Raw genomic sequence first — 56659 nt, 5'->3', positions numbered from 1 at the left:
TCGCCAACCAGGTCGAGAAGACCTACAGCAACGGCACCGTCGCCTTGCACCGCGTCAAGCTGGCGATCCAGCGCGGCGAGTTCGTGTCGTTGCTAGGCCCGTCCGGCTGCGGCAAAAGCACTTTGTTGAAAATGTTCGCCGGCCTCGAACAGCCCTCGGCCGGCCACGTGCGCTGGTGGGGCAAGGATGCCCCAGGCAGCGATCCACTGGCCACCGGTGCTGGCCGCAGCCTGGCGATGGTGTTCCAGGAGGCGACCTTGATGCCCTGGGCCAGGGTGCAGGACAACGTGCGCCTGCCGCTGGACCTTGTGGGCATGCCCAAAGCCCACAGCCAGCCCAAGGTACAGGCTGCGCTGGAGCTGGTTGGCCTGGGCGCGTTCGGCCAGGCCTACCCGCGCGAGTTGTCTGGCGGCATGCAGATGCGCGCATCGATCGCCCGCGCGCTGGCCACCGAGCCCAACCTGCTGCTGATGGACGAGCCGTTCGGTGCCCTGGACGAGTTCACCCGCAACAAGCTCGACAGCGACCTGCGCCAGCTCTGGGCCCAACGCGACCTGACCGTGGTATTCGTCACCCACAGCATCTTCGAGGCGGTGTACCTGTCGTCGCGGGTGGTGGTGATGGGCGCCCGGCCCGGGAGGGTGATCGCCGATGTGCCCATCGACGGCCCGCTAGAGCGGGACGAGGCCTACCGCACCTCCCCGGCCTTCATCGCGCAGTGCGCCCACCTGTCCCGGCTGCTGGCCCAGGCCAACGGCGAACCTGCTTGAGCGCCCAACTTCAGAGCACAACCTGAGAGCCCTGACATGAGTCGACCTTCTACTCCCTGGCTACACAACCCCACGGTGCTGCGCATCGCTTCGCCGCTGCTGGTCGGCGCCGTGCTGCTGGGCCTCTGGCAGCTGGCCTGCATTGCCTGGCAAGTGCCGGTTTACCTGATGCCATCACCGGCCGACATTGGCCGCACGCTTATCACAGACGGCCCGATGCTGCTCGGGGCGCTGTGGATGACCCTGAAGATCACCTTCCTCTCGTTTGCCCTCGCAGTCGTCATCGGCACCCTGGCCGCATTCGTGTTCGTGCAGAGCCGGCTGGTGGAAGCCAGCCTGTTCCCCTACGCGATATTGCTGCAGGTGACGCCCGTGGTGGCGATCGCACCGCTGATCATCATCTGGTGCAGCGACACCACCCTGGCGCTGGTGATCTGCGCCACCCTGGTCGCGGTATTTCCGATCATCGCCAACACCGTGCTGGGCCTGCGCAGCGTCAACCCGGGGCTGCTCAACCTGTTCCGCCTCAATCGCGCAAGCCGCTGGCAGGTGCTGCTGCGCCTGCGTATTCCCAGTGCCTTGCCGTGCTTCTTCGCCGGCCTGCGGATCGCCAGTGGCCTGGCATTGATCGGCGCCGTGGTGGCCGAGTTCGTGGCCGGCACCGGGGGCACCGGCGCCGGGCTGGCGTACCAGATCCTGCAAGCGGGCTTTCAGCTCAACATTCCGCGGCTGTTCGCCGCCCTGGTGCTGATCGCCCTGACCGGCGTCGCATTGTTCAGCCTGATGGCCCTGCTGGCACGCTTGAGCCTGCGCCACTGGCACGAAAGTGAACTGGGTTAAGCCCTTGGAGCTCCGTATGAAGCATTCAGACAGCTGGCTGATCCGCAACGCCAATGCCATCCTCACCGGCCTGCGCGGGGCAGCCGCCCGCCATGCCGGGCCGGACATCCGTATCAGCCACGGGCGCATCGCTGCCCTCGGTGCCCTGCAACCGCTGGCGGGTGAGCAGGTGCTCGATGCCACCGACTGCGTGGTCTACCCAGGCTGGGTGAATACCCACCATCATCTGTTCCAGTCGCTGCTCAAGGGGATCCCGGCGGGCATCGATCAAAGCCTTGGGGCGTGGTTGGGCGCGGTACCCTATCGCTACCGTGGCCTGTTCGATGAGCACAGTTTCCGCCTGGCCGCGCGTATCGGCCTGGTAGAGCTTGCCCGCTCCGGTTGCAGCACGGTCGCCGACCACCATTACCTGTACCTGCCAGGCATGGCCTTCGACAGCGCGCAGATTCTGTTCGAGGAGGCAGAACGGCTGGGCCTGCGCTTCGTGCTGTGCCGGGGCGGCGCAACCCAGGTGCGCCAAGCCGAAGGCGCCGCCAGTGCCGGCCCAGAAACCCTCGAACAGTACCTTGATGACGTTGGGCGGCTGGTGCGCAGTTACCACGACCCCGCCCCCGACGCCTGGCGCCGGGTGGTGATGGCGCCCACCAGCCCGCCTTACTCGATGCCGCCAGAGCACCTGCGCGAAACCGCCCGCGCCGCACGCAAGCTGGGCATCCGCCTGCACAGCCACCTGAGCGAAACGGTGGAGTACCAGAACGAGGTGCAACGCCGCTACAACCTGTCACCCGTGACGTTCTGCGCGGAGCACGAGTGGCTCGGCGCAGACGTGTGGTTCGCCCATCTGGTCAAGCTCAGCCCCGAGGAAATCCGGCTACTGGGCGCTACCGGTACCGGCATTGCCCACTGCCCGCAGAGCAACGGGCGCTTGGGCAGCGGTATTGCCGATATCCTGGCCATGGAAGCGGCAGGCATGCCGATTTCGATCGGTGTGGACGGCGCTGCCTCCAACGAAGCCTGCGACATGATCAGCGAAACCCACGCCGCCTGGCTGATGCAAAGGGCCAAGGCTGGCGAGCGGGCTTTGCCCGCCTATGCAGGCGGCGAGCTGGAAGGCGGCGCCCATGCCGCCAGCGTGGAAGACGTGGTGCGTTGGGGAACCGCCGGTGGCGCGCAGGTGCTGGGGCTGAACGCGCTTGGCACGCTGGAGGTTGGCATGGCAGCGGACCTGGCAGTTTACCGCCTGGACCAGCCCCGCTACTTCGGCTTGCACGACCCGGGAATTGCGCCCGTCGTGGGCGGTGGCCGGCCGACCTTGCGCGCCTTGTTGGTAGGTGGGCGCCTGAGCGTGGACAACGACACGATCCCTGGCCTGGACCTCGCCGAGCTGGGTAGCCAGGCCCGTGAAGCCGTGCTGCGCCTGCAGCGGGCTGCGGGGGTGCGCGCATGAGCTGGACCTCGTTGCAGGTACGCGCCTTGCGCCTGGAAGCTGACGACGTGCTGGGTGTCGAACTCGGCACTCCGGGCGGCGCACCGCTGCCGCTGAGCTGGGCGGCCGGCGCCCATGTCGACCTGCGCCTGGGCAACGGCCTGGTCCGCCAATACTCCGTGGTCAGCCTGCCCGAAGAGGGCCATCTGTACCTGGGCATCAAGCGTGAGCCTGCCTCGCGCGGCGGTTCACAGTGGTTGCACGAGCACCTGCGTCTGGGCGCACGGATCGAGGTCGGCACCCCGCGCAACCTGTTTGCCCTGCAACCGGGGGCGGGCCCAGTGACATTGCTGGCGGCCGGGATCGGCATCACGCCCCTGCTGCCGATGTACCGCCAATGCCTGGCGCAAGGGCGCGCGGTGCGCCTGCTGTATTTCACCAAGGACGCGCGACAGCTGCCGCTGATCCAGCGCCAGAACCTGCCGATCGAAGTATTCAGCGGCTTGCGCGCCGCGCAGGTCAGGCAAGCCTTGAGCGGGCTTTTGCCCGTTTGGCAGCCCCAAGCCAGCCTGTATTGCTGTGGGCCCGCAGGGTTCATGGACAGTGTGGAGCAGGCCGCTTTCGCCCATGGCTGGCCAGCGTCGGCCTTGTACCGCGAGCACTTCAAGCCTGCCGAACCTGCAGCCCAGGCCGACTCCAGCTGCACACTGGTGTTGCAGCGCAGCGGGCGTGAGGTCCAGGTGCAAGCCGGCGAAAGCCTGCTGCAGGCCGCTGCGCGGGTCGGGGTGGACCTGCCCATCTCGTGCGGGATGGGCATTTGCGGTGCGTGCATGTGCCGGGTTATCGAGGGCGAGCCAGAGCACCGTGACGAGTGCCTGACAGAAGTTCAACGCAGCAGCGGCGAATGGATCACGCCGTGCGTCTCGGCGTCGCGCAGTGCGCGCCTGGTGCTGGACGCCTGAAAGCAGGCACGCTCTAAGGGCATCGAAGCACGCCTTGAATCGCTGAAACCACCTGCAGCGTAGCGTCTTCGATCGTCCCTTCATTGCGGCACAACAGCCAGCCGTTCTCTGCGACGGCTCGCTCGAAGGCCTGGGTACAGGCCACATGCTCTTCGAACCTGTGCATCACCGTGCTGCTCAACCCGCGCGTGCGTGCCGTCGCCCTCGCCCATGAAATATCCGGGGCGGTGACGACCCCCACACTCAGGTCGGGTACACGCACATTACTGGCGATGTTCAGGCGCAAGATCTCAGGGAACGGGATCAGCCGGCGAAACGCGGCTTCCGACGGGTACCAGCGGTCGATCAGGATGATGCTGCCCGGCGGTTGTCTGGGCAGCACCTGCTGGGATATCCAGGCACGGCTCTGGGCAAAGCGCTCACAAACCGCCAGCTCAAGGTCCGGGCTGGGGCTTCTGACGAACTGGTTGACCAGGGCCATGGTTTGCGCCCTGAAGGGATCGCTCTTGCGCTCACAGATACGGATGACTTTCAGGCCGTCAGCACGCAGTGCCTGGGTAACAGCCTCCAACAGTGTGGTTTTGCCGGTGCCCTTGGGCCCGTCCATGGAAACGAAAAGCGAACGGCTCATGCTGCAAACAACGATCGGGAGGCGGGTTTTGCACGGTACATCCTGGATCCTTCATGAAAGACATCGATGAACAGTCTACAGCGTGCAGGCCCCTCACATCAGGCAATAGAACTCGCTGACCTGCGCCACGACCTGCCCCTGGGCATTGTACAGCCGCGCCTCAGGCGTCAACGCCATGGACCGCGCCTCGAGCACATAACGCTGGCCTGCTTCGAAATCCGCATAATGGATGGTCAGGTAGCATTGGCGTACGGTGGTGCCCCCCATCATGCTCATGCCCCCACCGCCGTTCGCTTCATAGTCGAACCTGACCATCAGCTCATGGCTGCCGGGGCTCACCTGAAAAAAGCGGCCGTCGCGCAGGCGCTGGTTATCCAGGCGCTCAGCCATCAGCACCCTGTCATTGGGGAAGGGCATCGAAAAATCGACCCAGGCCATCTGCGGGCTGGCCGCTGGCATGGGTGCCTGACAACCAGCACTTGCAGTGATGATGAGCAGCAATGGCAGCCTGCGCATGATAAATGCCTCGAAATTGGCTCAACGCCCCTGCGCCAAGCCCGACATTCGCACGGGCAAGCCCAAGGCCTGTACTGCCATCGTCTGACGGTGTCAGTGCAAGCCTGTAGGTTGCAGGCAGCGGGTTATTTGGCCTTGGCCTTCATCTGCATATAGTACTGATGGACGTCGGATGCCCAGCTGTCCAGCACTTTCTTGGCATCCGAGGCCTGCATGACCTGGCTGCTGTTGTCCAGTTGCTGCCCAGCCCCCTTGCGCACCCCTTGAGCGATGACCTTGTTGGTCTGTGCGTCAATGAACGCCACCTCCGTGGCAATGGTCGTATCCTGGTCGCGAATACCGGTAGCGGCGCTGACCCCCGCCGCCACGAGGGCGATCGGAATCACTTCGTAAGGCCGCAAACCCTTGGTCTTGCTGCTTACCCCGGTGATGGCCGGCCGGACGACAATGGTCCCCGGACCAGGTGAAGTGGCCAGCGGCAATGATTTGCCCAGTTCACGTTTAAGCGCCGTGTCGTAGTAGTTGGTGATGCCTTGCAGCGTACTCTGTGGGATTTTTTCGGTCGGTTGCGGCTTGGGGTACAGCTGGCTAGGTTCCACATAGAACGAGGTGTACTTGTTGATATCAAGCTGGGGATCGATCCAGCGCATCACCGGTGCGCCTGTAGGTGATTCCGCTTCCTTCAAGCGACTGTAGTCCTTGAGAAAACCGGAATATTCATCCGGCTGGGTCAAGTTGCTGGAACACCCCACAAGCGTAAGCGAAGCGATACACAGCGTACTTGCCAAAAACGCTAATCTCATTCTCTAAACTCCTGTATCGCCGCGCGAGCGCAAGCTGTGACAGACATGAAAATGTAACGTGGCAGTGGCCACTTCCTACCACTGATGCAGTGCAATCTAGCAAGGGTAGTTATAGACCTAGCTGAATGAACTGGCCGACAGATTTACCGATTGTTCGCTGGGCATTTGCCTAATAGCGGAGCGCTTCTATATTCACAAAGGCCTGACTTCCAGTTGACCAGAGCGTCATGATGCCCCCACCAGAGCAATTGATCATCTGCGAGCACTGCGACTGTGTGTATGAGAAAGCGTTGCTCGCCAAGCATCAGAAGACCTTATGTTCACGCTGTGGCGGTGTGCTGCAGCGGCACAACGGCCTGACAGTGGAGCAACGCCTGGCGCTCACGCTCACGGCGGCAGTGCTTTGGCTGTTCGCCAACTTCTACCCAGTGATGAGCATCAGCCTGAAGGGGCTGAAGAACAGCGCCACGTTGTGGGATTCGGTATTGGCACTGAGCCAGGGGCCGATCACCTTCATGGCGATGGTCGCAGCCATCTCGATCATCATCGCCCCGGCTTTCCAACTGCTTTTGCTCATCTGGGTCCTGGGTTACGCCCTCACCGCCCGCCGCTCACCGGCCTTCAAGCTGTGCATGCGCTGGCTGGAAACGCTGCGCCCATGGAGCATGCTCGAAGTATGCCTGCTGGGCGCGATGGTGGCCGTGTTCAAGCTCGCCGGCATGCTTGATGTGCTACCGGGTATCGGCCTGCTAGCACTGGCCGCACTGAGCCTGCTGATGATCCGCATTGCCGGGCGTGACATTCGCGACCTGTGGGACATGTCATGAACCGGCCGCCAACCGCTACCGAGCTCAACCTGTGCCTGTGCCACAGTTGCGGGCTGGCCTGCGACATGCGCGACGAACCGCATCAGTGCCCACGCTGCGATGCCCCGTTGCATCGGCGCAAGACCAACTCCCTGGGCCGTACCTGGGCCTACCTGTTTGCTGCGCTGGCCTTCTACATACCGGCCAACGTGCTGCCGGTGATGAACACCACAATGCTTGGCAGCGGCGCCGACAGCACCATCATGAGTGGTGTAATCGAGTTCTGGGGGCACGGCGCGTGGGACATCGCGCTGATCATCTTCATCGCCAGCATCGCCGTGCCAGGTGTGAAGTTCATGGCATTGACGATGCTGTTGATTACAGTCCAGCGTGGCAGCACCTGGGCGCAACAGCAGCGCTCGAAGCTCTTCCGCTTCGTTGAACTGATCGGCTATTGGTCGATGCTCGATGTGCTGGTAGTCGCTCTGGTTGCGGCGCTGGTGAAGTTCCAAGCCTTGGGCGACATCGAGCCGCGCCCAGGCATTCTGTTCTTTGGCCTGGTGGTGGTGTTCACCATGCTTTCAGCGATGAGTTTCGACCCCCGCCTGATCTGGGACACGCCACCTGACAAGGAGCTCATGGATGAACCCATCCAGCAATGACAGCCCATCCGTTCCAGGCCCGGCCCCCGTCATGACCCGGCGTTTGAGCTTCTCTTTGGTGTGGGTTGTGCCAATCGTGGCGGTTCTGGTCGGCCTCTCGCTGGTGGTGCATAACCTCATGCAGGAAGGGCCGACCATCACCCTTACCTTCAAGACTGGCGCAGGGCTTGCGGCCAACAAGACCGAAGTACGCTACCGCAACGTTGTGATTGGCCATGTTACCGAGGTGGCCCTGAGCAGTGACCAGAAGAACGTCAATGCTACCGTCAAGCTCGATAAAGAGGCTGAGGGCTTCACCCGTGAGGACTCCAAGTTCTGGGTGGTCCGCCCACGCATCGGTGCAGGTGGCGTGTCGGGCATAGACACCTTGCTCTCAGGCGACTATATCGGTGCCGATATCGGCCAGTCGAACAGCCGTGTAAAACACTTTACCGGCCTTGAAAATCCCCCGCCCATCACCTACGGCGAGCCCGGCAAGCATTTCACCCTGCACACACAGGACCTGGGCTCGCTGGACATCGGCTCCCCGGTGTATTTCCGCAAGATCCCGGTCGGCCAGGTGGTCGCCTACGCCCTGGACAAGGATGGCAAAGGGGTTGATGTAGAGGTCTTCGTCCACGCGCCCAACGATGCCTTCGTGACTGCCAACACCCGCTTCTGGAACGCAAGTGGCATTGACGTAGAGGTCGGCGCCAATGGCTTCGCGCTCAAGACCGAATCGCTGTCTTCCATTCTGGTCGGCGGCATCGCCTTCCGTGCACCGGACTTCAACCCCAACGACACCGTCGCCAGCGAAGACCAGCGCTTCGAGCTGTTCGCCGACCAGAACAGTGCGCTGGCACCGCCTGCCGGCAAGGCGCAGTACCTGGCACTGCGTTTCGACCAGGCGATGCGCGGCCTGAAAGTGGATGCGCCTGTGGAGTTTCTGGGCGTGGAGATTGGCCGTGTCGTGTCGGTCAACCTGGACTTCGATGAGAAACAGCGCAGTTTCCCGGTCAATGTCGGCATCGTGATCTACCCCCAGCGCCTGGGCCGGGCGCACGAGAAGATGCTCAAGGCCCTGCAGCACGATCCCAATGACGAAGCGTCCGCGGCCAAACTGATAGGGACGTTCATCGACAACGGCCTGCGAGCCCAGGCACGCAGTGGCAACCTGCTAACGGGCCAGCTGTACATTGCCTTGGACTTCTTCCCCAAAGCTGAGAAAGTGGCGTTCGACCCGACTGCCCGACCAGTGATGATCCCTACCGTTCCAGGCAGCCTGGAGCTGCTGCAGGAGCAGTTGCAGACCATGGTCGACAAGGTCAACCGGCTGCCACTGGAACGTATCGCCAGCAACCTGGACGCCAACCTGGTCGAGCTGCGCAAGAGCCTGACACAGTTCAATGGCAAGACATTGCCAGGGGTACAGAGCACCTTGGCCGAAGTCAGCACTACCCTCAAATCGGCCAACTCGACCCTGGCAGAAGATTCCCCGCAACGGGAGCAACTGACGCAAACCCTCGACGAGCTCGGCCGCATGTCGCGCTCGCTGCGCGAACTTGCCGACTACCTGGGCCGCAATCCCGAGTCGCTGATCCGTGGCCGCCCCGACAACGCCGCGCCAATGGACCTGCAAGGGCCGCCACGCAAATGACCACAGGAGTGTTGAGCATGACCCCGTTGCCAAGGATTACCCTGCTGGTCGCGCTGATGGCATTGGGCGCCTGCCGCAGTGACCCTATCCAGTTCCACACCCTGACGCCGGCACAGCCGGCACCCTCCTTTCACACGGCCCCGGACGAGATCCTCATCGAAGGTGTCAGCGTACCGCCGCAGGTTGACCGGCCCCAACTGGTCATCCGTCAAGGCGACAGCAGCCTGGCCATTCTGGAAACCCAATGGTGGGGCGCTACCCTGGTGGATGAGTTGCGCAGCGCCCTGGTCGACCAGCTGAGCAATACACGTCCTGCGCGAAAGCTGTCACTGCGGGTGGATGTGCAACGCTTTGATTCGGTGCCCGGGCAGTATGCCCTGCTGGACGCACGATGGCGCTTGCGAGCACGAGACGCCAATACCCAGCTGAGCTGCCGCAGCACCCTGCAGACGGTGGCCGGCAGCAGCATTGATGACGTGGTGATCGCCCAGCAAGCCAACGTCAAGCGCCTGGTGGCACTGATCAGCCAGGCTGCTTCGTCGACGAACAGCACTTGCCCTGTCGAGCGCTGATCAGCGGCCTTGCAATAGCATCGTCCAACAGTTATCGGCTTGAGTGTCTAAGCAGCGCATTGACGTTCAGGGTCAGCGCTTCAAGTGAAAACGGTTTGGTAAGCACTGCCGTATGCGCTTCCATCGGGGCCTCGTCCAGGACGTGCGGCTGCGCATACCCGGTCATGAACAACACCGGCAACCCAGGCCTGCAAAGGCGCGCCGTCTTCGTCATCTGCCGGCCGTCAATCCCACCTGGCAGGCCTATATCCGTCACCAACAGATCGATGCGGGTATCCGAGCGCAGCAGTTGCAGGCCCGCCAGGCTGTCAGCAGCTTCAATCACCACGTAACCACAGCTGCCCAGGGTTTCGCTTACAAACATCCGTACCGAGGGCTCATCGTCGACCACCAATACCGTCGCACCGGAAAGCGCAGGTGGTGCCTTGACCGGAGTGCGCAAAGGCTCATCTCGGTCAACTCGGGCGGCTTGGCTGGGCAACTGAAGGTATACGCGGGTGCCTGCGCCCTCCTGCGATTCTATCTTCACCTGCCCCCCTGACTGTTTGGCGAACCCGTAGATCATCGACAAGCCCAGCCCGGTGCCTGCGCCAACCGGCTTTGTCGTGAAAAAGGGCTCGAATACGCGGCTAAGTGTTTCGGCATTCATCCCGATGCCATTGTCAGCCACGCAAACCGTCAAATACGTTCCGGGGGGCAGCTCCGGATCCAGGCCCGGCCCTGGCTGCAGCGCCTGGTTGAACGTACTGACAGATATCTCAGCGCCGCCGGCGTCACGGCTATTGATACATAAATTGAGCAGCGCATTTTCGACCTGCGCCGGATCGACCAAGCACGTGCTGGCCTTCGCATCGAGCTGCACCCGCAGGTTGATCGAAGGGCCGACCGTCCGACGAATCAGCTCTTCCATGTCGCTGATCAAGGTATTCACGTCAGTATGCTCAGGCAGCAACGTCTGGCGACGAGAGAAGGCCAGCAACCTGTGCGTGAGCGAGGCAGCGCGCTGCGCCGCCCCCTGCGCCACCGACAAGTACCGCTCCACGTCCGCGACATGCCCCTGCTTCAGGCGCAGCCTGATCAAGTCCAGGCTGCCGGTGATACCCGCCAGCAGGTTGTTGAAGTCGTGGGCAATCCCCCCGGTCAGCTGGCCGACCGCTTCCATTTTCTGTGACTGACGAAGCGCCGCCTGAGCCGCTTCACGCTCGGCAACGGCTTGCTCAATGCGAGCTTCCAGCGTGCGGTTAAGCTCAAGCAACTTGGATTCAGCATTTTTCCGGGCCGTTACATCGATAGAGGACCCGATCAGCCCCATGACTTCTCCGGTGTCGCTCAACAGCGGGGCCTTGATGGAAAGCCAGTAAGTCGCCGAGCCATCGGGCATGTCGACCCGCTCCTCGATCTGCTCGGCCACACCACCGTGCATGATGCGCTGATCTGTTTCCATCACCTGGCGAGCCTGGGCTTTGTCCTCCAGGAACTCGATATCGGTCTTTCCCAGGTAGAACTCCGGCGGCTTGCCGATCAGTCGCGTGGCACCATGATTGGCCACCAGCATGCGTCCTGCCAGGTCCTTGGCATAGACAACTCCTGGCACTGCTGCCGTGAATGTTCGCAGCAGGGCCGACATCCTGTCGCGCTCAGCCTCTGCCGAGCGGCGCGATTCGATATCCATGAGTATGCCAGGGAACCGCACAGCCACACCTTGCGGGTCGAGCTGTGCACGGCCATTGGCCTCGACCCATCGATAGTCGCCATCATCGTGTCTAACCCGGTATTCGCACCTGAATGCACCACCGCGGCCCATCACTTGCTGGATGTCGGCCCAGACCCGCTCACGATCGTGCGGGTGTATCGAGGCAAACGCTTCTTCAATCGGGATGCCTGCCATGCACCTGTCGGCGGGCAGCCCGAAGGACCGGGAGAAGCGTTCATCGGCTGTGACCTGGTTATTGGGGATATCCCATAACCAGGTGCCGATGATCGCGCCAGCATCGAGCGCCAGCTGCAATCGCTCTGCAGTATTGGTTGGAAACGCATGTTCCTGGCTCTGCGCTGCAGATGCGCCAGTAGGGCTGTAAATGCCAGGACTTTCGCGATCCATAACCTGTCTCTTAATGGCAACTGTCGGCCATGGTCGCATAACTGCGCCAAGCGCCGGAAGGCTCACCATGCTTAGGCTCAAGATTAAGCTGCGATTAAGTCTGGCACCTTAACCTGTCCCCAGCAAAGGCGCTTTCGCCCGCCTTTTTGGGCTTACAAGGAGTTCTGCCATGACCCATGCACTGGATATGAAATGGAAATGCCTGGCCAGGACGGTGACATACGTCGGATGGTCGCTGCTCTGGTTATTGCTGTGGGACGTGGTCGTTACCCTTGATGCCATGCTGGTCACAGGCTACGGCTTTGAGCTTCCCCTGATGCCCCTGACGCTCTTGTGCTCCGCGCTGGTGGTGCTCATCAGCTTTCGCAACTCCAGTGCGTACAATCGCTGGTGGGAGGCCAGGACACTGTGGGGGTCGATGGTCAACAGCTCCCGCAGCCTGGGCCGGCAAGTGCTGACGCTCATCGACGATACCCATGGCCTCAACCCGGTCAAAGCCCAACTCATGCGGCGGCATGTGGCTTACCTGCATGCTTTGCGCATGCACCTGGGCGGCGACAAGAACCCTGAAGCGCTGGCCTCGTTGCTCACTGAAAGTGAGCGGGCCCGCCTGGCGGAAACCAGCAATTTGCCCAACGACATTCTTAGCGGTTCGGCAGAACTGATCACGCGCGAGTTCAGCGAAGGCCGGCTGGACAGCATCAGGCTGGCGCGCATCGAGTCGACGCTGGTAGACCTTTCAAACTGGCAAGGTGGCATGGAGCGTATCGCCAATACACCGCTGCCCTACCCTTATGTGTATTTCCCAAGGCTGTTTGGCACGCTGTTCTGCATCATCATGCCGCTGAGCCTCGTCCCCTCCCTGGGCTGGTTCACACCGGTGGTGTCGACGGTCGTGGGCTGCATGCTGCTGGCCATGGAGCGCATCGGCACGGACCTTCAGGCGCCTTTCGGCAACAGCCAGCACCGCATCCGCACCGAAGACTTTTGCCGCAATATCGAAAGCAACCTCAAGTCGATGTTCAACTCGCCAGAACGAGGGGTGCTGTCGGTATGCGGTGAGCTTACGCCAGCACTCAAGAGGCTTTGACCGCGCTGATCGAAACATGCAGGCATCGCCGGATTTTCACTGGAAAAGTGAAAGTCTTATCTCACTCCCCCTGTTTTTGACTTAACGCAATGCAGGTAGCCTGACCAGCACTCCCCCCTTATAGAGGTAATGGCAATGAAGGCCATTGTATTCAACCAGCCCGGCTTGCCCATTGAAGACCCGCAATCGCTGTATGAGGCAGACCTGCCCAAGCCAACCCCGGGTGCCCGCGATCTGTTGGTCGAAATCAAGGCCATTGCGGTCAACCCGGTCGATACCAAAGTGCGCGCATCACGCAGCGCAGAGCAACCCCAGGTGCTGGGCTGGGATGCTGTAGGTATCGTGCGCGAGGTCGGCAACGCAGTGACACTGTTCCAGCCCGGCGACGAGGTGTTCTACGCCGGCGCCATCGACCGCCCTGGCAGCTACAGCGAGTATCACCTGGTGGATGAACGCATTGTCGGGCACAAACCCCGCAGCCTGGACAATGCCAGCGCAGCGGCGTTGCCCCTGACGTCCATCACCGCCTGGGAACTGCTGTTCGACCGGTTGGGCGTCGAGCAGTACGGTGGCAAGGGGCAAAGCCTGCTGATAATTGGCGCCGGTGGCGGCGTCGGCTCGATCCTGGTGCAACTGGCCAGGCAGCTCACCCAACTGACCGTAATCGGCACGGCCTCCCGCCCGCAAACCCAGCAATGGGTCAGCGAACTGGGCGCCCATCATGTCATCGATCACACGGTTCCGATTCCACAACAACTGGCGGAACTCAAGCTGGAGCCAGTGGATTACGTGATCAGCCTGACGCACACCGATACTTACCTGGCGCAACTGGTGGAAGTGCTTCGGCCGCAAGGCAAGCTCGCGCTGATCGATGACCCCGTACAACTGGACGTCGTGCCGCTCAAACGCAAGTCATTGTCCCTGCACTGGGAGCTGATGTTCACGCGTTCGCTGTACACGACCGAAGACATGATCAAGCAGCATCAATTGCTCGAGCGCGTATCGGCCCTGGTCGACGAGGGTGTGCTCAAAACCACCGTAGGCGAGCACTTCGGCGCAATAAACGCTGACAACCTCAGGCGCGCCCATGCCCTGCTCGAAAGCGGTAAGGCCCGCGGCAAGGTCGTGCTGGAAGGTTTCTGAACCAAAGGTTCATGGCAAAACTGCAGCACCCGGTGATGATGTGCATCGGCGTGTTGGCCACCCGGATACCGGATCACATGGGAGCATCACTGCTGTGCCCCGAAGGCGCTCGTTCTGCCAAAGCAGGCGCAAGGAGTGCCACAGCAGCCAAGCCAGGCTGCATCCTTGAGCCTTGGGCGGTATGGTACGGGGCATTGCGCAACCCAACTGCCAAGGAGGTGGCCATGGCGCTGTTCTGTAGGTTGAGTTTGTTGACCCTGCTCGCTGGCATGCTGCTGGGTGACATCGTGATCGCCACGGTAGGCCTGGTCGGCGTGTGCGCAGCTGCCGTATACCTCGACATCCGCCAGGATGCACACAATGATGCGCCCAACGAACCGGACTTTCTGGCATAGGTAGGCCCGCCCCGGCGTCCTTGGCTCAAGCCTGAGCATTCACGCCAATGCACCGCTGCCCGATGATGGCAATTTGGGCGATAGCTCGCGAAACCTCTGCGACGCCAAGGTGACTAAGCCATAGGCGCAGGCTAGACTCGCCCATGAAAGCGACTGTGAACACTGCGTTTACCTGAACATGCTCGGCGGTCACACAGGCAGCCGGCCTTTGCACTGCCGGCGGGAACCCATGACCTTGCAACCTGACGTCAATTTGACCAATTGTGATCGCGAACCGATCCAGATACCGGGCAGCATTCAGCCACACGGCTGTCTGCTCGCTTGCGACGCCTCTGCCAGCCTGGTCCTGCGCCACTCCTTAAATACCTCCCAAATGCTTAGCGTGACCGGCGGCGTCAATGGTCAGAGACTTGAGGCGATCATCGGAATCGAGGCTGCCCACACGGTTCGCAACTCCCTGGCACGTGTGAAGGAAGCTTCCCGGCCAGCGCTGTCATTCGGCGTGCCGCTGGCTTCAGGCCAGGCGTTCGATGTGTCTGCCCACCTGTTCAAGGGTACTGTCATCCTCGAATTCGAGCCCGCCAGCCAGAGCATCGCCGAACCGATCGAACTGGTGCGCACGGTCATCGCCCAGTTGCGCGAGATCGACCGCTCCGACAGGCTTGTGGCCGATACCGCCAAGCGTGTTCGTGCACTGCTGGGTTACGACCGCGTGATGATCTATCAGCTCGGCGCCGACGGCGCTGGCAAGGTTGTAGCCGAAGCCCGGCGTAGCGGGCTTGAAAGCTTTCTGGGGCAGTACTTTCCGGCATCGGATATTCCCCAGCAGGCCCGTGCGCTGTATGTGCGCAACCCTGTGAGGGTGATTGCCGACGCCAACTTCAAAACCGTGCCGCTCGAGCCGGTGCTGGATTTGTCTGGCGAGCCGCTCGACCTGTCCTACGCGCACCTGCGCAGCGTTTCGCCGATTCACTGCGAATACCTGAACAACATGGGCGTGGGCGCATCCATGTCCATTTCAGTGATCGTCGACGGTGCCCTTTGGGGGCTGATCGCCTGCCACCATTACGCACCACGCACGCTGAGCATGGGCCAACGGGTCGCCGCAGAAATGTTCGGCGAGTTCTTTTCCCTGCATATCCAGACACTGCAGGCCAGGCAAACCCTGGAGGCCGCCGCCCACGCCCGGCAGGTGCTCAACAACCTGCTGCACGATGCCCACCGCACAACGGACATCGATGAACTGCTGCGCGCTCGCTTGAGCGACTTCCAGGCCCTCATCCCCTGCGATGGCATTGGCATGTCGTTGCAAGGCCAATGGACCGTGGCCGGGCTGACGCCGCCAAGGCAGGCGGTGCCCGGGCTGCTCAGCTTCGCCGAGGGTGTTGCCGAGGGCCGCACCTGGGCGTCGAACTGCCTGTCGCTGGCGCACCCTGCAGCACAGGACTATGCCATGGAGGTCTCGGGGGTACTGATCATCCCGATGTCGCAGCACCCACGGGACTACCTCATGCTGTTTCGCAAGGAGGTGATCGAAACCCTGGATTGGGCCGGCGACCCCAACAAGACCTACGAGAGCGGGCCCCTGGGTGACCGCCTCACCCCCCGCAAGAGCTTCGCCGTGTGGAAGCAGACAGTCCACCACCACTGCCTGCCCTGGTCCGAGCAGGACCGTCAGTTTGGCGAAGCCATCCGCGCGGCGGTGGTCGAGGTCGCGCTGCACAACAGCGAGCTACTGGCCGATGAACGCTCCAAGGCGCAGGTTCGCCAACGCATGCTCAACGAGGAGCTCAACCACCGGGTGAAGAACATTCTTTCGCTCATCGGTGCGTTGGTGGCCCACCCCACCTCAGAACACCAGACCCTCAACGGCTATGTGGCGACGCTCAAGGGTCGGATCCAGGCGTTGTCCCTGGCACACGATCAGGTGGTCCGGGGTGACGGTGGTGGCCGTTTTGCCAACTTGCTGGAGGCCGAACTGTCGCCGTACCGCACCAGCGCCGATGCACTGGTACTCACCGGCCCCGCGCTGTTGCTCGATGCCCGCGCCTATTCGGTGATGGCTTTAGTGCTTCATGAGCTGGCGACCAACGCGGCAAAGTACGGGGCCCTGTCCAGGGCGGGCGGCAGGTTGTCTGTCGACTGGGTTGTCGACACGGGCGGGGCCTGTGACATCACGTGGCGCGAGAGCGGCGGGCCAACGGTACGGGCACCGACGCGCAGCGGCTTCGGCTCTGTTCTGATCGAACGAAGCGTCCCATTCGACCTCGGTGGCAGCAGCACCCTTGAATACAGGCCAGAGGGCCTGCAGGGGTTCTTCCGGATTCCGGCAAAGCACCTGACGCTGGTCGAAGAGCTCGCCAGCGATACCCCGGCGGTTGCACAGCAGCCACAGGTAGACTGCAGCAGCCTGGTCAGCGCGCGTGTGCTCATACTCGAAGACCAGTTGGTGATTGCGGTTGGCCTTGAGCAGATTCTGGCCGATGCACAGGTGCAGGATGTGCTTACCGCAAGCTCCGAAGCCGAAGCCCTGAAGCTGCTTGCCAGCCACACGCCGGATGTCGCAGTGCTGGACATCAACCTGGGTACCGGCACCTCCATTGCCGTGGCCGAAGCCCTCACAAGCCTGGGTATCCCCTTCCTGTTCGCCACCGGCTATGGCGACAGCCTGAACATCCCTGACCATTTGAAGCATGTGCCGGTGGTGCGCAAGCCCTACGACGCAGCCTCGATCCTGCACAACCTGGAAAACCTGCTGGCCTAGCGCGTCACCTGCGCGTGGGGACCGTGCGGCGGTCCCTGCACGGGCTCCCCCCAAAGGGTGATTTCGAGTGCCCCGCGAGTGTGGGAGCATTCCCACGTCCCACCTCAAGCTCTGCCCCTGATCCAACGCCATCAACAGTATCGAGCCTGCTCGCATATTGCGGCGTCCTGCATCCAGAACCAGGAGTCAGCAATGCATACAACAACAAATACAGCCCATCCGCCCCACCCTGCGTCGCACCCCACCGCTTCAGGCCGCTTCAGAAAATCCATGGGCATGACCGCGCTGGTGCTGTTCGGCCTCGCCTACATGGTCCCCCTGGCCGTCTTCACCACCTACGGGCTGGTCACCCAGATGACCAAAGGGCACCTGCCCACCGCCTACCTGCTGACCCTCGCCGCCATGTTGCTCACCGCCTACAGTTACGGCCGCATGGTCCAGGCGCACCCCTACTCCGGCTCGGTCTACACCTACACCCGCAAGGCTTTCGGCAGCCACTTCGGTTTCATCGCCGGCTGGACCCTGCTGCTCGACTACATCTTCCTGCCCTTGCTCAGCTACCTGCTGATCGGCATCTACATGTCCGAGTATTTCCCGTCGGTGCCTGCGTGGGTGTGGGTGCTGGGCTCAATCGCCCTGGTCACCTTCCTCAACCTGATCGGCATCGAGTCGATCACACGGGTCAACTGGATACTGGTGGTTGCGCAACTGGTGTTCATCGCCGTGTTCGTCGCGCTGTCGGTGCGCAACCTCAGCGAGCAGAGCGCGCCGGTGTCATTGCTGGCACCGTTCCATCATGAGGGCTTCAGCGTTCCGCTGGTCATGGCCGGCGCTGCGGTACTGTGCCTGTCTTTTCTGGGCTTCGACGCCGTGTCGACCATGGCCGAGGAAACCAGCGACCCGACCCGGCGTATCCCGCAGGCAATCATGGCAGTGTCGGTGATCGGTGGCCTGCTGTTTCTGCTGGTGTCGTATTGCGCCCAGATGGTCTTCCCCGATTGGGCCTCGTTCGCTGACCCGGACTCCGCCTCGGTGGATGTGATGCGCCATGTCGGTGGCGAACTGCTGGTGACCGGCTTTACCGCTACCTACGTGGCCGGCTGCTTCGCCTCAGCCATGGTGTCCCAGGCCAGCGTGTCCCGCGTGCTGTTCGCCATGGGCCGCGACGGCGCATTGCCGCGGGCCTTTGGCCGCCTGGTGACGAAAAAGCGCGTGCCGGCCACGGCGATCATGCTGGTCAGCACCCTGTCGCTGGTCGCTCTGTTCATCACCCTGGACACTGTCGCCAACATGATCAGCTTCGGCGCGCTGTTCGCCTTCTCGGCAGTCAACCTGGCGGTGCTCAAGCATTACCTTGTCGACCAAAAGCTGCGTGGCACACGCAACTGCCTGCTGTATGGCGCGCTGCCGGCGCTGGGTTTTATGAGCACACTGTGGCTGTGGAGCAGCCTGTCGAGCATGTCGTTCACCATCGGCCTGTGCTGGATGGCCGCAGGTTTCGTCTGCCTGCTGGGGCTGACCCGCGCGTTCCGGGTGAAACTGCCCGACCTGCAGATGACAGACTGATCCGGCAAGCCGTCATCCTCGACGCTCAGGGCGCGAATTGACTATGATCCCGACTTGAACGTTTCAGCATGTTTCAATAGGGACTCAAATGTCTGTTCAGGAAATACCGCCGGTCGCCCTCTCCAAAGGCGAAATCGGCAAGATGGAAGCCGCCATGGCCTTGGGCAGTTTTGCCATTGGCACCGGCGAATTCGCGATCATGGGGCTGATGCCGGACATCGCCGGCAACCTGCAATTGAGCGAACCGCAGGTAGGCCATGCGATCAGCGCTTACGCGCTGGGCGTGGTGGTGGGTGCGCCGGCGCTGGCCATTCTTGGCGCCAAGCTGCTGCGCAAGCACATGCTGCTTTTGTTGATGGCGCTGTATGCCGTGGGCAACCTGGCCACCGCCTTCGCTCCGTCGTTCGCAGGCCTGGTGGCCTTCCGCTTCATCAGCGGCCTGCCCCATGGGGCGTACTTCGGCATCGCCGCGGTGGTTGCCTCGAGCATGGTGCCGAGCAACCAGCGCGCCGGTGCCGTGGCCCGGGTAATGATGGGCCTCACACTGGCCATGTTGCTGGGTAACCCCGTGGCGACATTGCTGGGGCAGTACTTTGGCTGGCGCTCGGCGTTTTTGCTGGTAGGCCTGATCGCTGTGTGCACCATCGCGCTGGTCTGGCAGTACGTGCCGCAGCGTCGCGATGAAGCACGCAGTGACCCACGCAAGGAGCTTAAAGCCTTCACCTTACCGCAAGTGTGGATGGCGCTGGCCATCGCCTCGATCGGTTTTGCCGGCATGTTCTGTGTGTTCAGCTACCTCGCGCCGACCATGCTAGAGGTGACTCAGGTCGCCCCCCAGTGGATCCCCTTCGGCCTGGCCGCATTCGGTATCGGCGGCATCATCGGCAACATTGCCGGCGGCAAGCTGTTCGACCGGCTGCAATTCCGCGCCGTGGGCATCGTACTGGTGTGGTCGACCGCCGTGCTGTTGTTCTTCACCTTCGCTGCCCATGCGCTGTGGACACTGCTGCTGGGCATCGGCCTGGTCGGCACCATGATCGCACTGGCCGCCCCCTTGCAGATCCGCCTGATGGACATTGCCCACGAAGCCCCGAGCCTGGCAGCAGCGTCCAACCATGCAGCCTTCAACCTGGCCAATGCCTTGGGGCCTTGGTTTGGCGGCATGGCCATCAGTGCCGGACTGGGCTGGACCAGCACCGGCTATATCGGTGCCGCTGCGGCGCTGGTAGGTCTGGGGATCTACGCGGTGGCACGGCGGATGAAGGGTGGCCAGTAGTCGCCTACTGCCTATCGAGCGCCGCACGAGCGGCGCTCGTTTTAGCCAGGCGTTACTCCCCCAAAACCACTAGACCTCATTCACCAGATTCGCCGGCCTCTGCCCCGCCAACGCGCTCAACAGGTTCTCTACCGCACAGCGCGCCATGGCCTCACGGGTTTCGTGGGTCGCCGAGCCGATGTGCGGCGTGGCCACCACGTTGTCCAGTTGCAACAGTGGTGAGCGGGCCGGCAACGGCTCCTGCACGAACACATCCAGCCCGGCGCCGCGGATGCGCTTGGCCTGCAACGCCGCAAGCAGTGCCTGTTCATCCACCACACGCCCGCGGGCAATGTTCACCAGGATCGCCTCGGGCTTCATCAGCGAAAGCTCCCTTGCGCCGATCAGGCCTTCGGTGCTGGCGCTCAAGGGCACCGTCAAACAGACAAAATCCGCCTCGCGCAGCAACTCGTCCAGGGTGCGATACCGGGCACCATAGCGGGCCTCCACCTCTGGTTTGGCCCGCGAACTGTGGTACAGCACGCGCATGCCGAACCCGGCCGCACCACGGCGGGCCAAGGCCTCACCAATGCGCCCCATGCCGACGATGCCCAAGGTCTTGCCATGCACGTCACTGCCAAAATGCGCCGGCCCAAGGTTGGCCTGCCAATGGCCGTCACGTACCCAGCCGGCCAGCTCCACCACCCGCCGGGCAGTGGCCAGGATCAAGGCAAAGCCGGTGTCGGCGGTGGTCTCGGTCAGCACATCAGGGGTGTTGGTCAGCATCACGCCACGGCGGGTCAGCTCGGCAACGTCGTAGTTGTCGACGCCAACCGACACACTGGCCACCACCTCAAGCTGTGGCGCCAGGTCCAGCAGGCTGCTGTCCAGCCGCAAACTGGCGCCCAGCAGGCCATGGGCACCGGGCAAGGCATCGCGCAGCCGGGCCAGGCCATCACTGCCGGAGGTATCCACCCAGGTCACCTCGACCTGCTGTTGCAGGCGCGCCAGCAGGGCCTCGGGCAGGCGCTTGTAAAGGACGATTCGCTTTTTCATAGCCGTTTCCTATTGGCTCATTGCCAGGCGCTGGCTGCGGGGCTTGGCCTGGCCTGAGGTTTGTGATGTTTTCAGCACAGCCGTGAGCGCCACTGCCGTCAGCAGCGCACCGCACATGAACAGGTACGAAGCGCCAGGGCCACCGGTGGCGCCGTTGAGATAGCCGACCAGCCACGAGCCGCCAAACGAACCCAGCGCGCCCATGCTGTTGATCAGGGCCATGGCTCCACCGGCCACGTTGCTGGGCAGGATCTCCGGCACGATGGCGAAGAACGGGCCATAGGGGGCGTACATGCAAGCCCCGGCGACCACCAGCAGCGCATAGGACGCCCAGAAATGCTCGGTGCCCAAGGCGTAGGAGCCATAGAAGGCCAGCGCGGCAATCAGCAAGGGTGGCCAGACGAAGCGCTTGCGCTTCTGCAGTTTGTCAGAGGCCCACGACACCCCGACCATGGCCACGACCGCTGCCAGGTAAGGCACCGAGGCCAGCCACCCGGCCTCGACAATGTCGACGTTCGCCGCCTGCTTGAGGATCGAGGGCAGCCACAGCACGAAACCGTACACCCCGATGCTCCAGCAGAAATACTGCAGCGACAGCACGATGACCTGCGGCGAGCGAAACGCCTCGCGGTAGTTCTTAACCGGTTTGATGCCTTGCTGTTCAGCGGCCAGTGCCTGTTCGAGCGCGGCTTTCTCCTGCTCGCTCAACCACGTCACCTGAGCTGGCCGGTCGTCCACCAGGCGCCACCAGACGAACGCCCAGAGCACCGCAGGCAGGCCCTCGATTATGAACATCCAGCGCCAGTCGAATGCTTGATCAGGTACCCCGAGACCACCGACATCCACAGGATGGTCACCGGGTTGCCCAGCATCAGGAAGGTATTGGCGCGCGAGCGTTCGGCGCGGGTGAACCAGTGGCACAGGTACACCAGCATCGCCGGCATCACCGCCGCCTCGACCACGCCGAGCAGGAAGCGGATGCCGATCAGCAGGTAGACATTGCTGACCATGCCGGTCAGGGTCGCCAGGCTGCCCCAGAGGATCAGGCTGACGAAAATCAGCTTTTTGACGCTGCGTTTTTGCGCGTAGATGGCACCAGGCACTTGGAAGAAGAAGTACCCGAGGAAAAACAGCGCCCCCAGCAGGGACGACAGCGCCGGGGTGATCTTCAGGTCATCGGCCATGCCCGAGGCGGCGGCGAAGCCGTAGTTGGCACGGTCGAGGTAGGCCAGGCTGTAAGTGACGAAGACGATCGGGATGATGTACCACCAACGGCGTGGGGCGAGGCTTGTCGATTGCATGATGCGGCTCCTGAGCTTGTTGTTTTTGTAGCAACCGGCCGGCGTACCGGCGATCAAAGTTTCAGGCACTCTTGAGTAACGCGTACGCTTCCAGCTCCCGGCGCAGTGGCAAGCCTTCCATGTCGCCGCGCGATTGCACGGCGCGGCTGCCGCACCAGTTGCCGCGAGCCACCGCCTCAGCAAGCGGGCGGCCTTCGAGCAGGCCGCTGACCACGCCAACGGCAAAGGCGTCGCCGGCACCGACGGTGTCCACCACCCTGGCCACCGGCACAGGGGCGACCTGCCCTTGGCACTGGGCATTGCGGTAGTAGGCACCCTCACCGCCCAGCTTGATGACTACGTGCTCGACACCACGGTCGAGGTAGAACGCGGCGATGTCCGCCGGGGTTTGCAGGCCGGTCAACAGCCGCCCTTCCTCGAGCCCTGGCAGCAGCCAGGGCGCCTTTACCGCCAGCGCATTGACCTCACGGACCATGCTCGCGCAGTCAGGCCACAGCGACGGGCGCAGGTTGGGGTCGAAGGAAATGCTGCGCCCCTCACTGCGCATGCGCTCGACCAGTTCATGGGCCAGCACCCTGCAGCCGGCCGACAGCGCCAGCGGAATACCGGTGGCGTGCAGGTGGCGGGCCTGCAGCAACGCCGGGCTGAGCTGCGCCAGCGATAGGTGGCTGGCCGCAGAGTTGCGGCGAAAATACTCCACCACCGGGTCGCTGCCATCGTCGCTACGGCCCTTGAGCTGGAAGCCTGTCGGGTGGTGGTCATCGACCTCCACGTGGCTGCAGTCCAGGCCCTCTTGCTGCAGGGTGTCGAGCACGAAGCGGCCCAACGAGTCGTTGCCCACCCGGCTCAGCCAGCGCACCCGAAAACCCAACCGGGCCAGGCCGATGGCCACATTGCTGTCGGCGCCGGCAATGCGCTTGGTAAATGCCCCCACCGCCGCCAGATCACCGACCTGCTCGGCAACGAACATGGCCATGGTTTCGCCAAAACACAGCACGTCATGCTCAGGCATGGCTCACCTCCTCGGTCATGCCGATGCGGGCCAGGTTGTTGACCTGGGCGCGGGTCAAAGCCAGCAAGTCAGCCCCGGCCAGCGGGTACTCCACGGCGCGCATCAGCCCGGGGGTGAACTCGGCGAACATTGCCTCCCAGGCCATCAGATCCCGTGCCTGCGGCACAACGGCCACCAGGCGCCCGCTGGCCTCGCGCTGCACTGCCTTGCAATGCACGTAACGCACCCAGCGACCGAGCAAGCGCGCTGCCTGCGCGGCGGATTCACCCTGCCATTGCCAGTTGCCGATATCGAAGGTCATGCCCAGCGCCAGCCCCTGGGCCTCGCAGCGCTCAAAGAACTGCAGCAGCGGCGCGATGCGCCCGCCCTGCGCGGTCTGGTCGTTCTCCACCAGCAACAGTGGGTCACCAAGGCACAGTTGCGCTTGCAAGGCCGCCAGGTCACATGCGCAAGCGTAATGCCCCAACGACACCTTCAGCGCCACGGCGCCGAGTGCGCGGGCAAGCGCCAGCTTGGCAGGCAAGCGCGCGTCCAGCTGCCCTTCAGGCGTCCACAGCTCCAGTGGCGAGGAATACAGGCACTGCAACTGCAGCGCGTTGATTGCCGCCGACAGCGCGGCGGCATCCGGGGCCTCGTCGAACAACTCTTCGCGCAGTTCGACACGTGTCACGCCGGCAGCGGCCAGCAGTTCAAGGAAGCTCTCCTGCCCACGCTCCCGGACCAAGCTGGCACCGTAGCTGGAGAGGCTGATGGAAACGGGGTTCGCGTGCATTGTTTTTGTCCTTATGAAACCGGTTTCATTTTTTGGCTGCAACAATGGCCGGCGTCGTTGCCGGCCGTTTCTTCATTCGCGTAGTTGAGTGGAACCTCGGATGATCAACTTTGCCTTGAAGTCCAGGCGCCGTGGCGCCCCGCTCTCGCCGCGCAGGCGGTCGTGCAGGCAGTCGAAGGCGGCCACACCGATGCGTTCGGTGGGTTGGGCGAGCGCGGTAATGCCGCTACCGACCAGCGGGTACCAGTCCAGTTCGTCCAGCGCAATCAGGCCGACGTCCTGGAACAGGTTGCAACCAGCGTCGTGCAGTACCCGGGTCACCGCCAGGGTGGCCACGCCGTTGAAGGTGAAGATCGCCTGCGGCCCGTGCCCATTACTGCCGAGGAAGGCGTCAAGCCGGGCGTGCAGGCTGCTGTCGATCTCCACCAGTTGCTGGCGCATGCCGGCGCGACGGCTGATCGAGGCGGTGAACGCCTGCGTGCGTTCGAGCCGGGAGCTGGTGCCGTCCAGTGGTTCGGTGACCGCCAGGATGTCGCGGTAGCCACGCGCCTGCAGGTGGTCCAGGGCCTGCTCGATGGCCTCGGCGTTATCCAGCCCTACCAGGTCTACGTTCAGCTCCGGCAGTTGCCGGTCTACCAGGACCATGGGCATGTCACGCTGCAGGTTGAGCAGTTCGCCGGGGTGATGGCCAAGGGTATTCACGATCAGGCCCTCGACGTTGTAAGACTGCAGGGCCGCCAGGTGATGGCGCTCCTGCTCGTCGTCGCGGTTGGTGTTGCATACCACAAGGCTGTAGCCGTGCTGACGGCAGGCGGTTTCGACGCCGTGCATCACCGCGACTGAATAGGGGTTGAGGATGTCTGCTACCAGCATGCCGATCAAACGCGTCTGGCCACGCTTGAGGCCGCGGGCCATCTGGTTGGGCCGGTAGCCCAGGCGCTCGATGACTTCTTCAAGGCGCTTGGCGGTAGCTTCGGCCAGCAGCTGGCGATCGCCGCCAATGTAGCGCGACACGGTGGCCTTGGAGACGCCGGCAACGCGTGCGACCTCACTGATGGTCACGCGTTCGCGGGAATGGGCAGGCAAGTCGGTCATTTCGGTCCCTTGTGATTATTGTCGGTGACGGTGACTGAAACCGGTTTCAATACATCAAAACCGCGCGGTTTCGTCACCTACCGTTCGTCGGGATTCTACCTTTTCTTGCGCACTGCCCCACCCAATTTCTACAGCCGACGCCAATCCTGTAGGAGCCGGCTCGCCGGCGATCACCGGCAAAGCCGGTGCCATGCAGCTGCGTCTGCATCGCCGGCAAGCCCCTCAAGGTATGACGCCGGGCGCCGGCCTTAGCGGATGGCTTTCACATCACTGGCCGAAACAGCACTGCCTTGGTTACCCCAACTGGTCCGGATGAAATTCACCACCTCAGCCACTTCCTGGTCGCTCAAGCGCCAGCCGAACGCTGGCATGGTGAGATTCGACGGCGCGGTATGCGTCGCCGGCACCGTGCCGCCATCCAGCACCACATGGATCAACGAGGTGGCATCGGCCGTCTGCACCACCGGGTTGCCGGCAAGCGCCGGGAACACGCGGGTATACCCCTGGCCGTCGGTACGGTGGCAGGCAGCGCAGTTGTCGACGTACACCGCCGCACCCGGCTTGCTGTCATCCCCGTTCCATAAAGCCTGTGCCACGTGCTTGTCGTACACATGCGGCTGGTCGTGCGGGTCGCTTGCCGGTAGCGTCTTGAGGTAGCGGGCAATGGCCGTCAGGTCGGCATCGCTCAAGTGCTGCATGCTGTGTTCGACCACATCGCTCATGCCGCCGAACACGGCACTGCGGTCACTGCGGCCGGTTTTAAGGAACTGCACCAGCTGTTCCTCACTCCAGCTACCCAGGCCGTCCTTGTGGTCACCGCGCAGGTTCTTGGCGATCCAGCCTTCCAGTGGCGCACTGCCAGCGAGGAACTGCTTGCCATCAGCGGGGCTCAGGGCCTCTTCCTGCATGGTCAGGGCACGCGGGGTATGGCACGCGCCACAATGGCCCAGCCCCTCCACCAGGTAGGCGCCGCGGCTGACCACCGGGTCGGCACCGGCCGGCGCTTGCCAGGCTTTCACCTCTGGCGCGAACACGCCACGCCAGATCGCCAGCGGCCAACGCATGCTCAGGGGCCAAGGGATGTCGGTGGCCTTGTTTGGCTGCGCCACCGGTTGCACGCCTTGCATGAAGTAGGCGTACAAGGCGCGCATGTCCTCGTCCTTGACCCGCGCATAGGACGGGTACGGCATGGCCGGGTACAGCGTGCTGCCGTCCTTGGCCACACCTTTGCGCACGGCCAGGTCGAAGTCTTCGAAACTGTACTGGCCGATGCCGGTGGCATCCGGTGTGATGTTGGTGGAGTACACGGTGCCGATGGGGGTTTCCATCGGCAGCCCACCGGCAAAAGGCTTGCCGCCCTTGGCGGTATGGCAGGCCACGCAGTCACCGGCACGGGCCAGGTACTCGCCCTTCTTCACCAGCGCATCGGTAGCTTCATCAGCCTGGGCAGCCAGGCCCGTGCCCAGCAGCAGGGTCGCGATCAACAGTTTTTTCATGCCATCGCTCCTCAAGCCTGAACCAGCGGACCGGGGTTTTTCAGGTACTGCTCCCGGATGGCCCGCGCCGACCAGTAGGTCAGCGCAGCCACCAGGCCGGTGGGGTTGTAACCCAGGCCTTGGGGGAACGCCGATGCGCCCGGCACGAACACGTTGTGCACGTCCCAGCTTTGCAGGTAGCGGTTCAAGGCACTGGTTTTGGGGTCGGTGCCCATGATTGCGCCGCCGTTGAGGTGGGTGGTCTGGTAGCTGGCGGTGTTGAAGTGCTCCTGGACCTTCTTGCCTAGCACAGCGATGGCCTTGGGGTTCATCGCCTGGGCGATCTTGCTCAGCTTGTCGACCATGAACTGGTTCATCTTGATGTCGTTTTCCTGCCAGTCGAAAGTCATGCGCAGCAGCGGCTGGCCGTAGGCATCCCGGTAGGTCGGGTCGAGGTCCAGGTAGTTGCCACGGTACGACTGGTGCGCGCCGTGGGCGTCCATCGACAGCTGGTGGGTGTAGTAATCGGCCGTGGCCTTCTTCCAGGCACTGCCCCAGGCGGGCGTGCCGGGCGGGTTGGCAATACCGGCAATCGGCCGGCTGCCGGCCTGGTTGACCCACATCGGCGAGCCGCCGACGAAACCGTGCGGCCCATGGTCGAAGTTGTCGGCGTTGAAGTCGTCGATCGCCACACCGTTGCCGCCGGCGCCGATGAAGTTGTTGGTGTAGGTGTCCTTGTCGAAGAACGCTTTCACCGTGCCCATGTTCTGGTAGGCGAAGTTGCGCCCCACAACCCCTTCGTTCTTGATCGGGTCATAGGGTTTGCCGATGCCCGACAGCAGCATCAGGCGCACGTTGTTGAACTGGAACGCGGCAAGGATGACGATGTCAGCCGGCTGCTCCACTTCCCGCCCCTGGGCATCGATGTAGGTCACCCCGGTAGCCTTGCGCTTGCTGTCGTCCAGGTTCACCCGCAGCACATGGGCATTGGCCCGCAGCTCGAAATGGGGCACCTGGCGCAGCGCCGGCAGGATGTTCACGTTGGGTGACGCCTTGGAGTACATGTAGCACACGTACCCGCTGCAGAAACCACAGAAGTTGCACGGCCCCATCTGCGCCCCATAAGGGTTGGTGTAGGGCCCTGATGTGTTGGCCGAAGGCAGGTTGTAGGGCTTGTAGCCCAGGCTGGCGGTTGCCTTCTGGAACAGCTGCGCAGACACCACGTTCTTCTGCGACACCAGCGGGAAGGGGTTGGAGCGGTCCGGTGCATAAGGGTTGCCACCCTTCCCTTCGCCGACCACCTTGCCGTTCACGGTCCAGGCCTGGCCCGAGGTGCCGAAGACCTTCTCGGCGAAGTCGAAGCAGGGCTCGAGCTCCTCGTAGCTCACGCCAAAGTCCTGGATCGTCATGTCTTCAGGAATGAAGCGTTTGCCGTAGCGCTCTTCGTAGTGGCTGCGCATGCGCAGCTCCATCGGGTCTACACGAAAATGCACGCCGGACCAGTGCAGGCCTGCGCCGCCCACGCCCTTGCCGGGCAGGAAGGCACCGAGCTGGCGGTTGGGCAGCGCGACATCGTTGACGCTGTGGCGGATGGTGACGGTTTCTTTGGAGACATCCACGAACAGCTTCTTGCGCACGCTGTAGGTCAGCTCATCGATGACCTGCGGGTAGCTGCCTTCGGGGTAGGTGTCCTGCATCGGCCCGCGCTCCAGCGCGACCACCTGCAACCCGGCCTCGGTGAGTTCCTTGGCCATGATGGCGCCCGCCCAGCCGAAACCGACGATCACCGCATCGACCTTCTTCATTGCATTGGCCATGCCTTACGCCCTCTCGCCACGAATCGATACTGCCGGGAACGGGTAAGGCTCATTGCGCTCGACCCAGTCCATGAAGTCTGCACGGGCGCCGGGGAAGCCGATTTGCGTCCAGCCGACCATACCCTTGTTGCCACCGTGAATCGGGTCGCAGAAGAACCCCTCGCGGGTGTTCTGCACCAGCAGGCTGAAAAACACCTTGGCAGGCAGCTGTTCGAAAACGATCTCACCGGCTTCGATCTTGCCGAGAACTTTGTCTCGGGTAGCGCTATCTTGCTCAGCAAACGTTTTACCGCTGGCGTTTTTGCACCATGCATCCGCAGCGGCGATGCCCAGGCGGTAGATTTGCTGGGGGCTCAGTTGCAGCTGGTAGCCAAGCTCTGGCGCGGCGTCGGCCTTGAACGGGCCCTGCATGTACCACTGGGCACCTGTGGCATAGGGGGTGTTCATCTGGCGATCAATAAACTCGGCGGCGCCTGCTTCGAGTGCGCCGGGGCCCAGCTCGTCAGCGGGGATGATGCGCGACACCGCCGCCTGTACAAAGGCCCATTCTTCGGCGGTGAAGAAAGTCGGCTGGTAATGGCCAGGGGGCGGTGTAGCAGGCACCTTGGGTTCGCGGGCCGGCTGGGCCAGCAGCTGGCCGGCACCCAGGCCGGTGCTGGTAGCCACGGTGACCACGGGAATAAGGGTCAACGTTTTGCGCAGAAAGTCCCGGCGCGGGTTGTCGGGGGCATGCTCAGGCATTGCAAATCCTCATCAGCATTGGGGCGGCCTTGGGTTGCGCCGTCTGGGTTTGGATCAGGGAGAGGCCCTGAGAAAGCCGCGTAATCTAGCTGGTTCGGAAACATTTTGAAACCGGTTTCATAGGGAGCACCAGGCTCTCCCAATACCGTTAACTTGATGACATGCACCCAGAAATGCCCCTTCCAACGCACCCGATATCAACCTAAGAGCACATTTGTACTCCACCTCTCAAAACTCGACCGTGTACCCCACGATCACCCGATTTTCATCCGCCGCATCGGCAAAATTGGAGCGCATGGTCGCATTGCGCCAACGCAGCGCCAGGCTCCTGAACACCCCCGACTGCACTACATAGCTGATGTCGGTGGTCCGCTCCCACTCCTCACCTTCGCCACCCCGCGCGGCCAGCGCCCGGCCTTTGCTGCTGGCAATCCGCTGTGGGTCGATCTGGTCACCCTTGACGTAGCGCACATTGAACGTCAGCCCCGGGATGCCCAATGCTGCAAAGTTGTAGTCGTAACGCAGCATCCATGCCCGCTCGTTGGCCAAGGCAAAAGTGCTCACCTGCTGCTCGCTGAACAGGTAGGTATCGGTCCCACCAACATACGCGTAGGCGGTATTTCCACTGGCCTTCTGGTAACCACCGCTGAAGGTATGCCCGTGCAGGCCATAGCCGATGTTGGTGCTCAAGGTCCGGTTATCCACCTCGCCCAGCAACGCCCTGCCCTGGTCGTGCGCGTTGAACCAGCGCCATTCGGTGAATGCCTCCCCCGGCCCAAGGCCGGCCCTGTACTTGAACCCCGCAAAGTCCCGCTGGAACAGGTCTTCAAGCTGACTGGTGTGCACGCTGAGGGTCAGGCTCTTCGCCGGCTGATAATCGACACCCGCGTAGTACAGGCGGTCGCTGGTCACCGTTGCCGAATAGGCGCCCTGTTGCGCCATGGCGGTCAGGCTTTCAAAGTCGGTGGAGTCGCGCAGCTTGGTGGCATCGACCTGCAGCAAGGTAAAGGTGAAACGGTCCAAGTCCTTGCTGACCAACTGGGTACCCTTGAACCACTGCGGGAACAACCGGCTGTAGTTCGACGCCAGCAATGGCAACTGGGGGCTCAAACCACCCAGCTGCAGTTGGGTCTGCGAAAGCTTCGCCTTGACGGTGGCAACCGCCTTGCCATAGCCATCCACCGCGCGCCTGTCACTGCCGCGGGGCAACAGCCCGCTGCCGCTGCGGTCCGGGGATGAATCGAGCTTGACGCCGAGCATCCCTGCCGCATCCAGGCCAAACCCGACGACACCTTCGGTGTAGCCCGATTGCCACTTGAGCAAAAAGCCCTGGGCCCATTCACCGCGCCTGGACTGGCTGGCAGCAGCACCGTGAAAGTCGCGATCAAAGTAAAAATTGCGCAGCTCCAGGCTGCCTTTGCCGTCAGCGACAAAGGCCGCCTGGGCCGATTGCCACGCACAGCACAACGCCGCGAGCATCAGTGATGCCCGCCGTGAGACGGAAGTGTTCATGGGTTATGCCTTGTTATTGTTCTTGTTGTTCAGCGTCAAGGGCTTGCCAGGTTCAGACCTTGGGGTTTCTGACGTAGCGCATCACCACCAGGCAGGCGAGCAGGATGAGCGGTGCAATCGAGAGCATGCCCATGTATGTGCTGCCTGTGATGTCGTTGATCTGCCCCACCATCACCGGTGCCACGATGCCGCTGAGCTGGCCCACGGAGTTGATTGCCGCGGTACCGGTTGCAATCGCCAACCCGGAGAAGGTCGACTGCGGGATGGTCCAGAAGATCGGGATGGCAATGAACGTACCCGCTGTCGCCAGTACCAGCGCCGCCATCATCGCCCAAGACGAGCCCGAGAACAGGCACGCGAGCAAGTAACCAACGGCTGCGGCCAGCAAGCAGTACACAAGGTAGCGCTTGCGCTCGCCGGTGCGGTCCGAGCGCCGGGTGAGCAGCACCATACCGACGCACGCCACCGCATAAGGCAGCGCAGACAACACACCGACCCACAGCATGTCCTGTACCCCTGAAGACTTGATCAGGTGCGGCATCCAGAAATTCAGGCCATAGGACGCGCTTTTGATCACGTAGTAGATGAACGCCATGATCGCCACCTCTCGGGTCAGCAGCACCCGCCACAGCGAACCCAGCACCGGTTTGTCCGCGCGTTTGTCCTGGGCAAGGTTTTCCTGCAACAGGGCTTTCTCTTCAAGGGTCAGCCACTTGGCCGACGCAATGTCGCGATCGAGCTTGCACAGCACCAACACGCCCAGCACCACGCACGGCAAGCCCGACATCAGAAACAGCCAGTGCCAGCCGGCAAGGCCCAGCACACCGTCCATGGTCCCCAGCAAAAAGCCCGCCGCAGGGCCGCCAACCGCGCCAGCCAAGGGCACAGCCAGAAACCACAGCCCGTTCATCTTCGCCAGGTGCTTGCGGGGGAACCAGCAGGCCAGATAGAACAGGATGGCCGGCCCGAAACCAGCCTCCATCACGCCGATCAGAAAACGCAGGAAGTACAGGGTGTAATGGGTATAGGCAAATACCAGAGCCGCAGTAGCCAGCCCCCAGGACACCATGATCCGGCAGATCCACGCCGGCGCGCCGTAGCGCTTCAGGCCCAGGCTGCTCGGCACCTCGAACAGCACGTAGCCAATGAAGAACATGCTCGCGGCCAGCCCGTAGGCCGCGTCGCTCAGGCCAAGCTCGGCCTGCATCTGGGTCTTGGCGAAGCTGATGTTGATGCGGTCGAAATAGGAGAACAGGAAACAGATGATGGCCAGTGGCATGATGCGCCAGGCCACCCGCCGGTACAGCAGCAGTTCATTGATGTGACGCTCATTGCGCTCACGCGCCAGAACACCGGTCAAGGCAACCATGGTGGATCTCCATTCTTGTAATTATTGGAGAGCGGCGGCGCCCTTCAGGGCGCCACTGAAGGGGGTTAGCCGATACGCACGAGCTTTTCCTTGCAGGCTTGGCCTTTGCGCACGTAGTCAGCGGCATTGGCGTGCATGTGCGCGATGGCCTCTGGCGACAGCTCACGCACCACTTTGGCAGGTGCACCGAGGATCAGTGAATTGTCGGGGAAGACCTTGCCTTCGGTGACGATGGCACCCGCCCCCACCAGGCAATTGCGGCCGATGACCGCGCCGTTGAGTACCACCGCCTGTATGCCGATCAGTGCACCATCGCCAATCGTGCAGCCATGCAGCATCGCCTGGTGGCCGATGGTCACGCCACTGCCCACGGTCAGGTTGAAACCAGGGTCGGCATGCAGCACCGCGCCCTCCTGCACATTGCTGTGCTGGCCAATGTGGATCGGTTCATTGTCGCCGCGCAGCACCGCTTGCGGCCACACACTAACGCCTTGCGCCAGCGTGACATCGCCGATCACCGTAGCTTGCTCGGCAACGAAGGTTTCCGGGTGCAGGTTAGGGACAAGCGTGTCGTATCGGTAGATGGCCATTTTCAGCGCTCCTGCTCGTCAGTCTTGAGCACGCCTGCGGCGCACAGCTCGGCAATGTGCGCATCGCTGTAACCAAGCTCGCGCATGACTTTCTGGGTGTGCTCGCCGATACGCGGGATCGGCCTGCGCGGTTGCAGGCGCTGGCCATCGAGCGCCAGCGGCAGCAGTGGCATCGGCGTGCTGCTGCCGTCCTCCAGGGTGAGGTCGGCCATGCCCCCGCTTTGCATCAGGTGGGGGTCATCGAACAGCTCCTCCGGGCGACGGATCGGCGCGAAGGGGATGCCATTGGCCTCAAGCTCGACCGCCAGTTGCTGCGCATCAAGTGTGGCGAATACCTCGGCCAGGTGCGCCAGCAAACGCGGGCGCTGCAACACCCGGTCGTTGTTGCTGGCCAGGGTGGGGTCGTCGCGCAATGCCGCCTGGCCAAGCACGGTGCACAGCGCCTGCCACTGCCCCTCCCCTGTGGCGGCGACAAACATCTGCTCGCCCCCGGCAAAGGTGAACACATCATAAATGGCCCAGGCACTGATACGGTTGGGCATTGGCGCTGCCGCCTCCCCCGTGACCACAAACTGCTGCATGTGCTGGGCGGCCAGCAGCACGCAGTTCTCGTACAGTGCGCTCTGTACCTCGCGGCCAACGCCGGTGCTGTTGCGCTCGTTGAGCGCGGCCAGCACCCCGATGGCCCCGAACATGCCGCCCATGATGTCGTTCACCGAACTGCCCGCACGCAGCGGCCGCCCCACCGGCCCGGTCATGTAGGCCAGGCCCGCCATCATCTGCACCACTTCATCCAGAGCCAGCCGATTGTCGTAAGGGCCGCTGAGAAAGCCCTTGTGCGAGGCGTAAATCAACCGCCGGTTGCGCTCGCGCAGGGCGGTGTAGTCAAAGCCGAGCGTATGCATGCGCCCTGGCTTGAAGTTCTCGATGAACACATCGGCCGTGTCGATCAGCGCCAGCACGGCATCCCGGCCCTGGGGCGTTTCCACATCCACGGCGATGCATTGCTTGTTGCGGTTGAAGGTGCGGAAAAACCCTGCGCCTGCGCCGAGCAAGCGCCGTGTGCCATCGCCACGGGTGGGCTCGATCTTGATCACTTCTGCGCCAAGATCACCGAGGATCATGCCGCAGGTGGGGCCCATGACCATGTGCGAAATCTCAACGACACGAATGCCGTCCAAGGGGAGTCTGGACATGCGGGTAGCCCTTAGTAGTTGAGCGGCAGGCCGGCGCGGGCGAGCGCGCCGTACAGAGGTTCATCGGGCAAGGCATCACGCAGTACCTGGCGTGAGTCGATCAATGCCTGCAGGTCGATGCCGGTGTCGTAACCCATGCTTTGCAGCATGAACACCAGGTCTTCGGTCACGGTATTGCCGGAGGCACCTGGCGCGAACGGGCAACCGCCAAGGCCGGCCAGCGAGGCGTCCAGCTCGCGGATACCTTGCTGCACGGCGACCAGGCTGTTGGCCAGCGCCAGGCCACGGGTGTCGTGGAAGTGCGCGGCGCGCAGGCGCTCCCCGGCAATGCCCCGCACCGCCTGGATCACCTTGGCTACCTGCCCGGGGTTGGCGTAGCCGACGGTATCGGCCAGCGACACCAGGTCGCAACCCGCCTCGATCACCTGGCGTGTCAATGCGCACAGGTCACCCAGCGGCACATCACCCTGACGGGTGCAGCCGAAGGCCACTGACATGCCGGCGATCATCTGCACGTCATGCCGGCCCATCTCGCTGCGCAGCTGGCACATGCGCCCCAGCTCCTCAACCATTTCCTGCGGCGTGCGGCGTACGTTGGCCATGCTGTGGGCGTTGCTTACCGACACCGGGGCGACGACGCGTTGCGCACCAGACTCCAGTGCATCCTGGGCACCGCGCAGGTTAGGGGCCAGTACCGTAACCAGCAGGCCCGGGTAGGTCAGTGCGTGGGCGACCACCTGTTTGGCGTCGGCCATCTGCGGCAACAGCCTGGCCGGCACGAACGAGGCAACTTCCATGTGGCGCACGCCAGCGGCATACGCGCTGTCGATCCAGCGCAGCTTGGCGGCAGTCGGCATGACCGTCTGCAGGCTCTGCAGGCCATCGCGCAGGCCGACTTCATTGATTGTTATTGTTGTCATCAGGGGGCTCTCTGTCTGAAGCGTGTGGCCAGACTAAGAGCAGCATGGCGGGCAGAAAAGACGTCTTTCACGGGCTGATCCATCGTCAGCCGCGATGGATATCAGGGCATGGCCTGCCAGGCCGGCGCGCGCAGCAGCAAGTGGTCCAGCAGGCGCCGCGCCGACAGCGACAGCGCGTGCCGGTCACGCATGCAGATGACGAACTCACCCAACGCCCAGTCATCGGTCAGCGGGATCACCCGCAAGTCGAACAGTGGCGCATAACGCGCCACCGCCTCCTGCGGGAACACCGCCAGGCCCAGGCCGAACTGCACCAGCCGGTAGGCCGCATCGAACGACGACACGTACGAGCGAAAACGCAATTCCTTGCCAGCTGCCTCGGCGCTCTTGCACATGAAACTGTTCAACGTGGCGAACGCCGACAGCCCTAGGTGCTCGTAGCCAAGCGTTTCGGCAAAGGCAATGCTGCTGCGCGCTGCCAGCGGGTGGCTGGCACCGACCACCACCGCCAGGTGGTCTTGCCGATAAGGCACGAACTCAAGGCCGCCGCCTGCGGTGGACTTCCTGCAGATACCCAGGTCGGCATTGCCCTCCGCCACGCCACGGACCACATCGGGGCTGAAGCGCTCTTCGATATCGGCCTGGATCAACGGGTTTTCCAGCATGAAGGCCGACAGTTCCTCGGGCAGAAACTCCATGATCGACGAGACATTGGCCAGCACCCGCACATGCCCCCGGGCGCCCTCGGCGTATTCGCTCAGCTCACTGTCGAGGCGCTCCATGGCCCGGGTCAGGCCGCGGGCATGGCGCAACAGGGCAAGCCCTGCCGGGGTGGGTTCGACCCCGCGCTTACTGCGCTTGAGCAGCGTGGTGCCAAAGCGCGCTTCGATGTCCGAGATACGTTTGCTGACAGCCGAAGGCGCCATGAACGCCCGCTCACCGGCGCGGGCGATGGTGCCCTCTTCGCAGACCACGATGAACAGGTGCAAGGACAGGTGGTCGAGGGGCTGCATGGCGGTATCCGGGTAAGGAGAGGCAGCCATCCTAGCATCAGTTATTTGTGTTGCCCCACCGCCGGCAAGCCGGCTCCGGCAGCGATGGCGGTGCTTTTGAAATTGACGCGAAACGTGTGTGCCGGCATTGGAGCCGGCTCAGCTCGTGGGAATCGCCAAGAGGCTTTATCATGGCCCTCCACCACAGAGGCCCGCCATGTTCGATTGGGAAGACCTGCGCCATTTCTGCGCCTTCATCAGCACCGGCTCCCTGTCGGCCGCAGCCAAGCAGCTGGGCGTCGACCACGCCACCGTGGCCCGGCGCATCGCCGCACTGGAAGCTGCGCTCAACCTCAAGCTGGTCGACCGCCGCCCCAGGGCTTACGTGCTGACCGAGCAAGGCCGCCGGGTGGGCGATTACGCCGAGCAGATGACCCAGGCCTCCTTCGCCCTGGAACACTTCGCCAGCGCAGGCCAGCAGCAGGTTGAAGGCCAGGTGGTACTGGCCGCCCCGCCCGCCTTGCTCGGCAGCCTCATTGCGCGGCGCCTGGCCACGCTGTGCAACCGCTACCCGCAGCTGCACCTGAAACTGGTCGGCAGCAAGTCGCGCGCCTCGCTGGCGCGCCGCGAGGCCGATATCAGCGTGGCCCTGGCCAGGCCCAGCGAGCCCACCCTGGTGGCCAGCCTGCTGGGTTACCTGGATTACCGCCTGTACGCCGCCCCCGGCTACCTGCGCAGCACCAGCACGCCGCGCTATATCGGCTACGACCAGTCCCAGGCCAAGTCGGCGCAGCAACAGTGGCTGCTCGCCCAGACCCACCACCAGCCCTTTGTAGTGCAAAGCAACGATTTGCGCATCCAGGCCCAGGCCGCTGCCGGCGGCATCGGCATTGCCTGCCTGCCGGCATTCATGGCCCAGGAGCATGGCTTGCAGGCCATCGGGGAGGAAACACAGACCATGAGCATCGAACTATGGCTGGCCGTGCATGAAGACGTGCGCAACACACCGCGCATCAAGGCCGTCACCGATTTTTTGCAGCAACAGGTCAAGCCACTGCTGCGCTTGTGAATTTCTGCAGAGCTCGCCTGCACCGATACGGGATTTCCGCACGCCCACAGCCCCGCTAAGCTTCCCCCATCGCAAACGACCACCGAGGAGAAGCAGATGCAGTACGTCAAGTTGGGCAACACCGGCCTGGATGTTTCGAAACTGTGCCTGGGCTGCATGACCTTCGGCGAGCCGGGCGCCGGCACCCACCCCTGGACCCTCGGCGAAGCCGACAGCCGCCCGATCATCCGCCACGCCGTGGAGCAAGGCATCAACTTCTTCGACACCGCCAACAGCTACTCGGCCGGCACCTCGGAGCTGATCCTGGGCAAGCTGCTGAAGGCGTTCACCCGCCGCGAAGAAACCGTGATCGCCACCAAGGTGTTCTTCCCGGCCAACATGTGGGAAGGCAGCACCCGGCCCAACGAGCAGGGCCTGTCACGCAAGGCGATCATGGCCAACATCGACGCCAGCCTCACCCGGCTTGGGACCGACTATGTCGACCTGTACCAGATCCACCGCTGGGACTACCACACCCCGATCGAGGAGACCATGGAGGCGCTGCACGATGTGGTCAAAGCCGGCAAGGCGCGCTACATCGGCGCATCCTCGATGTATGCTTGGCAGTTCGCCAAAGCCCAGCAGGTGGCGGCCAGCAACGGCTGGAGCCGCTTCGTGTCGATGCAGAACTACCTCAACCTGATCTACCGCGAGGAAGAGCGCGAAATGATCCCGCTGTGCCTGGACCAGGGCGTGGGCCTGATGCCCTGGAGCCCGATGGCCCGCGGCCGGCTGACCCGCCCGCATGGCCAGCAGACTGAACGTACCCGTACCGACATTTCCGGCCGGTCGTTCTATGAGAAGACCGAAGTGGAGGACGGCCGGGTGATCGATGTGGTCGAACAGATAGCCCGCGAGCGTGGCGTGCCCATGGCGCAGGTGGCGCTGGCCTGGGTACTGGGCAAGCAAGGGGTTTCGGCGCCGATCGTGGGCGCGTCGAAGGTGGCGCAGCTCGATGATGCGATTGGCGCGTTGCAGTTCGAGCTCAGCGCCGAAGAAGTGGAGCGCTTGCAAGCGCCCTACGTGCCGCATGCAGTGACGGGCTTCAAGTAGGCCTGCCCGGGCCTCACCAGCGGCATACCGATGCCCCCACAGGTACTGCACCCAGGCAGGTGCAGTACCTCAATAGCCCGTCATTTCCAGATACCCACGCCCCTCCTTACCCACACGCACCGGGCCCTCCCAGTAAGGGAAGCGCGTGCCCATCCAGGCCTTGGGCTCCAGCGCATCCACCTCGACATCCACCTGTACCGCTGGCACCTTGACCCGCCAACGGGTGGGCACCTTTTTGCCATTGTCCTGCCGCGTCCAGGCCAGCGGTGTCAGCTCGATCTGCCCGCCCTGCAGCGCACGCGCCTGCCCTTGGGCATCGACCCAGGTGCCCGCGCGGTAAGGCGGCCCCTGGTCCTCGCGCACCTGGAACAGCATCAGCTTGGCGCCCGTGCCCAGGTGCAGCGAAAACCAGTCCCAGCCACTTTGCCCGGCGGCCAACGGCTGGCTGCTCCATTCCCGGTCAAGCCAGGCCTGCCCTGTGACGGCGACCCGCTGCCCCTCGCGCTCGACCTCGCCACTAACCGTGTAGAACGGCTGGCTGTAGTAGTACGACGCCTGGCCCTTGCCGGATTTTTCGCTGTAACCCTGCACACCGTGCAGCAGCAGCGGCTGATCACTGGTGAGGGCAAGGTCATAACCAAACCCTTGGCCCCTGGCCCGCATCTGCAGGCGGTCGACTCCGGGTTTGCCCTGCAGCGACCAGTCGTTGATCCACGCCCGGAACGGTTGTGCCTCGACGCCCGCCTGGCCAACCCCACCGCGCGCGAGCGTTTCACTGACCTGGTGGCCGCCCGGGCCGGTCAGCGCGGCGTGGCCCATCCACAGGTTGGGGCTGTTCCAGTTCCAGGTCTCAGGCCCAAGCCGCAAGGCCGAGCGGAACAACGTCCATTGCACACCCCAGTCACGGCCCTGGGCATCGCGCAGGTTGGCGGTGACGTACCACCATTCGATACGAAAGCCCCCATGCGCGCCATGGTCACGTGGAAATTCCAGCGCATGCCCTGGTATCACCTGCCTGAACGCCGCCGCATCGTCGCCCAGGCCCGCATAACTCTTGGGTTCTGGCGCAGGCGGGTCGCACCCTGCCAGCAGCAGGCAGGCCATCAATAGCAAGGTTTCAGCTTTCATCGGCAAATTGCCTCAACAGCGCACTTGGCTGGCTGCGTGCCAGTTGCCACAACGGCCAGGCACTGGCCAGCAGGCTAGTCAACAGGCCCAGTACGGCCAGTTGCACCAGTTGCCCGGTAAATACATGCCAAGGCAGACGCCAGCCGAACGCCTGCACATTCACCACCGCCACCAGGCACCAGGCCAGCAGCAGGCCCAAGGGGATCGCCAGCAGCACGGTGAAGCAGCTGAGCATCAGCGTTTGCCCCAGGCTCAGCCAGGCCAGCCAGCGCCGTGGTACACCCAAGGCCCACAACGGTGCCAACTGCCCCAGGCGGCGCTGGCTCAAGGTCAGCTGGCTGATGAACAACGCCACGCCGGCAACCCCTAGAGTCAGGCTGTTCAATGCCGCCGTGACCGCGAAGGTGCGGCTGAACACCTCGCTGGACCAGGCTTTGAGGCGGGCCTGCTCCACCACCTGATTGTCATCCAGGGCATAGCGCCGTTGCAGTTCATCCTTCAGCGCAGCCACCCGTTCAGGCGGCACCAGCAGGCTGAAACCCGCAAGGCTGGCCGCTGGTGCATGGCTACGCAACCAGCCGGCGTTTACCAGCACATGGCCCTTGGGGTTGCCATAGTCGGCATAAACGCCCACCACGGTCATGGCCTGGGGCGGCTCGCCAGGCAACTGCAGCGTCTGCCCTACAGCCAGGCCAAGGCGACGGGCAAGTTGCTCGCTGAGCATTGCACCACGGCCGGCGGCCAGCGCCTGCCAGGCGCCCGGTGCCTGCTGCAGCAGTGGCCAGTGCTGGCGGTAGAAAGGGTGATCATCCACCCCCTGTACCTGCACCGGCCACTGCTGCAGGCGCCAGTCCACCCGCCAGCTGGGCAGCACCGCGCTGACGGTACGGTCTGCCAGCAAGCGCGCGTAGATCTGCTGCGCCTGCGCGCTGTCGCGGGGCGTGACGTACACATCGGCGGCCAGGCGCTGGTCCAGCCAGCCGATGAAGGTGCGGCGAAAGCCTTCGGTCATGCCGCCAACCCCGACACTGGCGGCCAAGGCCAGCAACAGCGCCATCAACGCCAGGCTCAAGGCCGGTAGTTGCTGGCGGCTGTCGGCAACGAACCACTGCGCCAGCGGGCGCTTGCACACCCGCGCCAAGCCGCCGAGCAAGAGCGCCAGCAACCCCGGCAACAACAGCGCCGCCGCCAGCAGCAAAGCCGCCAGCATGCCGAATGCACTGGGCAGCCCATTGCCCAGGTAGCCGCAGCCCCCCGCCACCATCAGCAGCACGGCGCCGGCGCCACCCTGGCGCCGCAACCACGGCACTTGCGCCAGGCGCCAGGCCTGGGGCTGCGCCAAGGCCAGCAATGGCAGGCGCGCGGCACGCAGCAGGCTGTCGAGCCCCGCCAGCAACGCGCCCAACAGGCTGACGGCAATGCCTGCCAGCCACCAGGTGGCCGGCAAGTGCAGCTCCCCCGCCACCTGGGCGCCATAAAGCCCGCGCAGGCTGGAGGCGAAATCAGGCAGCATCAGTGCGGCCAGCAGGTAACCTGCAGCCACGCCTGCCACACCGCCCAGCACGGCAAACAACCCCAGCTCCAGGGCAAGGGCTGCCAGCAGCACCTGCAAGCTCACACCACAAGCGCGCAAGGTGCGGATCAACCCGCGCCGCTGTTCCAGCGCCAGGCCAATGGCCGCATGGGCAATGAACAGCCCCACCACGAAGGCCAGCAGGCCGAGGGCGGTGAGGTTCAGGTGAAAGCTGGCGGTCAGCCGCTGCAGGTCGGCATCATCCCCGGGCGGCTGCAGCTTCAGCCTCGCCGCAATGTCGCTCGGCAGTGGCTGGTCACTGTCGCTGAGCAGCCACGACAATTGCCCGGGGGCATTGAGCAAGGCCTGCGCCTGGCCGATGTCGACCACCACCACACCCGGTGCCAGCTGCGCATGCATGGTAAGCGGCGGCAATACTTGCCCGTCCACCGTGGTCAGCTGCTCGCCGGGTTGGCGCCCCAGCTGGCGCAGCGTGTCCGGGCCCACCCACGCTTGCCCCGGCGTACCCACGAACGCCTGCAGGTCAAAATCCTGCACATCGGCACCGGCAACGGCCATGCCCGGCAACAGGCCAAGCGGCTCGATCCCGACCAGGCGCAGCGCAACCTGCGGCGCTGCAGCCAGCCGCAAGCGCCCTTCCAGCACCGGCGTCACCGGCCAGCCCAGCCTGCGCAATTGCACATACAGCGCCTGGTCGAAGCGCTGCCCCGAGCGTGCCACCAATTGCGGGCGGGCAGGCCCGGCGAGCACCGCACTGGCTTGTGCGTAGTCGTTGCGCGCCTGAGTGTTGAGCGCCTGAACGCCGGCCCACAGGGCCGTGGCCAGCCACAAACCGGTGAAGATGCTGATGCACTGCAGCCGGTGACGCCACCAATGGCTGCACAGGGCCTGCACGGTGATCCGCAAGCTGTTCATCACCCCTGCACCCGGCCCATCTGCAGCACGCAGCGGCGCTGCAGCATGGCGGCCAGGCGCTGGCTGTGGGTCACCATCAGCACGCTGCTACCCGCCTCGTGCACCAGCTGCAGCAGCAGCGCCAACACCTCGTCGCTGCTGGCCTCGTCAAGGCTGCCGGTGGGTTCGTCGGCCAGCAGCAGCAAGGGCCTGCTGGCCAGCGCGCGGCCAATGGCAACGCGCTGCTGCTGCCCGCCAGACAGTTGTTCCGGGTAGCGTTGCAGCAACGGGGCCAGCCCCAACCGGGTGGCCAGGTGCGTCACCCAGACCGGGTCATGGCGCCCCGCCAGGCGCGCCTGGAAGGCCAGGTTGGCGGCCACGTCCAGGCTGCTGATGAGGTTGTACTGCTGGAACACCAGGCCGATGCCCTCGCGCCGCCAACGTGCCAAGGCAGCTTCGCCGCGGTTGTCCAGGGGTTGGCCATCGATCAGGATGCGCCCGCTGTCGGCGCGGTCCAGGCCCGCCAGCAGGTGCAGCAAGGTGCTCTTGCCGCTGCCGGATTCGCCCATCAAGGCCAGGCTGCTGCCGCGTGCCAGCGTCAGGTCCACCCCGCGCAGCACCTCCAGCGGGCCTTGGGCAGTGGCGAACGACTTGCACAGGTTTTCGACGACCAACATTTGGCGGGCCTTATTTGCCGGGTCAGACTGTAGGCATAGCTGCAAACGCCGCTTTGGGGCAAATAGCTTGCGCTGTTTTCACTGGCCTCAGTTCACCAATGCGTGCTGCACCTGCCCCACCGTCGCCGCCAAGCTGTTCAGGTGCAAGCTCAGCACCCGCTCCACCGGTGCCTGGTCCAGCGGCCAGTGCAGCGCAATGCTGCCCGCCAGCCGCCCCTCCACCCGCACCGGTAAGGCAATCGCCCGGATCAGGAACGGCAAGCGCACGGGGTATTCCCAAAACCCTTCGGTGCGCTGGCCAAAGCCTTTGTGCCCATCGGCCTCGATATCGCGCAACAGCGCTTCATCGCCCACCCGCTGATGCGTCGCCAGGCGCTGCACCTCAGCCGGCGCCAGCTCCTTCAGGCACGCCCGGCCCATGGCCGAGTGAAACAAGCTGGCATGCTGCCCGACGATCTGACAGTTGTGCGGGTAGCGTTTACGCAGCACCTGCGGGATGGCGCTCTCCATCACCTCCAGCCGCTCGCCGTCGAATGAAGAAAGGTCCGCCACCAGCCCGGTGCGCTCGCTCAGCTCCAGTAGCAGCGGCGCGGCACGTTCCACCAGTTGGCGCTTGAAGCGCAGCTGGCGGTCGCCAAACAGGCGCCGGGCACACAAGCGGTAACGGCGGTCGCTCAGGCCACGGTAAACCCAACCCTGTTCCTGCAAGGTGGCAAGCATGCGCGATACCGTGGCCTTGGGCAGTGCCGTCAGGTAGTGCAGCTCTTCGAGCCCCAGCGCCTGGTGCTCGCCAAGCAGTTCGACGATCGCCAGTGCCCGCTCCACCGAGCGCACGCCACCGCTGTCTGCGGTAATACCCATGGGTTCGACCTCCCTGTCTGTGCGTGGATGGTCATCATGCCCAGCAAGATACGGGCCTGCCCAGGGCTTTCAGCGCGCCTGCAAACACCCGGGCGGCTGCCGCGCTACCCAGCGCGTCAGTTGTTCATGGGCATAGGCCAGTTGCAGCACGGCGTGATCGGCCTGGGCCGGGCCTATGATCTGCAGGCCCATCGGCAGGCCGGCGGCGTTGAAACCCACCGGCACGCTCATGCTCGGCAGGCCGGCCAAGGTCGGGCCAATCACCACCTCCATCCAGCGGTGGTAGGTGTCCATGGCCTGCCCGCCAACCACCTTCGGCCATGGCTCGGTTGCGTCGAAAGGGAACACCTGGGCAGCCGGCAACAGCAAATAATCGTAACGCTCGAACAATTTGCCCAGCGCCTGGTACCACGCGCTGCGGTCCAGCGAGGCCTGGTAAACGTCCGCTGCGGTCAGGCGCAGGCCGCCCTCCACCTCCCACTGCGCCTCCGGCTTGAGCTGGGCGCGTTTGCCCGGGTCGGCATACGCCGCCCCCAGGTTGCCGTGCACCAGGAAGTGGCGATGGGTGAGCCAGCATTGCCATAAACGCCCCAGGTCGAACCCCGGCTGGCACGCCTCGACCTCGCAGCCCAGCTCGGCGAAGTCTGCCAACGCTGCCTGGCACAGGCCCATCACCCCCTCGTCCATCGGCAGGTAGCCGTCAAAGTTGCCCAGCCAGCCAACCCGTACACCCTTGAAATCGCGCTGCAACCCGGCGGCAAAGTCACGCGGGCCGTCACTGAGCGACAGGGGCGCGCGCGGGTCGTGCCCGGCCTGCACCGACAGCAGCCGCGCCACGTCCGTCACCGTGCGCCCCATCGGCCCCTCGGTGGCCAGCTGCTGCACGAACAGCTCCGGCGTTGGCCCGTATGGCACCCGCCCTTGCGAAGGGCGCAGGCCGAACACGTTGTTGAACGCTGCCGGGTTACGCAGCGAGCCCATCATGTCGCTGCCGTCGGCCACCGGCAGCAGGCGCATGGCCAACGCCGCTGCGGCGCCGCCACTGCTGCCGCCTGCCACACGGCTGTGGTCGTAGGCATTGGTGGTGGTGCCGAACAGCGTGTTGTAGCTCTGCGAGCCCAAGCCGAATTCCGGCACATTGCTTTTGCCGACAATGATCGCCCCGCTCGCCCGCACCCGCGCCACGCTGATGGCGTCATGCGCCGGCACCTGCTCGGCAAACAGCGGCGAGCCCAGCGTCGTGCGCAGCCCCGCCGTGGCCGCCAGGTCTTTGACTGCCTGCGGCATGCCATGCATCCAGCCACGCGACTGGCCGGCGGCCAGCTCACGGTCGCGCACCTCAGCCTCGGCCAGCAGCACCGCGCCCTCGCGCAGCGATACCAGCGCATTGACCTGCGGATTGAAGCGCTCGATATGGCCCAAGTAGGCCTGCATCACCTCACGGCACGACAACTGGCGCGCGTGGATCGCCTCGGACAGCGCCTGGGCATCGAGGGCGACGATCGGGTCGATGGCTAACGGGTTCACGGTTTCACTCCAAGGTTGAAAGCGACAGCCTTGCCAGCGCGGGGTGCTTCTTTCAGGCAATAGGTGCCCAGCAGCGTCAACAGGCAGGCGAACAGCACATAGAACGACGGGGCCACCGGGGTGCCGAGCACCTTGCTCAGCCAGGTGACAATCAACGGGGCAAAGCCGCCGAACACCATCACCGCCACGTTATAAGCCACCGACACGCCGGTGGAGCGCACCGCGATCGGGAACTGCTCGGCCAGGGCGGTTGGCGCCGGGCCGAAGAAGCCGCCAATGGCGGTGCACAGCAGCAGTTGCATCACCAGCAGGCGCTCGATCGACGGCGCTGCGGCCACCCACACGTACAGCGGGTACACCATCACGAAAAATGCCAGGGTAAAGGCCATCAGCACCGGCCGCCGGCCAAGCCGGTCCGACAGCGCTCCGGCCAGGGGGATGACCACGGTCATCAGGCCCACGGCCAGCATCTGCACCAGCAGCACCTGGTCCAGTGGCAGGCCAAGGTTTTTGTGGGCGAAGGTGGGCATGTTCACCAGCACTACGTAAAACGACACCGTCGCACCACAGGCCAGGCCCATCGAGACCAAAAGGCTGCGCCGATGCTCCCGCAGCACCTGCAACAGGCTGGGCGCCTGGCCCTTGGCCTGCTTGCGCGCCTCTAGGAATTCCTCGGGTTCTTCCATGTGTTTGCGAATCCACAGCCCCACCGGGCCGATCAGCAAACCGATCACGAACGGAATCCGCCAGCCCCAGCTGTCCAGCGCCTCGGGCGTGCACAGGTGGGTCACCAGCGCGACCATCCCCGCCCCGCTGAACACCGCCAGGCACTGCCCCACCAGCTGCCACGAGCCATATAGCCCCTTGCGGTGGGCCGGTGCGCTTTCCACCAGAAACGCCGTTGCACTGGCGTACTCACCGCCCGTGGCAAAGCCCTGCAGCATGCGCGCCACCACGATCAACAGCGGCGCGCCCATGCCAATGGCCAGGTAGCTGGGGGCAAAGGCGATCATGGCGATGGACACCGTCATCAGGCGGATGATCAGTTGCATCGCCGCCTTGCGCCCCTTGCGATCGGCATAGATGCCCAGCAGCACCCCGCCCACCGGGCGCATGAAAAAGCCCACGCCGAAGGTGGCCAAGGCCATCAGCAGCGAGGCGTACTCGTCGTCGGAGGGGAAGAACTGGCGGGCGATGATGCTGGCCAGAAAGCCGTACACGATAAAGTCATACCATTCCAGGGCATTACCGATGACCGCCGCGACCACTTGCCGGGTACGCGACGCGCCTGTGTGTGAAGTCTGCATGCGGAACACTCCATCAATCTGTTGGCCAGAAACGGCGGCGGGCTGCAGCTTGAAGCTTCCCTAGTTGAGCCAGCGCTCGGTCAGGGCGCCCCAGTAGGCGGCGCCGGTCAGCAGGATGTCGTCGTTGAAGTCGTAGGCAGGGTTGTGCACCATCGGCCGCTGCACGCCGTTGCCGATGAACAGGTAGGCGCCGGGGCAGCGCTGTAGCATCCAGGCGAAGTCTTCGCTGCCCATCAGCTTGCGGGTGTTGCCGTCCACCGCATCGGCGCCGAGCAGCTCGACGCCGACCTGGTGGGCAAAGGCGTTTTCGTCGGCGTGGTTGACCAGCACCGGGTACGCCGGGCGGTGTTCGATGCTGGCGGTGCAGCCGTAGCTTTGGGCCTGGCTAAGGATGATCGCCTGCACCCGCTCCAGGGTCTGCGCCCGCACCTCGGCGTTCAGCGCACGCAAGCTCAAACGCAGCAACGCCTGTTGCGGGATCACGTTGGCCGCCTCGCCTGCCTGCAGTGCGCCCACGGTGACCACGGCCGCCTCCTGGGCATCGATATTGCGCGCCACCACGGTTTGCAGGGCCATCACCACACTGGCTGCGGCCACCAATGGGTCGACCGCCAGGTGCGGCATGGAGCCATGCCCGCCGACGCCTTCGATGGTCACGGTGAGCAGGTCCTGGGAAGCCATCATCGGCCCTTCTCGAAAGCCCAGGTGCCCCGCCGGCAACCCCGGCATGTTGTGCATGCCGAACAGGGCGTCACACGGGAAGCGCTCCAGCAGCCCATCGGCCAGCATCGCCTCGGCGCCGCCCTGGCCTTCCTCGGCCGGCTGGAAGATCAGCGTCAGCGTGCCATCGAACTGGCGCGTGGCCGCCAGGTAGCGTGCCGCGCCCAGCAGCATGGTGGTATGCCCGTCGTGGCCGCAGGCGTGCATGCAGCCCTGATGGCGGCTGGTGTATTCAGCGCCGGTGGCTTCTACGATGGGCAGCGCGTCCATGTCGGCACGCAGGCCCAGTTTGCGTGGGCTGCTGCCATTGCGCAGCACGCCGACCACACCGGTTTTGCCGATGCCGGTGTGCACTTCGTAGCCCCAGTCTTTGAGCAGTTGCGCGACCAGGGCCGCGGTGCGGCTTTCTTCGAAACCGAGTTCGGGGTGGGCGTGGATATCGTGGCGGATGGCGTGCAGGTCGCTGGCCACGTCGTTGAGCCAGGCCAGGATGTGCTGGTGTTGCTGCATGTGGAATCTCCTCGCGCGGGTGGGTCCCGTTCTTGTTGTTCGCTTTGAGATCACGACGGTTGAGGCAGGTCGTGGTTGCGGACAGATAAGCGCGAGTGGGGCGGGAGCACAATTGAATGTGGTTTCACGTGGTGGAACATCACATGGGCGGGGATGTTTTCCTACAGAAACCGGCTGAAAAAATCAGATTAATTCCCTTTCTTGTAGTCCGTTTCCCAAAGATACTGCCGACGCCTGTTTTTCGTTGCACGCGCTAAACGTGGGCCATAGTCTCGGCCGGTCGCTGCCAATTCAGCGACCGGCTTTGACAGGCCGTCGATTGTTGTCCGTGTGCATACGCTTATGGCGGCTGTACGTGCGGGCACCTTCGTGTGCGCCGAGTGCCAACAATCTCGGTCTGTCAACCCGCGTACAGCTGCCTCCCTCTTGTTTGACAGCAAGGCGGCTTGCAGCTCAACCATTGTTGGAGCGTAAGCATGCTGAAGATGGTCCCCGATCCACCCCACACTTCCCACTCCCTGGAAGACACACTCATGATGGCTGCGGACTACGCACTTTGCGCAGAAGCCGTTGCCCAGCAGGCGATGATGATGCAACCCAAATCGCCCTCCTCCTTGTTGATCATGACCTCCATGCACGAGCTCGAAACCTTGCGCAAATTGCTTGAGGTGGCCTTGGCGCAAGTGCAAATGCCGACAGAGCCGAGAACGCTGCACTAAGTCGCATCATGTCAGGCCTGGCCTGGCTCTTTCAAAGGCTAACCACTCGCACGGCGCCGCCCCTGAGGTTGTAGACGACCCTTAGGCGCTCGGTGAACCCGTGTGGGCCCGGTTTGCCGGCGAAAGGGCCAGCCCAGGCACCCGCATTTTCAGGGAGCCAACCAATGCCAAAAGACGACACAAACGAATACACCACACCCGGTAAAACCATGTTCTACCAGGCAGAGGGCCAAACCCAACCCCTGTTCTGCATCGCCCCAGGCATCCCCTGCCAAGATGCCCGGGAGCAAGCCTCAGAGCTGATGGGGTGTGTGCGCGACCTGACCATCACCGGGCTGATGGAAGAAAACCCGCAACTGATCTGGGCGTCCTATTACCTGAGCGCGCTGGCCAAGGCGCTGCTGGATGATGCCGAGTTGGGGATGCAGCGGTAGGTCAGCAAGCGGCGGACTCGCCCATCGAGGACAACTAGGCTCCGTACGAAAAGTTGTGTGTCGCTGCCACCGTTGGAGCTGGCTTGTCAGCGCCTTCAGGAGTTTTCATACAAAGCCAAGTGATGGGCCAGTTCGATAAGACGATGCGGTGATCATGGGCTCTCAAATGGCCCGATTATGGCACCAAAGGAGTACTAGCCAACGTGATCTCACGTGGAGGAACCTATCTACCAAACGTGATTGTACAGCGCGTACCCACACGCTAGTACAGAAGCGATCAGAATGAACGCAGAAATCCCGCGCCCTTCATAAATATGGCTCCAAGGCACTACATGTACCAGCCGCTCAGGCGGCACGATTTCAGAAAACGGTAGCGAATGATGAAGTACGTGATGCTGATCAGGGGATAAATGAATACGGCTATCTGCCCTTGCGGCGCAGGCTTTGTTCCCACGGCAGTACCCAGCCGCGGCCGAGCACGCTGTCGACCGTCAGGTCGCTTGCGTAGAAGCGCGCCCCCTCGATGGGCATCAGGCCGGGCAGGCTGAAGTCGATTTCGTCGGGGATGAGTTTGCGGCCGGTGGTCAGGTTTACCGGGCTACCGCTTCGACCACGTAGCGGCTGGCGCCGCCGCCAGCGACAGGGCAGCCCTGCCAAAACATGCAAAAAACTAATTAACCTCATGCAACATCACGGCCAGCAATACAACTCTAGCAGCACATAAAGCTGGAAGCGTAATGAGACAAAGTTGGCATCGACGTCCAAACCAGCTATTTTAAAGATCATTTTGTGGTTGGCGACCCTGAGCACCCCTGATAAATAAACTTGATCGAACTCCATCCCCCATACTTAGCATATCAACGCATAAAAACACCCGCCAAGCCAATTGCTCAACCGAGAGCAACAAACCTTATCGCGAGCTTCTTGCTTTCGACCTTACTGACAAAAACCTCCGACACGATCGGATCAATCCAAATGACGTCACCCAAAAACAAGAAATGAGAACCATCTGCTTTTGATTCATCAACACACAGCTTTGTTACACCTCGGGCCATGTACTCAGCATCCAACTCACTCGACTTCAATTTTTTTAAAATCATAGCTTTACCAGAGTAATCTGAACGCTCATAGTCGAAGCATTTTATCTTCTGATTCAAGTGTATTAAAAAGTAATCTTTTTCTACAGGCCTGCCGTCAAAATATTTCACCTCAGCCTTTACAAGTTCAGCGCTAGAACCTAACTCTTCAAATACAACTCTTAACTCCCTCGAGCCAAAAAATGCACCGCATGCAGTCAAGAAAAAATCAGATTTCAGACTGCGAATTTTTTTATCCAGCACTACAGTAATTGATAGCCCTTTTAACGAAATGCATTTCCCTACTTGATAGTAGTCATTGAGCTCCGGAGAGAATGAAACCTCGCCATCCGTATACCCCCCTTCAACTACTTCATGCAACATTGTAAAATAATTCATAATTTCCCTCCTAACATGTCGATCTAGCGCCTTTCGGCCTAGGGTCCGTATTTTGTAAGCGCTAGGTGTCTGAACCAAGACTCATCCTCATACTGCGTTCGCCAGGGCCGATCGTGTTAAGAACGGTCTTATCAGTGTGATACACGAAGCCGCCGCTGCGGCGTAGGCTTTCCTCCCAAGGCAGCACCCAGCCTCGGCCCAGCACGCTGTCGATAGCCAGGTCGCTGGCGTAGAAGCGTGACCACTCGATTGGCATCGTCCCTGGCAGGACAGAACCCGTTTCGTAGGCCAGCAATTTGCGGCCAGTCGTCATATTTACAGGATTACCGGTGAAACCGCCGATCGCACGTTCGATGGCCGGGCCAACGATGAAGCGCCCGGCAAGGTAGCCGCCCGGGATCTTCGCTCAATATCGATAACCTAATGATAGGGTTAATCTTGACCTTAAAACTCAGGTCAGAACCAAGAAAACGCAAGAAGTGGCTGAGACAAAGTTGGCAGCCACTTCCATGGCTCATCCTCAATTTTAATGAGCAAAACCCGTGCTACCGTTTACGCGTCACTCCAACCGCACCTCAAACCAATCACCACACCCGAATTCACTAGACATCTAATACATATAGATAAATAAGGCGACAATTCAACATTCAATCAACTAAAATAGTTCCCGGCTCATTCTTATATTGCTGGACCAGTTTTACAACCATTTCCCAACCATCATCCTGACAGTCTTTTTGACCAAAAAATACATACGTCATCAAACCCTCGTAACGATCGCCACTCGAGCAACCCTCCACTTCAAACTGATGCACAAAATCCATTGGCGTATTACCCAGAAATCGCCAGCTTGGCTCGTCCACCCATTTCGGCGACGCCCCGTAGCAACGAAAACTATTGGCCAATCGGGAGGTTATCCAGGTTACGGCTTTCTTTGGAGCTGCGACAATCCAGTCTACTGTCGGTGCCTCCAACCCTTCGTTGATGTATTCATCAAATAAATGTTGTACAAAATCTTCGGCTTCGGCATGACTGGTTCCGGCTTTGTATTTTTTTGCAGTCACAGCCATAAACACAGAACTGAACAATATATAAGATTTATCTCGATCTACCATGTGCCCACTTCTTTTATGACTTCAATCAACTCGTAGCCTACCTTTCTGATGGCCCGCCAACTCCCTACCATTACCCCTTATGACCAACAGGCTAAATGATATCGAAACGAATGCCGGCAAAAGCAAACCACTGGGTAGTGAGCTCGAACTTAATCGACCTATGAGCAATCCCTCAAGCACGGCAGTCAAATTATCTTTAAAATATTCAATTTCTGGCGACCTAGAGGCAATAATCGCCACATGCCACTCGTCGCTATTTTGCTTCGAGGTCACAACCCAAAAAATGCAATCTCCATTATCCGTAACACCTACCGGAATCAGCCCGTTCTCTACAGGATAAAGAGGATATTTAAAATACTCACTATCAGATGGTGTGCGGCAAACCATCTTCGCCATTGAGGTACTCGGTCAGGTGGCCAAGGGCATCGGTTTCGGCGAGCAGGTTGCCCTTGTCGTCGTAGCGCGCCTGCCAGGTGCTGCCGTCCGGGTAGGTGACCTTGGTTACCAGGGTGGTCAGGTGGTGGTATTCGTAGGCGATGGTGCGGCCCAGCGGGTCGGTTTCTTCGAGCAGACGGGCGAATTTAAGATGGGCTGGGACCTACGCCCCAGCCTTTTTACGCTCATTTTTAAAGAACCACTTTCTACAGCAGTAAACTTAGGAGCAAAAAATGCAGAGCGACACACACTTCTTATTGCAAATTTCAAATATTCAAGCCAAAGCACTTCCAGACTTGTCTACCCTCTCAAAAAAAGATCAGTATTATTCAATTACACCCACCATTTTGGATCATTAGCAATTCAACCAAGCCGGATTGAATCTGAAAAATTGTTACGATGACTATCAGCACATGCAAAGGATAACTTTATTACCCCGCATTCAGCAGCGTATGACATTTGATAATTACCTGGAGCAAGATCAATAAAAGCCCCCTGTATAGCATCAGAAATATCAGGTTCTAAATCTCCTCCCGTGGCATCCTCGCCCGCGCCTATAAATACACGCCCGGAGGGGACTGACAAGAAGAGGCTACCCAGTGCACCAGGCAAGTCATCAAGAACTTTTACTACGTACTTTCCATCCTCAACGAGATTTAAAAAGGCTATATTACCTTCATTCATCTCATAAATCTCATCGCGTTGGATACTCCACCAATCAAACGTATCGCTCATACGGTGGCGAATTGCGCCAAGATCAAATATCGCCAATGTTGCAGTATCTGTAATCACCGAGAACTCAGTAGTCATAGTTACTCCAAAATAATCTCACTAATAATGTCACCAGACTTAAGGCCAGCCCGCCTCCCAGCACCTTTCAATGAACTTCCCACACTTTTATTAATCGTTTCATTGAGCATTTGCAGCCGTTGGGTTGCAGATACGCCAACAATCAAATCAACAGGATGATCAGCATTGAATTTAGTTAAGTCAGGTGCTTTACCAAACATTCGCTCGTATCGGTCACTCACCGCCTTGCGATACGAACCTTGCAGAGAAGAAATCCTGACATCGTGTGTGCCTGGGGATCAAACAAGCTCTCCCCTTTTCGCAGCTCTGTTAAGCGCATTTTTCTTTTCCATAAACTGTTTTTCTAAAAACGTCCTTTCCACGCTAGAAAGCTCGGAGTTAGACAACGCTTTAGGTTTATTTACGGTTAGCGCAGTGGAGCATGTCAGCCCCAGCGGGTCAACCCAATTCTGAGCATTGGGACCGTATTGGTAAAGATTGAGACTCCCCGCTAAGCCAATAGGATCTTGAGTTACAAACCTTCCGGCTACGGAATCGTAATATCGAAAAGTGTTGTAATACAGCCCCGTTTCGCTGTCGGAATATTGCCCTTGAAATCTCAGATTCTGCTCGATTTCAGTGTCCGTCAGCTGCTCAATCGCTCCCCAAGAGCGATACGTCGCCTGCCAAACAATCTCACCTTCGCTGTTACTTAACTCTAATGGCGTCCCGATCTGGTCCGTATGGAAGTAGTAGACCTTAGGATCTTGTCCCTCCGCCTGATCAACACGAACCAGCGGCGCATAACTGCCTGGCTCGTACAGGTACAAGATGTTCTGCCCCGACGTCTCCTCACGCAGCATCCTCAGTCCTTGCCAGAGGAAGCGCTTCTGCTCCGTGATGCCGTTAATTTCCGACTGCTTGGTTACCCGTCGACCCAGGCTGTCATAGCGATACGAGCCGGTGCTTTCCAGCTTGCCATTCACCACTGTCTCAGCACGCACCAGCCGGTTCTCACAGTCATAACTAAAGCTCTGCAGCCTGCTATGCCCCGAGCGCTTCTCGATCAGGTTGCCCCACGGATCGTAGCGGTACTCCTGATCCCGCCAACGCTTAATGCGATTGTCCTTGACCTTCTCCAACTGCCGCGCATTGAAGTCCAGGCGGTTGGCGGCCGGGTCATAGCGGAACTCTTCGCTGCCGACCAACGAGCCGGTATCGCGGCTGTGCGACTGGCCGTTGGCTTCGTACTCGTACTTGATCTCGCCGCGCAGCTTGTCCAGGGTGCGCACCAATTCGCCCGCCGGGTCGTACTGGTAGCGACGGTGAATCGGGTTGTAGGCGTGTTCCACCAGCAGCGAGGTGTTGATGCCGGGGTTCTGCACTTGCGACAGCTTTTCCGCCGGCAGGGTCGAAGCAAACTGCCATGCCTTGCGCCCCATGGCGTCGTAGCCAAAGCAACTGGTGAGCTTGCCCTGCGTGCGGTACACCTCGCGGTGCAGGTCATCGCGTTCCATGTCGCTGATGACCTGGCCGTCCAGGTTCAGCTGGTGCAGGTGCCCGCTGCCGTAGTACAGGTGGTTGACCTTGCGCCCGTCTGGCAGGGTCAGCGTGGTCAGGTTGCTGAGCGGGTCGTACTCGTAGCCCAGCTTGCCGTTGGAGGTGGTCTCCTGCGTCAGCCGGCCGAGCAAGTCGTACGCATATTCCAGCTTTTCCTCGGTGATCCCGAGCTGCTTGCCGGCATCCGTCGGGTGGCGTTGAATGCTCAGCGCATCGTCTTACTCGAAGGTTTGACGTACATCGCGGGATGACCTTGGCCAGCAATCGCCAAACGCATCTCGCGCGAACACGGTGTCGAGCTCAAGGCGCGCACCGATTTCCGAGCATCTACTTGCGAAAAAGCAGGACACAATATCAAAATACTAATAGTGCCCCCTCAAATTTTATCCAATTGACTTCTTAAAGAGCTCAACCCAACCGATATTGATACTACTGCCGCTCATCACTAGGGCGCAACTACAAACTATCACTGCTCAGGGGCGAGATATTCCAGCACAGCAATATGCGAAATGCCACCCCTCAGTAGAGAATTTCACCTAGCCGGCGAGCTGTCGCACTTAACCAGGGCCATCACCAAAAACATCAAGCAGCACACTAACCGCTCAGGATGGGAATCGTTGTTCCTGATAACCATTTGGGAAAACGTTTACAATTCTGAGCAGCTCATCACCGCTATACTCAAAAACAACTTCAAATTCAGAAAATTCACTATCGGCATGCTCTTTTTGGCGCACCATTATTTTCTCCAGTTGCGTTCCGGAGTATTCGTATACCGAGTCACTGCAGCCAAACGCCCCCCAATTCAGATCTCGATAAATCAACCCACCTTCTACAACTGAAAGCGAAATATTTCTTAGCCTACCCACACTAGTGAAATGTGTACGTTCAATTGAGGCGTCATCGTACTTATAAAATTCTTTACTTACTATATTTTCTGACTGACCATACACCTCTACAAACACGATACGGTCTCTTTCATCCAGGTTATAGACATGGGTATTCTTTATATTTTCAGGCAACTTCTTTAGCAAACACCCCTTTTTAAAGCCCGCGCGCTCCACCTCATATGGGCGCACATTATAAAAAGCCCCTTTGCTTATTACTTTTTTTGAAACTATCGGTAGAGCCTCGGACAAATACGCCTCCATAGACTCAGCAGCATTGGAGTTAATTGTTTCAAATTTTTCTTTAAGACAACCTAATCCCATACAAAACCATCACCCCCTAATAGATATGTAGTAGACGACCATCGTAAACCTTAACCTCATAATTAACAAAATCGTACTCTGGACATCTGCCGCAAACTATATTTTCGGCACGATATAGCTTCGGCCTTTCATCACGCAAGTTAGTTACTTGAGACTTTTTCATCGACCAGGTCACCATTCCTAAACACGTTGTAGAGGACGTTAGAGGCCTTGTGATCACCTGATTGAGTCTGGTAGCGGAGGATATCATTCCTCTTCAAAAAAGCGGCACATCATCAGTTTCCATAGCACTAACATAGAAATCATTCATAAAATCTCATAGTAATCTGAATGACCCCCGCATACCCATTTCAAGCATCCCAGCAGCATTTAAATATCTTCAAGGTCGGCCCACGGATCATATCTGTAGGCACTATCAACCTTTGTAAACGAAATCCCCTTCAAATCACTTGCAGCTAGCAAGAACCGTTCACTGCAAAATAACTCCAACGTCTCCTGGCATCGAAAAATATCACTTTCTATAGCATCAGACAGTACAAACAGATCTATTCGATCAATGCTTACTGAACCAGGATAGAGCGGGCTATTTATAACGCTGCCAGTCTGGATGTCCTTTGATAATTCATATACAGACTGATCCTTATCCATGGCTGCCAAACTTTCGCCCGGAAGGAAAATAAAAAACTCACCTTGCCTAATTGTTTTTCCTGATTTCAACTCAAGCGGAACAGCCCTATATTTGGCGCCTAGACAGTCGCAAACACTTAAGAATCTTTTTGAGACATAGGTAGCGCCAACCTGATGAAAATCAAAGTCTATACTTTCTAGCTCTACATCTAAATTAGTCAAAGTGAGACTATAGTCATGTTCTATTTTCAGACTTTCAGGATTTGGCTCATAGGGTTCCCACTCAAATTTCTCGCAGTTAAAAAAACCTGCCATGCTCACGGGGCATCCCTCGTCCGCCGAGTCATAACTTATAACGTAATAATTTTTCTCATACAAACTCATAAGAGACGCCCCGTAATTGCATCCATAACAAATTTGTTGGCTTCAAGCCCTTCTCTCGCAAAGTTTTGAATCTTACTAATTCCTAATACTAGCTGGGTATCTGATAGCTTTCCAGCCTCAAAGAACCTATTTAAACTTGAAACCTTTGACTCGATAACATCAGTATACTTTCCGTGATTTGACCAGTGCCCGGGCAGATTGATTTTTTGCGTCAAACCTTTACTCCCAGGCAGGAAAATCCCATTTGACGCTCCATCCCCATCAAAACCAACTGATTTAAGTCGGTCGAACATTTTAGCATATTGTGGGTTGCTTAATATTTCTTCTGGAATAAGGTGATGATTTGCCATTCCATCACCTTTCCTAGCGCCCATACTATTTCCCAGCTTTGTGGAACACCACCCTAATGGATCAATCTCTTGAAGGGGGTTAGTGGTATATAAATAAGTATTTGTACCCCCAGCCAACCCGATCGGATCCTGCGACAGGAACCGTCCAACTTCTGGGTCATAGTAGCGGAAGGTGTTGTAATATAATCCGGTTTCACTATCAAAGTACTGGCCTTGGAACCGTAAATTTTGGTCAATCTCATTGACCGTCAGCTGCTCAATCGCCCCCCACGAACGATACGTCGCCTGCCAAACAATCCTACCCTCGCTATCCGTCAGCTCCAGCGGCGTACCAATCTGATCGGAATGGAAGTAATAGATCTTCTGCTCATCCCCTTCCGCCTAATCCACCCGCGCCAACGGCGCATAGCTACCCGGCTCATAGAGATACAGAATGCTCTGCCCCGGCGTCTCCTCACGCA

General features: G+C 61.4%; 54 protein-coding genes and 1 pseudogene (1 of these 55 cut by a window edge). 19 read left to right on the top strand and 36 right to left on the bottom strand.

Features of this window, described 5'->3' with window-relative positions; translation table 11 throughout:
• The 4 genes in view from ACW4TB_RS21365 to ACW4TB_RS21350 are tightly spaced (at most 36 nt apart) and all read left to right on the top strand, a layout consistent with a single transcriptional unit that may run on beyond the window.
• Positions 1–770, top strand: partial view of an ABC transporter ATP-binding protein gene (locus ACW4TB_RS21365; RefSeq protein ID WP_279931552.1) — the 3' portion only. The gene continues 85 nt to the left of window position 1, outside the view; 770 of the gene's 855 nt are visible here — the last part of the coding sequence; the start codon falls outside the window, past its left edge; its stop codon occupies positions 768–770.
• 36 nt (positions 771–806) lie between these two features.
• Positions 807–1610 (top strand): ABC transporter permease, encoded by an 804-nt coding sequence (locus tag ACW4TB_RS21360; RefSeq protein ID WP_279931550.1) that lies wholly within the window; start codon positions 807–809, stop codon positions 1608–1610.
• A gap of 16 nt (positions 1611–1626) precedes the next feature.
• Positions 1627–3057: an amidohydrolase family protein gene (locus ACW4TB_RS21355; protein ID WP_279931547.1), complete on the top strand. Its 1431-nt coding sequence runs from the start codon at positions 1627–1629 to the stop codon at positions 3055–3057.
• A complete protein-coding gene (locus ACW4TB_RS21350) occupies positions 3054–3998 on the top strand; it encodes a PDR/VanB family oxidoreductase (RefSeq protein WP_279931545.1) in 945 nt (314 codons plus the stop codon). The genes ACW4TB_RS21355 and ACW4TB_RS21350 overlap by 4 nt, the downstream gene beginning before the upstream one ends.
• Before the next feature lie 13 nt (positions 3999–4011).
• On the opposite strand, the gene ACW4TB_RS21345 is transcribed toward ACW4TB_RS21350, so the two are convergent.
• The 3 genes from ACW4TB_RS21345 to ACW4TB_RS21335 form a co-directional block, all read right to left on the bottom strand.
• Positions 4012–4629 carry a dTMP kinase gene (locus ACW4TB_RS21345; protein ID WP_012314439.1) on the bottom strand — a complete coding sequence of 206 codons (618 nt, stop codon included), beginning with the start codon at positions 4627–4629 and terminating at the stop codon, positions 4012–4014.
• A gap of 93 nt (positions 4630–4722) precedes the next feature.
• Positions 4723–5145 (bottom strand): PA0061/PA0062 family lipoprotein, encoded by a 423-nt coding sequence (locus ACW4TB_RS21340; RefSeq protein WP_012314438.1) that lies wholly within the window; start codon positions 5143–5145, stop codon positions 4723–4725.
• A gap of 125 nt (positions 5146–5270) precedes the next feature.
• On the bottom strand, positions 5271–5879 hold the full coding sequence (locus tag ACW4TB_RS21335; RefSeq protein ID WP_455843069.1) for a DUF3313 domain-containing protein: 609 nt from the start codon (positions 5877–5879) through the stop codon (positions 5271–5273).
• Positions 5880–6175: 296 nt separating this feature from the next.
• Here ACW4TB_RS21335 and ACW4TB_RS21330 point away from each other — a divergent pair, with 296 nt between their 5' ends.
• From ACW4TB_RS21330 to ACW4TB_RS21315, 4 genes are read left to right on the top strand one after another with little or no spacing between them, the layout of a single operon-like run.
• Positions 6176–6775, top strand: coding sequence for a paraquat-inducible protein A (locus ACW4TB_RS21330; protein ID WP_455843068.1), 600 nt, complete (start codon positions 6176–6178; stop codon positions 6773–6775).
• Positions 6772–7416: a paraquat-inducible protein A gene (locus ACW4TB_RS21325; RefSeq protein ID WP_012314435.1), complete on the top strand. Its 645-nt coding sequence runs from the start codon at positions 6772–6774 to the stop codon at positions 7414–7416. Before ACW4TB_RS21330 ends, ACW4TB_RS21325 begins: the two co-directional genes overlap by 4 nt.
• Positions 7397–9052, top strand: coding sequence for a PqiB family protein (locus ACW4TB_RS21320; protein ID WP_279931540.1), 1656 nt, complete (start codon positions 7397–7399; stop codon positions 9050–9052). Before ACW4TB_RS21325 ends, ACW4TB_RS21320 begins: the two co-directional genes overlap by 20 nt.
• Before the next feature lie 17 nt (positions 9053–9069).
• Positions 9070–9624, top strand: coding sequence for a PqiC family protein (locus ACW4TB_RS21315; RefSeq protein ID WP_279931538.1), 555 nt, complete (start codon positions 9070–9072; stop codon positions 9622–9624).
• 31 nt (positions 9625–9655) lie between these two features.
• Here the strand turns inward: ACW4TB_RS21315 and ACW4TB_RS21310 are convergent, their stop codons facing one another.
• On the bottom strand, positions 9656–11725 hold the full coding sequence (locus ACW4TB_RS21310) for a hybrid sensor histidine kinase/response regulator (protein ID WP_279931536.1): 2070 nt from the start codon (positions 11723–11725) through the stop codon (positions 9656–9658).
• A 169-nt stretch (positions 11726–11894) separates the two neighbouring features.
• Here ACW4TB_RS21310 and ACW4TB_RS21305 point away from each other — a divergent pair, with 169 nt between their 5' ends.
• From ACW4TB_RS21305 to ACW4TB_RS21280, 6 genes are all read left to right on the top strand, one after another.
• The gene (locus tag ACW4TB_RS21305; protein WP_279931535.1) at positions 11895–12815 is read left to right on the top strand and encodes a bestrophin family protein; all 921 of its coding nucleotides are present in this window, start codon (positions 11895–11897) and stop codon (positions 12813–12815) included.
• A gap of 135 nt (positions 12816–12950) precedes the next feature.
• Entirely contained in the window at positions 12951–13958 is a 1008-nt protein-coding gene (locus ACW4TB_RS21300; RefSeq protein WP_279931534.1) for a zinc-binding alcohol dehydrogenase family protein, read from the top strand.
• A gap of 11 nt (positions 13959–13969) precedes the next feature.
• Positions 13970–14353 (top strand): hypothetical protein, encoded by a 384-nt coding sequence (locus ACW4TB_RS21295; RefSeq protein ID WP_254467816.1) that lies wholly within the window; start codon positions 13970–13972, stop codon positions 14351–14353.
• A 229-nt stretch (positions 14354–14582) separates the two neighbouring features.
• The gene (locus ACW4TB_RS21290; protein WP_279931533.1) at positions 14583–17117 is read left to right on the top strand and encodes an HWE histidine kinase domain-containing protein; all 2535 of its coding nucleotides are present in this window, start codon (positions 14583–14585) and stop codon (positions 17115–17117) included.
• A 192-nt stretch (positions 17118–17309) separates the two neighbouring features.
• Positions 17310–18683 (top strand): APC family permease, encoded by a 1374-nt coding sequence (locus ACW4TB_RS21285; RefSeq protein WP_279931532.1) that lies wholly within the window; start codon positions 17310–17312, stop codon positions 18681–18683.
• A gap of 88 nt (positions 18684–18771) precedes the next feature.
• The gene (locus ACW4TB_RS21280; protein WP_012314426.1) at positions 18772–19959 is read left to right on the top strand and encodes an MFS transporter; all 1188 of its coding nucleotides are present in this window, start codon (positions 18772–18774) and stop codon (positions 19957–19959) included.
• Positions 19960–20028: 69 nt separating this feature from the next.
• Here ACW4TB_RS21280 and ACW4TB_RS21275 read toward each other — a convergent pair whose 3' ends face one another.
• From ACW4TB_RS21275 to ACW4TB_RS21210, 14 genes and pseudogenes are all read right to left on the bottom strand, one after another.
• Entirely contained in the window at positions 20029–20994 is a 966-nt protein-coding gene (locus ACW4TB_RS21275) for a 2-hydroxyacid dehydrogenase (RefSeq protein ID WP_254467813.1), read from the bottom strand.
• A gap of 9 nt (positions 20995–21003) precedes the next feature.
• Positions 21004–22295, bottom strand: a pseudogene (locus tag ACW4TB_RS21270) (MFS transporter).
• Between the two features lie 61 nt (positions 22296–22356).
• Positions 22357–23307: a sugar kinase gene (locus ACW4TB_RS21265; RefSeq protein ID WP_279931531.1), complete on the bottom strand. Its 951-nt coding sequence runs from the start codon at positions 23305–23307 to the stop codon at positions 22357–22359.
• Complete coding sequence (locus ACW4TB_RS21260; RefSeq protein ID WP_279931530.1) at positions 23300–24079, bottom strand: AP endonuclease; 780 nt, start codon at positions 24077–24079, stop codon at positions 23300–23302. The genes ACW4TB_RS21265 and ACW4TB_RS21260 overlap by 8 nt, the downstream gene beginning before the upstream one ends.
• Before the next feature lie 72 nt (positions 24080–24151).
• Positions 24152–25174: a LacI family DNA-binding transcriptional regulator gene (locus ACW4TB_RS21255; RefSeq protein ID WP_279931529.1), complete on the bottom strand. Its 1023-nt coding sequence runs from the start codon at positions 25172–25174 to the stop codon at positions 24152–24154.
• 248 nt (positions 25175–25422) lie between these two features.
• On the bottom strand, positions 25423–26670 hold the full coding sequence (locus ACW4TB_RS21250; RefSeq protein ID WP_012314420.1) for a cytochrome c: 1248 nt from the start codon (positions 26668–26670) through the stop codon (positions 25423–25425).
• 11 nt (positions 26671–26681) lie between these two features.
• Positions 26682–28466 carry a GMC family oxidoreductase gene (locus ACW4TB_RS21245; protein WP_012314419.1) on the bottom strand — a complete coding sequence of 595 codons (1785 nt, stop codon included), beginning with the start codon at positions 28464–28466 and terminating at the stop codon, positions 26682–26684.
• Between the two features lie 3 nt (positions 28467–28469).
• A complete protein-coding gene (locus ACW4TB_RS21240; RefSeq protein ID WP_012314418.1) occupies positions 28470–29207 on the bottom strand; it encodes a gluconate 2-dehydrogenase subunit 3 family protein in 738 nt (245 codons plus the stop codon).
• Positions 29208–29435: 228 nt separating this feature from the next.
• Positions 29436–30719: an OprD family porin gene (locus ACW4TB_RS21235; RefSeq protein ID WP_012314417.1), complete on the bottom strand. Its 1284-nt coding sequence runs from the start codon at positions 30717–30719 to the stop codon at positions 29436–29438.
• 52 nt (positions 30720–30771) lie between these two features.
• Positions 30772–32088 carry an MFS transporter gene (locus ACW4TB_RS21230; protein ID WP_012314416.1) on the bottom strand — a complete coding sequence of 439 codons (1317 nt, stop codon included), beginning with the start codon at positions 32086–32088 and terminating at the stop codon, positions 30772–30774.
• Positions 32089–32153: 65 nt separating this feature from the next.
• On the bottom strand, positions 32154–32678 hold the full coding sequence (locus tag ACW4TB_RS21225; protein ID WP_012314415.1) for a gamma carbonic anhydrase family protein: 525 nt from the start codon (positions 32676–32678) through the stop codon (positions 32154–32156).
• Positions 32679–32680: 2 nt separating this feature from the next.
• Positions 32681–33874 (bottom strand): CaiB/BaiF CoA transferase family protein, encoded by a 1194-nt coding sequence (locus ACW4TB_RS21220; protein ID WP_012314414.1) that lies wholly within the window; start codon positions 33872–33874, stop codon positions 32681–32683.
• Positions 33875–33885: 11 nt separating this feature from the next.
• Positions 33886–34794 carry a hydroxymethylglutaryl-CoA lyase gene (locus ACW4TB_RS21215; protein ID WP_012314413.1) on the bottom strand — a complete coding sequence of 303 codons (909 nt, stop codon included), beginning with the start codon at positions 34792–34794 and terminating at the stop codon, positions 33886–33888.
• A 101-nt stretch (positions 34795–34895) separates the two neighbouring features.
• The gene (locus ACW4TB_RS21210; RefSeq protein WP_279931528.1) at positions 34896–35807 is read right to left on the bottom strand and encodes a LysR family transcriptional regulator; all 912 of its coding nucleotides are present in this window, start codon (positions 35805–35807) and stop codon (positions 34896–34898) included.
• Between the two features lie 196 nt (positions 35808–36003).
• On the opposite strand from ACW4TB_RS21210, the gene ACW4TB_RS21205 reads away from it, so the two are divergent.
• Positions 36004–36855 (top strand): LysR family transcriptional regulator, encoded by an 852-nt coding sequence (locus tag ACW4TB_RS21205; RefSeq protein WP_012314411.1) that lies wholly within the window; start codon positions 36004–36006, stop codon positions 36853–36855.
• Positions 36856–36951: 96 nt separating this feature from the next.
• On the top strand, positions 36952–37947 hold the full coding sequence (locus tag ACW4TB_RS21200; RefSeq protein WP_012314410.1) for an aldo/keto reductase: 996 nt from the start codon (positions 36952–36954) through the stop codon (positions 37945–37947).
• Positions 37948–38016: 69 nt separating this feature from the next.
• Here the strand turns inward: ACW4TB_RS21200 and ACW4TB_RS21195 are convergent, their stop codons facing one another.
• The 7 genes from ACW4TB_RS21195 to ACW4TB_RS21165 form a co-directional block, all read right to left on the bottom strand.
• On the bottom strand, positions 38017–39075 hold the full coding sequence (locus ACW4TB_RS21195) for a lipocalin-like domain-containing protein (RefSeq protein ID WP_279931527.1): 1059 nt from the start codon (positions 39073–39075) through the stop codon (positions 38017–38019).
• Positions 39065–41524 carry an ABC transporter permease gene (locus ACW4TB_RS21190; protein ID WP_012314408.1) on the bottom strand — a complete coding sequence of 820 codons (2460 nt, stop codon included), beginning with the start codon at positions 41522–41524 and terminating at the stop codon, positions 39065–39067. Before ACW4TB_RS21190 ends, ACW4TB_RS21195 begins: the two co-directional genes overlap by 11 nt.
• Positions 41524–42180: an ABC transporter ATP-binding protein gene (locus ACW4TB_RS21185; RefSeq protein ID WP_012314407.1), complete on the bottom strand. Its 657-nt coding sequence runs from the start codon at positions 42178–42180 to the stop codon at positions 41524–41526. Before ACW4TB_RS21185 ends, ACW4TB_RS21190 begins: the two co-directional genes overlap by 1 nt.
• Positions 42181–42267: 87 nt before the next feature.
• Complete coding sequence (locus ACW4TB_RS21180) at positions 42268–43041, bottom strand: IclR family transcriptional regulator (protein WP_012314406.1); 774 nt, start codon at positions 43039–43041, stop codon at positions 42268–42270.
• A gap of 69 nt (positions 43042–43110) precedes the next feature.
• On the bottom strand, positions 43111–44568 hold the full coding sequence (locus ACW4TB_RS21175; protein WP_279931526.1) for an amidase: 1458 nt from the start codon (positions 44566–44568) through the stop codon (positions 43111–43113).
• Entirely contained in the window at positions 44565–45875 is a 1311-nt protein-coding gene (locus tag ACW4TB_RS21170; protein ID WP_279931524.1) for a citrate-proton symporter, read from the bottom strand. The genes ACW4TB_RS21175 and ACW4TB_RS21170 overlap by 4 nt, the downstream gene beginning before the upstream one ends.
• 60 nt (positions 45876–45935) lie before the next feature.
• Positions 45936–47105 (bottom strand): M20 aminoacylase family protein, encoded by a 1170-nt coding sequence (locus tag ACW4TB_RS21165; protein WP_279931522.1) that lies wholly within the window; start codon positions 47103–47105, stop codon positions 45936–45938.
• A gap of 476 nt (positions 47106–47581) precedes the next feature.
• Here ACW4TB_RS21165 and ACW4TB_RS21160 point away from each other — a divergent pair, with 476 nt between their 5' ends.
• Both ACW4TB_RS21160 and ACW4TB_RS21155 read left to right on the top strand, forming a co-directional pair.
• Positions 47582–47824, top strand: a complete 243-nt coding sequence (locus ACW4TB_RS21160; protein ID WP_279931520.1) for a hypothetical protein — start codon at positions 47582–47584, stop codon at positions 47822–47824.
• Between the two features lie 164 nt (positions 47825–47988).
• Positions 47989–48258, top strand: coding sequence for a DUF3077 domain-containing protein (locus ACW4TB_RS21155; protein WP_279931519.1), 270 nt, complete (start codon positions 47989–47991; stop codon positions 48256–48258).
• Between the two features lie 420 nt (positions 48259–48678).
• On the opposite strand, the gene ACW4TB_RS21150 is transcribed toward ACW4TB_RS21155, so the two are convergent.
• The 5 genes from ACW4TB_RS21150 to ACW4TB_RS21130 form a co-directional block, all read right to left on the bottom strand.
• A complete protein-coding gene (locus ACW4TB_RS21150; RefSeq protein WP_218176400.1) occupies positions 48679–48942 on the bottom strand; it encodes a DUF6531 domain-containing protein in 264 nt (87 codons plus the stop codon).
• A 206-nt stretch (positions 48943–49148) separates the two neighbouring features.
• On the bottom strand, positions 49149–49733 hold the full coding sequence (locus ACW4TB_RS21145) for an imm11 family protein (protein ID WP_279931516.1): 585 nt from the start codon (positions 49731–49733) through the stop codon (positions 49149–49151).
• Between the two features lie 61 nt (positions 49734–49794).
• Complete coding sequence (locus ACW4TB_RS21140; protein ID WP_455843075.1) at positions 49795–50076, bottom strand: DUF6531 domain-containing protein; 282 nt, start codon at positions 50074–50076, stop codon at positions 49795–49797.
• A gap of 304 nt (positions 50077–50380) precedes the next feature.
• Complete coding sequence (locus ACW4TB_RS21135; RefSeq protein WP_279931514.1) at positions 50381–50845, bottom strand: hypothetical protein; 465 nt, start codon at positions 50843–50845, stop codon at positions 50381–50383.
• A gap of 21 nt (positions 50846–50866) precedes the next feature.
• Positions 50867–51241, bottom strand: coding sequence for a hypothetical protein (locus tag ACW4TB_RS21130; protein WP_279931512.1), 375 nt, complete (start codon positions 51239–51241; stop codon positions 50867–50869).
• 16 nt (positions 51242–51257) lie between these two features.
• Between ACW4TB_RS21130 and ACW4TB_RS21125 the strand changes: the two genes are divergently transcribed.
• Positions 51258–51683, top strand: a complete 426-nt coding sequence (locus ACW4TB_RS21125) for a hypothetical protein (RefSeq protein WP_455843067.1) — start codon at positions 51258–51260, stop codon at positions 51681–51683.
• On the opposite strand, the gene ACW4TB_RS21120 is transcribed toward ACW4TB_RS21125, so the two are convergent.
• From ACW4TB_RS21120 to ACW4TB_RS21095, 6 genes are all read right to left on the bottom strand, one after another.
• The gene (locus ACW4TB_RS21120) at positions 51644–52090 is read right to left on the bottom strand and encodes a DUF6386 family protein (RefSeq protein ID WP_279931511.1); all 447 of its coding nucleotides are present in this window, start codon (positions 52088–52090) and stop codon (positions 51644–51646) included. The genes ACW4TB_RS21125 and ACW4TB_RS21120 overlap by 40 nt on opposite strands.
• A gap of 2 nt (positions 52091–52092) precedes the next feature.
• The gene (locus ACW4TB_RS21115; protein WP_279931509.1) at positions 52093–52290 is read right to left on the bottom strand and encodes a hypothetical protein; all 198 of its coding nucleotides are present in this window, start codon (positions 52288–52290) and stop codon (positions 52093–52095) included.
• 78 nt (positions 52291–52368) lie between these two features.
• Entirely contained in the window at positions 52369–53760 is a 1392-nt protein-coding gene (locus ACW4TB_RS21110; protein ID WP_455843066.1) for an RHS repeat-associated core domain-containing protein, read from the bottom strand.
• Between the two features lie 471 nt (positions 53761–54231).
• Entirely contained in the window at positions 54232–54837 is a 606-nt protein-coding gene (locus ACW4TB_RS21105) for a hypothetical protein (protein WP_279933775.1), read from the bottom strand.
• A gap of 369 nt (positions 54838–55206) precedes the next feature.
• Entirely contained in the window at positions 55207–55779 is a 573-nt protein-coding gene (locus ACW4TB_RS21100; RefSeq protein WP_080765893.1) for an imm11 family protein, read from the bottom strand.
• Between the two features lie 65 nt (positions 55780–55844).
• Positions 55845–56558 carry an RHS repeat domain-containing protein gene (locus ACW4TB_RS21095; protein WP_455843074.1) on the bottom strand — a complete coding sequence of 238 codons (714 nt, stop codon included), beginning with the start codon at positions 56556–56558 and terminating at the stop codon, positions 55845–55847.
• Positions 56559–56659 lie beyond the last annotated feature (101 nt).

It is taken from the genome of Lelliottia jeotgali, from assembly GCF_977070485.1.
This window is presented reverse-complemented; position numbering and strand designations above follow the sequence as displayed.

Excerpts from the sequence above, each read along its gene's own strand:
- ACW4TB_RS21240 (WP_012314418.1), bottom strand. The coding sequence starts at position 29,207 with ATGCCTGAGCATGCCCCCGACAACCCGCGCCGGGACTTTCTGCGCAAA.
- ACW4TB_RS21275 (WP_254467813.1), bottom strand. The coding sequence starts at position 20,994 with ATGAAAAAGCGAATCGTCCTTTACAAGCGCCTGCCCGAGGCCCTGCTG.
- ACW4TB_RS21230 (WP_012314416.1), bottom strand. The coding sequence starts at position 32,088 with ATGGTTGCCTTGACCGGTGTTCTGGCGCGTGAGCGCAATGAGCGTCAC.
- ACW4TB_RS21345 (WP_012314439.1), bottom strand. The coding sequence starts at position 4,629 with ATGAGCCGTTCGCTTTTCGTTTCCATGGACGGGCCCAAGGGCACCGGC.
- ACW4TB_RS21185 (WP_012314407.1), bottom strand. The coding sequence starts at position 42,180 with ATGTTGGTCGTCGAAAACCTGTGCAAGTCGTTCGCCACTGCCCAAGGC.
- ACW4TB_RS21200 (WP_012314410.1), top strand. The coding sequence starts at position 36,952 with ATGCAGTACGTCAAGTTGGGCAACACCGGCCTGGATGTTTCGAAACTG.
- ACW4TB_RS21285 (WP_279931532.1), top strand. The coding sequence starts at position 17,310 with ATGCATACAACAACAAATACAGCCCATCCGCCCCACCCTGCGTCGCAC.
- ACW4TB_RS21115 (WP_279931509.1), bottom strand. The coding sequence starts at position 52,290 with ATGTTTGGTAAAGCACCTGACTTAACTAAATTCAATGCTGATCATCCT.
- ACW4TB_RS21310 (WP_279931536.1), bottom strand. The coding sequence starts at position 11,725 with ATGGATCGCGAAAGTCCTGGCATTTACAGCCCTACTGGCGCATCTGCA.
- ACW4TB_RS21360 (WP_279931550.1), top strand. The coding sequence starts at position 807 with ATGAGTCGACCTTCTACTCCCTGGCTACACAACCCCACGGTGCTGCGC.
- ACW4TB_RS21300 (WP_279931534.1), top strand. The coding sequence starts at position 12,951 with ATGAAGGCCATTGTATTCAACCAGCCCGGCTTGCCCATTGAAGACCCG.
- ACW4TB_RS21150 (WP_218176400.1), bottom strand. The coding sequence starts at position 48,942 with ATGAGGTTAATTAGTTTTTTGCATGTTTTGGCAGGGCTGCCCTGTCGC.
- ACW4TB_RS21170 (WP_279931524.1), bottom strand. The coding sequence starts at position 45,875 with ATGCAGACTTCACACACAGGCGCGTCGCGTACCCGGCAAGTGGTCGCG.
- ACW4TB_RS21245 (WP_012314419.1), bottom strand. The coding sequence starts at position 28,466 with ATGGCCAATGCAATGAAGAAGGTCGATGCGGTGATCGTCGGTTTCGGC.
- ACW4TB_RS21350 (WP_279931545.1), top strand. The coding sequence starts at position 3,054 with ATGAGCTGGACCTCGTTGCAGGTACGCGCCTTGCGCCTGGAAGCTGAC.
- ACW4TB_RS21105 (WP_279933775.1), bottom strand. The coding sequence starts at position 54,837 with ATGGGATTAGGTTGTCTTAAAGAAAAATTTGAAACAATTAACTCCAAT.
- ACW4TB_RS21255 (WP_279931529.1), bottom strand. The coding sequence starts at position 25,174 with ATGACCGACTTGCCTGCCCATTCCCGCGAACGCGTGACCATCAGTGAG.
- ACW4TB_RS21280 (WP_012314426.1), top strand. The coding sequence starts at position 18,772 with ATGTCTGTTCAGGAAATACCGCCGGTCGCCCTCTCCAAAGGCGAAATC.
- ACW4TB_RS21135 (WP_279931514.1), bottom strand. The coding sequence starts at position 50,845 with ATGGTAGATCGAGATAAATCTTATATATTGTTCAGTTCTGTGTTTATG.
- ACW4TB_RS21260 (WP_279931530.1), bottom strand. The coding sequence starts at position 24,079 with ATGCACGCGAACCCCGTTTCCATCAGCCTCTCCAGCTACGGTGCCAGC.
- ACW4TB_RS21120 (WP_279931511.1), bottom strand. The coding sequence starts at position 52,090 with ATGACTACTGAGTTCTCGGTGATTACAGATACTGCAACATTGGCGATA.
- ACW4TB_RS21250 (WP_012314420.1), bottom strand. The coding sequence starts at position 26,670 with ATGAAAAAACTGTTGATCGCGACCCTGCTGCTGGGCACGGGCCTGGCT.
- ACW4TB_RS21190 (WP_012314408.1), bottom strand. The coding sequence starts at position 41,524 with ATGAACAGCTTGCGGATCACCGTGCAGGCCCTGTGCAGCCATTGGTGG.
- ACW4TB_RS21145 (WP_279931516.1), bottom strand. The coding sequence starts at position 49,733 with ATGAATTATTTTACAATGTTGCATGAAGTAGTTGAAGGGGGGTATACG.
- ACW4TB_RS21305 (WP_279931535.1), top strand. The coding sequence starts at position 11,895 with ATGACCCATGCACTGGATATGAAATGGAAATGCCTGGCCAGGACGGTG.
- ACW4TB_RS21340 (WP_012314438.1), bottom strand. The coding sequence starts at position 5,145 with ATGCGCAGGCTGCCATTGCTGCTCATCATCACTGCAAGTGCTGGTTGT.
- ACW4TB_RS21320 (WP_279931540.1), top strand. The coding sequence starts at position 7,397 with ATGAACCCATCCAGCAATGACAGCCCATCCGTTCCAGGCCCGGCCCCC.
- ACW4TB_RS21100 (WP_080765893.1), bottom strand. The coding sequence starts at position 55,779 with ATGGCAGGTTTTTTTAACTGCGAGAAATTTGAGTGGGAACCCTATGAG.
- ACW4TB_RS21160 (WP_279931520.1), top strand. The coding sequence starts at position 47,582 with ATGCTGAAGATGGTCCCCGATCCACCCCACACTTCCCACTCCCTGGAA.
- ACW4TB_RS21330 (WP_455843068.1), top strand. The coding sequence starts at position 6,176 with ATGATGCCCCCACCAGAGCAATTGATCATCTGCGAGCACTGCGACTGT.
- ACW4TB_RS21290 (WP_279931533.1), top strand. The coding sequence starts at position 14,583 with ATGACCTTGCAACCTGACGTCAATTTGACCAATTGTGATCGCGAACCG.
- ACW4TB_RS21235 (WP_012314417.1), bottom strand. The coding sequence starts at position 30,719 with ATGAACACTTCCGTCTCACGGCGGGCATCACTGATGCTCGCGGCGTTG.
- ACW4TB_RS21210 (WP_279931528.1), bottom strand. The coding sequence starts at position 35,807 with ATGCAGCCCCTCGACCACCTGTCCTTGCACCTGTTCATCGTGGTCTGC.
- ACW4TB_RS21215 (WP_012314413.1), bottom strand. The coding sequence starts at position 34,794 with ATGACAACAATAACAATCAATGAAGTCGGCCTGCGCGATGGCCTGCAG.
- ACW4TB_RS21225 (WP_012314415.1), bottom strand. The coding sequence starts at position 32,678 with ATGGCCATCTACCGATACGACACGCTTGTCCCTAACCTGCACCCGGAA.
- ACW4TB_RS21180 (WP_012314406.1), bottom strand. The coding sequence starts at position 43,041 with ATGGGTATTACCGCAGACAGCGGTGGCGTGCGCTCGGTGGAGCGGGCA.
- ACW4TB_RS21130 (WP_279931512.1), bottom strand. The coding sequence starts at position 51,241 with ATGGCGAAGATGGTTTGCCGCACACCATCTGATAGTGAGTATTTTAAA.
- ACW4TB_RS21295 (WP_254467816.1), top strand. The coding sequence starts at position 13,970 with ATGGCAAAACTGCAGCACCCGGTGATGATGTGCATCGGCGTGTTGGCC.
- ACW4TB_RS21355 (WP_279931547.1), top strand. The coding sequence starts at position 1,627 with ATGAAGCATTCAGACAGCTGGCTGATCCGCAACGCCAATGCCATCCTC.
- ACW4TB_RS21205 (WP_012314411.1), top strand. The coding sequence starts at position 36,004 with ATGTTCGATTGGGAAGACCTGCGCCATTTCTGCGCCTTCATCAGCACC.
- ACW4TB_RS21315 (WP_279931538.1), top strand. The coding sequence starts at position 9,070 with ATGACCCCGTTGCCAAGGATTACCCTGCTGGTCGCGCTGATGGCATTG.
- ACW4TB_RS21195 (WP_279931527.1), bottom strand. The coding sequence starts at position 39,075 with ATGAAAGCTGAAACCTTGCTATTGATGGCCTGCCTGCTGCTGGCAGGG.
- ACW4TB_RS21165 (WP_279931522.1), bottom strand. The coding sequence starts at position 47,105 with ATGCAGCAACACCAGCACATCCTGGCCTGGCTCAACGACGTGGCCAGC.
- ACW4TB_RS21325 (WP_012314435.1), top strand. The coding sequence starts at position 6,772 with ATGAACCGGCCGCCAACCGCTACCGAGCTCAACCTGTGCCTGTGCCAC.
- ACW4TB_RS21155 (WP_279931519.1), top strand. The coding sequence starts at position 47,989 with ATGCCAAAAGACGACACAAACGAATACACCACACCCGGTAAAACCATG.
- ACW4TB_RS21265 (WP_279931531.1), bottom strand. The coding sequence starts at position 23,307 with ATGCCTGAGCATGACGTGCTGTGTTTTGGCGAAACCATGGCCATGTTC.
- ACW4TB_RS21220 (WP_012314414.1), bottom strand. The coding sequence starts at position 33,874 with ATGTCCAGACTCCCCTTGGACGGCATTCGTGTCGTTGAGATTTCGCAC.